38 protein-coding genes and 2 tRNA genes are annotated in these 46,708 nt (G+C 68.0%); 27 read left to right on the forward strand and 13 right to left on the reverse strand.

Going from position 1 to position 46,708, the window contains the following annotated elements:
• Positions 1-141: 141 nt before the first annotated feature.
• On the reverse strand, positions 142-339 hold the full coding sequence (locus OXS27_RS24550) for a hypothetical protein (RefSeq protein WP_243925656.1): 198 nt from the start codon (positions 337-339) through the stop codon (positions 142-144).
• 412 nt (positions 340-751) lie between these two features.
• Here OXS27_RS24550 and OXS27_RS24555 point away from each other — a divergent pair, with 412 nt between their 5' ends.
• The gene (locus OXS27_RS24555; protein ID WP_346733015.1) at positions 752-1,132 is read left to right on the forward strand and encodes a helix-turn-helix transcriptional regulator; all 381 of its coding nucleotides are present in this window, start codon (positions 752-754) and stop codon (positions 1,130-1,132) included.
• A gap of 402 nt (positions 1,133-1,534) precedes the next feature.
• Here the strand turns inward: OXS27_RS24555 and OXS27_RS24560 are convergent, their stop codons facing one another.
• Positions 1,535-1,765 (reverse strand): hypothetical protein, encoded by a 231-nt coding sequence (locus OXS27_RS24560; protein WP_267359390.1) that lies wholly within the window; start codon positions 1,763-1,765, stop codon positions 1,535-1,537.
• 101 nt (positions 1,766-1,866) lie between these two features.
• On the opposite strand from OXS27_RS24560, the gene OXS27_RS24565 reads away from it, so the two are divergent.
• On the forward strand, positions 1,867-2,034 hold the full coding sequence (locus tag OXS27_RS24565; RefSeq protein ID WP_267359392.1) for a hypothetical protein: 168 nt from the start codon (positions 1,867-1,869) through the stop codon (positions 2,032-2,034).
• 509 nt (positions 2,035-2,543) lie between these two features.
• Here the strand turns inward: OXS27_RS24565 and OXS27_RS24570 are convergent.
• The 3 genes from OXS27_RS24570 to aroA all read right to left on the reverse strand — a co-directional run bounded on the left by OXS27_RS24570 (position 2,544) and on the right by aroA (position 4,709).
• Positions 2,544-2,619: transfer RNA gene (locus tag OXS27_RS24570), tRNA-Lys, on the reverse strand.
• 96 nt (positions 2,620-2,715) lie between these two features.
• Positions 2,716-3,354, reverse strand: a complete 639-nt coding sequence (gene cmk / locus OXS27_RS24575; RefSeq protein WP_267359394.1) for a (d)CMP kinase — start codon at positions 3,352-3,354, stop codon at positions 2,716-2,718.
• A gap of 5 nt (positions 3,355-3,359) precedes the next feature.
• Positions 3,360-4,709: a 3-phosphoshikimate 1-carboxyvinyltransferase gene (gene aroA, locus OXS27_RS24580; protein ID WP_267359396.1), complete on the reverse strand. Its 1,350-nt coding sequence runs from the start codon at positions 4,707-4,709 to the stop codon at positions 3,360-3,362.
• Between the two features lie 254 nt (positions 4,710-4,963).
• Between aroA and OXS27_RS24585 the strand changes: the two genes are divergently transcribed.
• Entirely contained in the window at positions 4,964-5,350 is a 387-nt protein-coding gene (locus tag OXS27_RS24585; protein WP_243925650.1) for a TIGR02300 family protein, read from the forward strand.
• 151 nt (positions 5,351-5,501) lie between these two features.
• Positions 5,502-5,577, forward strand: a tRNA-Ala gene (locus tag OXS27_RS24590).
• Positions 5,578-5,673: 96 nt separating this feature from the next.
• Here the strand turns inward: OXS27_RS24590 and OXS27_RS24595 are convergent.
• Positions 5,674-6,162 carry an Lrp/AsnC family transcriptional regulator gene (locus OXS27_RS24595; RefSeq protein WP_267359398.1) on the reverse strand — a complete coding sequence of 163 codons (489 nt, stop codon included), beginning with the start codon at positions 6,160-6,162 and terminating at the stop codon, positions 5,674-5,676.
• Positions 6,163-6,383: 221 nt separating this feature from the next.
• Between OXS27_RS24595 and mdeB the strand changes: the two genes are divergently transcribed.
• The 6 genes from mdeB to OXS27_RS24625 all read left to right on the forward strand — a co-directional run bounded on the left by mdeB (position 6,384) and on the right by OXS27_RS24625 (position 13,975).
• Positions 6,384-9,059, forward strand: a complete 2,676-nt coding sequence (mdeB, locus tag OXS27_RS24600) for an alpha-ketoglutarate dehydrogenase (protein ID WP_267359400.1) — start codon at positions 6,384-6,386, stop codon at positions 9,057-9,059.
• 76 nt (positions 9,060-9,135) lie between these two features.
• Entirely contained in the window at positions 9,136-10,518 is a 1,383-nt protein-coding gene (locus OXS27_RS24605; RefSeq protein WP_267359402.1) for a 2-oxo acid dehydrogenase subunit E2, read from the forward strand.
• A gap of 11 nt (positions 10,519-10,529) precedes the next feature.
• Positions 10,530-12,221: a dihydrolipoyl dehydrogenase gene (gene lpdA, locus OXS27_RS24610; RefSeq protein WP_267359404.1), complete on the forward strand. Its 1,692-nt coding sequence runs from the start codon at positions 10,530-10,532 to the stop codon at positions 12,219-12,221.
• Positions 12,222-12,408: 187 nt separating this feature from the next.
• On the forward strand, positions 12,409-12,972 hold the full coding sequence (locus OXS27_RS24615) for a hypothetical protein (protein ID WP_267359451.1): 564 nt from the start codon (positions 12,409-12,411) through the stop codon (positions 12,970-12,972).
• A gap of 220 nt (positions 12,973-13,192) precedes the next feature.
• Entirely contained in the window at positions 13,193-13,603 is a 411-nt protein-coding gene (locus OXS27_RS24620; RefSeq protein WP_267359406.1) for a DUF2147 domain-containing protein, read from the forward strand.
• A gap of 90 nt (positions 13,604-13,693) precedes the next feature.
• Positions 13,694-13,975, forward strand: coding sequence for a hypothetical protein (locus tag OXS27_RS24625; protein ID WP_243925644.1), 282 nt, complete (start codon positions 13,694-13,696; stop codon positions 13,973-13,975).
• Between the two features lie 67 nt (positions 13,976-14,042).
• On the opposite strand, the gene alaS is transcribed toward OXS27_RS24625, so the two are convergent.
• Positions 14,043-16,721 (reverse strand): alanine--tRNA ligase, encoded by a 2,679-nt coding sequence (alaS, locus tag OXS27_RS24630; RefSeq protein WP_267359409.1) that lies wholly within the window; start codon positions 16,719-16,721, stop codon positions 14,043-14,045.
• Between the two features lie 357 nt (positions 16,722-17,078).
• Here alaS and OXS27_RS24635 point away from each other — a divergent pair, with 357 nt between their 5' ends.
• From OXS27_RS24635 to OXS27_RS24655, 5 genes are all read left to right on the forward strand, one after another.
• Positions 17,079-18,245 (forward strand): transglycosylase SLT domain-containing protein, encoded by a 1,167-nt coding sequence (locus tag OXS27_RS24635; RefSeq protein WP_267359411.1) that lies wholly within the window; start codon positions 17,079-17,081, stop codon positions 18,243-18,245.
• A gap of 116 nt (positions 18,246-18,361) precedes the next feature.
• A complete protein-coding gene (locus tag OXS27_RS24640; RefSeq protein ID WP_267359413.1) occupies positions 18,362-18,958 on the forward strand; it encodes a response regulator in 597 nt (198 codons plus the stop codon).
• A 143-nt stretch (positions 18,959-19,101) separates the two neighbouring features.
• Complete coding sequence (locus OXS27_RS24645; RefSeq protein ID WP_243925640.1) at positions 19,102-20,046, forward strand: transglutaminase family protein; 945 nt, start codon at positions 19,102-19,104, stop codon at positions 20,044-20,046.
• A gap of 65 nt (positions 20,047-20,111) precedes the next feature.
• Complete coding sequence (locus OXS27_RS24650) at positions 20,112-20,930, forward strand: transglutaminase family protein (protein WP_267359416.1); 819 nt, start codon at positions 20,112-20,114, stop codon at positions 20,928-20,930.
• A gap of 125 nt (positions 20,931-21,055) precedes the next feature.
• On the forward strand, positions 21,056-21,703 hold the full coding sequence (locus tag OXS27_RS24655) for a L,D-transpeptidase (protein ID WP_267359418.1): 648 nt from the start codon (positions 21,056-21,058) through the stop codon (positions 21,701-21,703).
• An 82-nt stretch (positions 21,704-21,785) separates the two neighbouring features.
• On the opposite strand, the gene OXS27_RS24660 is transcribed toward OXS27_RS24655, so the two are convergent.
• Together OXS27_RS24660 and OXS27_RS24665 are read right to left on the reverse strand one after the other, a co-directional pair.
• A complete protein-coding gene (locus tag OXS27_RS24660) occupies positions 21,786-22,142 on the reverse strand; it encodes a hypothetical protein (RefSeq protein WP_267359420.1) in 357 nt (118 codons plus the stop codon).
• 130 nt (positions 22,143-22,272) lie between these two features.
• Positions 22,273-22,761 (reverse strand): phasin, encoded by a 489-nt coding sequence (locus tag OXS27_RS24665; protein ID WP_267359422.1) that lies wholly within the window; start codon positions 22,759-22,761, stop codon positions 22,273-22,275.
• Positions 22,762-22,996: 235 nt separating this feature from the next.
• On the opposite strand from OXS27_RS24665, the gene OXS27_RS24670 reads away from it, so the two are divergent.
• The 6 genes from OXS27_RS24670 (at position 22,997) to OXS27_RS24695 (ending at position 32,402) form a co-directional block, all read left to right on the forward strand.
• A complete protein-coding gene (locus tag OXS27_RS24670) occupies positions 22,997-25,492 on the forward strand; it encodes a PAS domain-containing protein (protein ID WP_267359424.1) in 2,496 nt (831 codons plus the stop codon).
• 272 nt (positions 25,493-25,764) lie between these two features.
• Positions 25,765-27,711 (forward strand): acetate--CoA ligase, encoded by a 1,947-nt coding sequence (acs, locus tag OXS27_RS24675; RefSeq protein ID WP_267359426.1) that lies wholly within the window; start codon positions 25,765-25,767, stop codon positions 27,709-27,711.
• Between the two features lie 123 nt (positions 27,712-27,834).
• Complete coding sequence (locus OXS27_RS24680; RefSeq protein WP_267359428.1) at positions 27,835-28,212, forward strand: DUF485 domain-containing protein; 378 nt, start codon at positions 27,835-27,837, stop codon at positions 28,210-28,212.
• The gene (locus OXS27_RS24685) at positions 28,209-29,891 is read left to right on the forward strand and encodes a cation acetate symporter (protein ID WP_267359430.1); all 1,683 of its coding nucleotides are present in this window, start codon (positions 28,209-28,211) and stop codon (positions 29,889-29,891) included. The genes OXS27_RS24680 and OXS27_RS24685 overlap by 4 nt, the downstream gene beginning before the upstream one ends.
• A gap of 299 nt (positions 29,892-30,190) precedes the next feature.
• A complete protein-coding gene (locus OXS27_RS24690; RefSeq protein WP_267359452.1) occupies positions 30,191-31,825 on the forward strand; it encodes an MFS transporter in 1,635 nt (544 codons plus the stop codon).
• A 382-nt stretch (positions 31,826-32,207) separates the two neighbouring features.
• Positions 32,208-32,402, forward strand: a complete 195-nt coding sequence (locus OXS27_RS24695; protein ID WP_267359432.1) for a hypothetical protein — start codon at positions 32,208-32,210, stop codon at positions 32,400-32,402.
• A 15-nt stretch (positions 32,403-32,417) separates the two neighbouring features.
• Here the strand turns inward: OXS27_RS24695 and OXS27_RS24700 are convergent, their stop codons facing one another.
• From OXS27_RS24700 to OXS27_RS24715, 4 genes are all read right to left on the reverse strand, one after another.
• Positions 32,418-32,648, reverse strand: a complete 231-nt coding sequence (locus tag OXS27_RS24700; RefSeq protein ID WP_243925631.1) for a hypothetical protein — start codon at positions 32,646-32,648, stop codon at positions 32,418-32,420.
• Between the two features lie 346 nt (positions 32,649-32,994).
• Entirely contained in the window at positions 32,995-34,593 is a 1,599-nt protein-coding gene (gene purH / locus OXS27_RS24705; RefSeq protein WP_267359434.1) for a bifunctional phosphoribosylaminoimidazolecarboxamide formyltransferase/IMP cyclohydrolase, read from the reverse strand.
• Between the two features lie 70 nt (positions 34,594-34,663).
• A complete protein-coding gene (locus OXS27_RS24710; RefSeq protein ID WP_267359436.1) occupies positions 34,664-36,412 on the reverse strand; it encodes a heparinase II/III family protein in 1,749 nt (582 codons plus the stop codon).
• 149 nt (positions 36,413-36,561) lie between these two features.
• Positions 36,562-37,497, reverse strand: a complete 936-nt coding sequence (locus OXS27_RS24715) for a metal ABC transporter substrate-binding protein (protein WP_267359438.1) — start codon at positions 37,495-37,497, stop codon at positions 36,562-36,564.
• A 168-nt stretch (positions 37,498-37,665) separates the two neighbouring features.
• On the opposite strand from OXS27_RS24715, the gene OXS27_RS24720 reads away from it, so the two are divergent.
• The 6 genes from OXS27_RS24720 (at position 37,666) to oxc (ending at position 46,501) form a co-directional block, all read left to right on the forward strand.
• A complete protein-coding gene (locus tag OXS27_RS24720; protein ID WP_243925627.1) occupies positions 37,666-38,190 on the forward strand; it encodes a Spy/CpxP family protein refolding chaperone in 525 nt (174 codons plus the stop codon).
• 94 nt (positions 38,191-38,284) lie between these two features.
• Positions 38,285-40,045, forward strand: a complete 1,761-nt coding sequence (locus OXS27_RS24725; RefSeq protein WP_267359441.1) for an ABC transporter ATP-binding protein — start codon at positions 38,285-38,287, stop codon at positions 40,043-40,045.
• Between the two features lie 91 nt (positions 40,046-40,136).
• Complete coding sequence (locus tag OXS27_RS24730; protein WP_267359443.1) at positions 40,137-41,225, forward strand: branched-chain amino acid aminotransferase; 1,089 nt, start codon at positions 40,137-40,139, stop codon at positions 41,223-41,225.
• A 258-nt stretch (positions 41,226-41,483) separates the two neighbouring features.
• Positions 41,484-43,280, forward strand: coding sequence for a hypothetical protein (locus OXS27_RS24735; protein ID WP_267359445.1), 1,797 nt, complete (start codon positions 41,484-41,486; stop codon positions 43,278-43,280).
• A gap of 139 nt (positions 43,281-43,419) precedes the next feature.
• The gene (gene oxlT / locus OXS27_RS24740) at positions 43,420-44,706 is read left to right on the forward strand and encodes an oxalate/formate MFS antiporter (protein WP_267359447.1); all 1,287 of its coding nucleotides are present in this window, start codon (positions 43,420-43,422) and stop codon (positions 44,704-44,706) included.
• A 49-nt stretch (positions 44,707-44,755) separates the two neighbouring features.
• Positions 44,756-46,501 (forward strand): oxalyl-CoA decarboxylase, encoded by a 1,746-nt coding sequence (oxc, locus tag OXS27_RS24745; RefSeq protein ID WP_267359449.1) that lies wholly within the window; start codon positions 44,756-44,758, stop codon positions 46,499-46,501.
• Positions 46,502-46,708 lie beyond the last annotated feature (207 nt).

Raw genomic sequence — 46,708 nt, forward strand, 5'->3', positions numbered from 1 at the left:
GGGCCAAAACCTTCACCACTATCGATCGAGTGGTTGAAGGGTCGCCGTAGCGTCAATGAGGCCAGATCCCTGACGACTTCGCCGAAAGCCTGCAGGGCGGCGAGGGACGGCGCGGCGCCAGTGCGTGGGTTGAAGGCTGGCTCAGATCAGCCCGCCGACCGGGCTGGATGTCAGCGTACGGCCAGCGCGGGTGACGAGCTTGGCGAAGGCCAGAGCCGCCGCCGAAGCCTGCGTTTCCGACGGGAAGGCCCGGTCCGACTCCAGGACCGTCAGCTGCGTGGCGTCGAGCAGGACCCAGGTCCACAGGTGGCGCCCGGTCGAACGGATTTCGAAGTGCATGACTGGCTCGCGTGTCTGAACATGCACACATCATGGACTGCGGAAAGTCGCGCCGGATTAATGACTTGGCTGGCGCAACAACCTGTGTCGGCTAACATCGGGGTTTCCCCCAACATCCCCGAAGATCACAGGCAGGCTCGGCCGCGTTCCGGCGCCGCAGGCTACCGCCCCGCTCCCCGGACAACGCCGTAAAACTCAAGCCTGAGTTGAAGATGCAGACTGCGCACGTCCCAAACTTTCACGGGCTGCGAGTGAACCAGCTAGTTGACGCACGCCTGGATTGCATATTTGTGCGCAACTCAATCGCGCATTATTTTGTTTGGTAGGCGGCCGAAACGCGGCCGTCCCTACCGATCTACTCGAAAGCCACGTTCGCATGTCTGCACGTTCGATCACTCACACGGCACCCAAGTTGGCGACAGACGCCGATCGCACCATCGGCAGCCGGATCGCCGTGCTGCGAGCCGCACAGGGCTTGAGCCAGACCGCTCTCGGAAACGCCCTCGGCGTCAGCTTCCAGCAAGTGCAGAAGTACGAGAAGGGGCGCAATCGCATCGGCGCCGGGCGGCTCCAGGCGATCGCCGACCTCCTGAAAGTCCCGGTCGAGACCTTCTTCGCACGTCAGCCGGGATCGAACGAGACTGAGGCCGGTTCGGCGACCTTCTTGGAGGATCCGCAGGCGATGGAGCTTGTGATGGCCTTCGCGAGCATCACGGACAGTACCGCCCGGGCCGGCGTGCTGGCAATCGTGAAGGCGACGGCCAGCCTCCAGCGTCAGCCTGATCGGGGTTAGGGGTCGCTCCGGCGAAGGCCCGGCTCACGCCCAAGCGAACGACTCGCAACAGCGGTCGTACGATGAGGCTGTTTTCGGCGCGCTGGCGCCGAGAAGGCCCGCCGCGAGGGTGGGCCCATCCGGGGGTGCTTTGTTTCTCTGCGCAGACCGGCCGGCCGATGCTCTAAGAACCAGCTGGAAGCAGTTTCTTGCTCCAAGCAGTGCCCGCACCCTGTACGCGGCCAATCAGGTCGGCTTCCGAAATCTGTCGACCATCCGGGTCGAGAACAGTGATGTCGCTGTAACCCTTCGCGGCAGCGTCGCGCAGCTTCTGCAGCGCCCACTCGGCCGTAGGGCATTTATAAGTCACGTTGCCGCCATGTGAACGGCTGCTTCGGACGACGTAGATGCGGGGCTGAGCGCTCAAATCTCAATTCCCGCGGCACCCAGTATCGCTCGCTGCTTGATGATGCCGACACGGTGTGTTCGGATTGCACCTTCAACATCAGCCGCACCGGGATCATCCGCATCGCGCAGAACGGTCGCGGCGACCGCCAGCACTTCGATCACCTGCTCGTCAATTGCGATCGCGAGCGAGATCCTGCGACACAGCGCATCGCTTTCGATCGCGTTGGGTTCTTCCGGCTCCGACATGGCTGCTTAACGGCGCAGCTGAAAATTCGTTCACCGTCGGAGATTGTCGTGGCGTAATCGGCCCTCGTTTGCTGCCCGAATGCGGATGCTACGGGGAGCCGATGTCGATCCACACCACGAAAGGTGCACAGGAGAACGCCAATGCGGCCGCGCTTTTGATCAAGCATCTCGGGACGTTGCTGATCAGCACCGGTGTCGTGACAAGCATAGAGGTTGCGAGATTGGTGCGGGCAGCGGAAGCCGAGGCTGCTTCGCTTGGAACGGCCTGAAGTTCCGCGGTTGCCGAAATCATCCGCGAGATCGGCATGGACTGGAAGAAGGCAGAGTAGGCGCGGCGCGGAGAAGCCCGCCAGGGCAAGCCGGGCGGGCTTCTCGAGATCCGGACCGTGAGGGGATACATGGGCCGGATCCCATCACAAAATGCAGGCCACGGGTTAACGAAAAGACCCCGCGCGGCGGAGCCGGCGGGGGGAGGAATCCTTGGGAGGAGCGTGGCCACTCGCAATCGTCGGGCCAGCTACAGCGGCCCGCTCGGCCCCACCCCGATCTGCTCACGGGACGGGGGAGCGTCCGATCTCACCAGCGGTGGGCCGATACGCAACGCAGCCCAGGGGCATCATGAACTGGGCGGGTTAGGCGGCCGTCACCGACGTTGGGCCCGAGTTGTCCCAGTTTGGTGCTGACGAGAACCGAAGTGCCAGCCTCGTGCAACTCAAGCGCGTCGCTGGGTAGCATCGAATTGGCCAGGTCATACAACTTGCTGTTTTTGCTGGTAAATTGGTGAGCGCGTTGGGGTTCGAACCCAAGACCTACAGATTAAAAGTCCGTTGCTCTACCAGCTGAGCTACGCGCTCGCGTCCCGGGAGCGCCTTGGGGCGGGTCGCCGGGGACGGCGCGTCCGCAATAGGTGAGCTGAACCGGGGGGTCAACACGGGGAAAGGGAAGAACGCTCAGCCGGCCCGGGTCCGTGCGCGCTCCACGATCGCCCGCGCCTCGTCGAAGGCGGCATCGGCGTCGAGTTCGGTCGTGTCGAGCCGGACCGCATCGTCGGCCATGCGCAGCGGCGCCGCAGCCCGCGAGGAGTCACGCGCGTCGCGGGCTTCGATGTCGGCCAGGATGGCCGCGAAGGCTACGGTCTCGCCGCGACCGGCCAGTTCGCGATGGCGGCGGCGCGCGCGCTCCTCCGAGGACGCCGTGATGAACAGCTTCACCCCGGCCTCGGGGCAGACCACCGTGCCGATGTCACGCCCGTCGAGCACCGCGCCCTGCGGATCGGCAGCGAAGCGTCGCTGCCACAGGAGCAAACCGGTGCGAACCTCCGGCACCGCGGAGATCCGCGAGGCCGCCTCACCCATGGCCCGGTCGCGCAGACGCGGATCGTCGAGCTTTTCGGGATCGAGGGCTTCGGCGGCCCGGGCCGCGGCCGCGCGGTCGTCGAGCGAAAGGCCGGCATCGAGCAGGGCCAGCGCGACGGCACGATAGAGCAGGCCGGTATCGAGATGCGGCAGGTCGTAATGGTCGGCCAGGCGCTTGGCCAGCGTGCCCTTGCCCGAGGCGGCCGGACCGTCGATCGCGATGACGAGCGGCATCGGCATCATGCTCCGATCCGGCCGCCAAGGGCCCGTATGGTCGGCAGGAAGGTCGGGAAGCTCGTGGCGATCATCGCCCCGTCATCCACCGTCACCGGGTCCCGTGTGGCCAGACCCATCACTAGGAACGCCATGGCGATGCGATGGTCGAGATGGGTCGCCACCGTGCCGCCCCCGCGGGCCGCCGCCCCGTCGCCCTCGACCACCAAATCGTCACCCTCCACCGCGTAGCGGACGCCGTTGGCGGCAAGCCCGGCCGCCACGGCGGCGAGGCGGTCGGATTCCTTGACCCGCAGCTCATGCAGGCCGTTCATCCGGGTCCGGCCTTCAGCGAAGCTCGCCGCGACCGCCAGCACCGGGTACTCGTCGATCATCGCGGGCGCGCGCTCGGCCGGGACGTCGACGCCCTTCAGGCGGCTCGCGCGCACGCGCAGGTCCGCCACGGTCTCGCCACCCTCGTCCCGCTCGGCGACGCGCTCGATCTCGGCCCCCATCTCGAGCAGGGTCGTGATCAGCCCGGTCCGCAGCGGGTTCATCATCACGCCCTCGATCAGCACGTCGGACCCCGGCACGATCAGCGCGGCCACCAGCGGAAACGCCGCCGAGGATGGATCGGCCGGAACCACCACATCGGTCCCGCGCAGAGTCGGCTGGCCGGTCAGCGCGATACGGCGGCCGTGGCCCCCCAGCCCGTGCGGCGCGACTTCGACCGCGGCGCCGAACAGGCGCAGCATGCGCTCGGTATGGTCGCGGGTCGCCGCCGCCTCGATCACCGTCGTGGTCCCGGGCGCGTTGAGGCCGGCGAGCAGCACCGCCGACTTGATCTGCGCCGAAGCTGCCGGCGTCTCGTAGGTGATCGGGATCGCCTCCTTCGGCCCGCGCAGGGTCAGGGGCACGCGCCCGCCCTCAGCCTCGGCCAGGACCTGCGTGCCCATCCGCGTGAGCGGATCGAGGATGCGGCGCATCGGCCGGGACCGGAGGGAGGCGTCACCATCGAAGGTTGCGGTGACAGGCTGGCCGCCGACCACGCCCATCATCAGCCGGGAGCCCGTGCCGGCATTGCCGAAATCCAGAACGTCCGCCGGGTCGCCGAGGCCGCCGATGCCCACGCCCCGCACCCGCCAGCGCCCGGCGTCGAGGCGCTCCACACCGGCGCCCAGGGCCTTGGCGGCTGCCGCGGTGCGCAGCACGTCGTCGCCTTCGAGAAGGCCTTCGACCCGGGTCTCACCCTCGCTGAGGAGGCCGAGGATCATCGCCCGGTGAGAGATCGACTTATCGCCGGGCGGACGCAGCCGTCCCCGCAGGGGCGTGCCTGGTGTTGCGGTCAGGGGCTCGGGAGGCGAATCGTGCGACACGGAAGGTCCGTTCGGGCTCGAAGGTGGGCCAGGATCCGGGACGTCGCGCAGCATCGCCGCGCCGCTGCAATCGGACCGTGAAATCGCGGTGCGGTTAACACGCGCACCAGCGTACGTCATCCACGCGATCCCTCGCACCGCCGCAGGGGCGCGACGCCCGGGACGCGGTGTGCCGGGTTCGATTGACAGAGGCAGCGCCCGCGACTAACGGGGCCGCTTCCCCGAGACAGTAGTAGACGACGAGGTGTCCCCCCGTGGCCCGACCGGAACTTGGCTTAAAGCGCCAGTGCATGAGCTGCGGCGCGAAGTTCTACGACCTCGCCCGTGATCCCGCCACCTGCCCGAAATGCGGCGCAGTTTACCAGGCGGTCGCCACATCGAGCCGCGCGGCGCCTCCGGCGCTGGCGCGGGCGTCGAACACCAACGACGAAGAGGACGAGACGGACGAGAAGGGGCCGGAGCTGGTCTCTCTGGACGAAGTTGAGGCGGCCGAGGACGAGGCGGATCCCACGCCCGACGACGAGACGACCGAGGACGCGGATGCGGCAGAGGACGATACCTTCCTTGAGGAAGAGGATGCCGGCGACGACGACGTCTCCGACCTGATCGACGGCGATATCGAGAACGACGAAGAGAGTTGAGGCGGTCCCCGCCTCCCTCTCGAAAAATCCCCCGATGAAGGCGAAAAAAAGGGGTTGAGTCTGCGGCGCGAGCCGCCTATAGAACCGGCCTCGCCGGACGTTAGCCGGACGGCGAGACCCCCGCGGAACCCAAACCGCGGTGGATGAGAGTGGGGCCTTAGCTCAGCTGGGAGAGCGCTTCCATGGCATGGAAGAGGTCATCGGTTCGATCCCGTTAGGCTCCACCATCCTCCTCTCGCACGTCGTGGCCGGATCGGCCCTTCGTGCTTCGATCCTCTCAAATTCGACAAGAACCAATATCCTCCCCATTCAGGGCAGTCTGCTCATCGGGTCAAATGCCCAAGCGGCAGCGCCGTCTTGTATTTCACCTGACCCAGCGCGAAGCTTGAGCGGATGTTGGCCACCCCGGGAATCCGGGTCAGATGGTCGAGCACAAGCTTCTGGTACTGGCCCAGATCCTCGACCACCACCCGCAGCATGTAGTCGGCCTCGCCGCTCATCAGGTAGCACTCCATGACCTCCGGACGGTTGCGCACCGCCTCGTCGAAGGCTTGAAGTGCCGCCTGGGTCTGCTTCTCCAGCGAGACATGCACGAAGACGTTGACCGCGAGTCCCAGGCTCAGCGGATCGACCACCGCGACACAGCCGCGGATCACGCCGGCCTCCTTCAGGTCGTTGACACGCCGCCAGCACGGCGAGGTCGAAAGCCCGACCTTCTCGGCGAGATCTGCGATACTGATCTCGCTGTCCTGCTGCAGGCGTTCGAGGATGCGCAGCGAGGCGGGATCAAGGGCGACAGGGCGAGGGGCCATTCATTCGCTTTCGTAATCAATGCCGGTACATCATGCCGCTCAAGGGCGGATACGCGAAGCGTTCTGTCGCTTCCATCGGGGGGATCGATACGGTTGAATTATCCGATCTTGGCGTGTGTTTGGGGCAAATGAACCGGAGACGCGATAGCATAGCTTGATCTTGGGCATGTCCAGCCGTCCCAACGCCACTATGATCCGGCGCATCAAGGGAGGCCGCGCCGATGAACGCCATACCGCCGAAAGCCACGATCGTGCGGTCTGCCGAAATCGATCACGACCCGGCGGAAACGCAGGACTGGTTGGCGGCGCTGGACTCGCTGTTCCGCATGGAGGGCGCGGCGAGGGCGCGGTTCATCCTCGACCGGCTGGAGCGGCGCTCGAAGGAGATCGGGATCCTCGACGAGGCCCTGCCCTACTCGCCCTATCGCAACTCGATTCCGCTGGAGAAGCAGCCGCGCTACCCGGGCGACCTCGATATCGAGGAGCGGCTCACCTCGATCATGCGCTGGAACGCGCTCGCCATGGTGGTGCGCGCCAACATGGCGTACGGCGAGCTCGGCGGGCACGTGGCGAGCTACGCCTCGGCGGCGGAGCTGTTCGAGGTCGGGTTCAACCACTTCTTCAAGGGCGGCGCGGACGGCGATCTCGTCTACTTCCAGCCGCATTCGGCGCCCGGCGTCTACGCGCGGGCGTTCCTTGAAGGGCGGCTCTCCGAAAATCAACTCAAGCACTACCGCCAGGAGATCGCCGGCGACGGCCTGTGCTCTTACCCGCATCCTTGGCTGATGCCGGATTTCTGGCAGGTTCCGACCGGCTCGATGGGGATCGGCCCAATCCACGCGGTCTATCAGGCCCGGTTCATGCGCTATCTCGACCATCGCGGGCTGGTCGATACATCTGACCGGCACGTCTGGGGCGTGTTCGGCGACGGCGAGATGGACGAGCCGGAATCGATCGGCGGCCTCGCGCTCGCCGCCCGCGAAAAACTCGACAACCTGACCTTCGTCATCAACTGCAACCTGCAGCGGCTCGACGGGCCGGTGCGTGGCAACGGCCAGATCATCCAGGAGCTGGAGAGCCTGTTCCGGGGCGCGGGCTGGAACGTCATCAAGGTGCTGTGGGGCTCGGAATGGGACGGGATCTTCTCCCGTGACACCAACCACGCCCTGCTGCGCCGTTTCGCCGAGACGGTTGACGGCAAGTACCAGACGCTGGGCGCCAAGGACGGCGCCTACAACCTCGCCCACTTCTTCGGCGAGGACCCCGAGGTGCGCGAGCTGGTCGCCCACATGTCGGACGCAGATGTCGATCGGCTGAAGCGCGGCGGCCACGATTTCCGCAAGCTGCACGCGGCCTTCGCGGCCGCCAAGGCCACAAAAGGCCGGCCGACCGTGATCCTTGCCAAGACCAAGAAGGGCTACGGCATGGGCGGCGCGGGCGAGTCGCGTATGACCGCCCACCAAGCCAAGAAGCTCGATGTCGACGCGTTGCGCGCCTTCCGCGACCGCTTCGCCCTGCCGCTCACCGACGCGCAGGTGGAAGGCCTGGCATTCTACAAGCCGGCCGAGGATGGCGTTGAGATGCGCTATCTGCGCGAGCGCCGCGAGATGCTTGGCGGCGTGCTGCCGGCCCGGCGCCGCACGGCTCCGACCGTGCTGGTGCCGCCGCTCTCGACCTATGCGGGCTTCGCGCTCGAAGCCGCCGGCAAGGAGATGTCGACCACCACCGCGGTGGTGCGCCTGTTCGGCAATCTCCTGAAGCACAAGGATCTCGGTCCCCGCGTCGTCCCGATCGTCGCCGACGAGGCGCGGACCTTCGGCATGGCCAACCTGTTTCGGCAGGTCGGAATCTACGCTCCTGAAGGGCAGCTCTACGAGCCGGAGGATGCCGGCTCGATGCTGTATTACCGGGAGGCCAAGGACGGGCAGCTCCTGGAGGAAGGCATCACCGAGGCCGGGGCGATCTCGTCCTGGACGGCCGCGGCTACGGCCTACAGCGTGCACGGCCTGTCGATGCTGCCGTTCTACATCTACTACTCGATGTTCGGGTTCCAGCGGGTCGGCGACCTGATCTGGGCGGCGGCTGACCAGCGGGCCCGGGGCTTCCTGATCGGCGCCACGGCGGGCCGCACAACGCTCGGCGGCGAGGGCCTGCAGCATCAGGACGGATCGAGCCACATGCAGGCGGCGGCGATCCCGAATTGCCGCGCCTACGATCCGGCCTTTGCCTACGAGATGGCGGTGATCGTCGACCGGGGCGCCCGGGCGATGATGGAAGAGGGCGAGGACGCCTTCTACTACCTAACCGCCATGAACGAGAACTACGCTCAGCCTTCGATGCCGGAGGGCGCGGAGGTCGGCATACTCAAGGGGATGTACCGCCTGTCGGGACCGGAGAGCGCTGCCGGTACGGTGCGCCTCCTCGGCTCAGGGGCGATCCTGCCGGAGGTGATCGCGGCGGCCGGCCTGCTGGCGCAGGATTGGGGCGTCACTGCCGAGGTGTTCAGCGTCACGAGCTTCAGCGAGTTGGCGCGCGATGCCCGGGAAGCCGAGCGGCAGGCGATGCTGAAGCCCGAGGCTGAGGCGCCGGTCAGTCACGTGGCGGCGCTGCTACCGGGATCGGCGCCGATCGTTGCAGCGAGCGACTACGTCCGGGCCTACCCGCAGTTGATCGCCTCCTATGTCGGCGCGCGCTTCGTCGCGCTCGGCACCGACGGGTTCGGCCGCAGCGACACCCGCAGCGCACTCCGCCGCTTCTTCGAGGTCGATCGGCAGCACGTGGCGATCGCCGCCCTGCACGCTCTGGCCGAGGCCGGTGAGGTGCCGCGCGCCACGGTTGCCGAGGCGATCCGCCGATACGGCATCACCGCGGACGCTCCCGCGCCTTGGACCATCTGAGTCCGGGCGGCCTGCCGAGGGGCCTCCATACATCCAGCAACTCCTCCGAACGCCCGATCTACGGAAATTTACCCGCATGAGCGCCGCGCTGCAGATCGCCCTTCCGGATATCGGCGACTATCGGGACGTGCCGGTCATCGAGCTTCTGGTGAAGCCCGGCGACCGCCTCGCGGTGGACGACCTGATCCTCAGCATCGAATCCGACAAGGCGACCATGGAGGTCCCCTCCCCGGTCGCTGGCGTTGTGCGCGAGCTGCTGGTCGGGGTGGGCTCAAAGGTCTCGGAGGGGACGCCGATTCTGATGGTCGAGCCCGCGGAGGGGGCTGGGCCCGCGACCACAACGGCAACAGAAACATCTGCTGCTCTTGCACAAACGGAGCCCGGACAGGACGCCCGACCCCTTCCCCGTGCGCCAGAAGGACAGGGCGAGGGATCAGGTCTTTCCGGAAACGGCGCAACCCTCACCCCAGCCCTCTCCCGCACCGGAGAGGGGGTCGGTCGCGCCGCGTCGGAGACCGCGCAGCGCGAACCGCTCCCGGCATCGTCCGGCGATGTGCATGCCAGTCCGTCGGTGCGCCAGCTCGCTCGTGAACTCGGCGTGGCCCTGGAGCACGTGCCCGCCACCGGCCCAAAGGGACGGATCCTGCGCGAGGACATCCACACCTTCGTCAAGGCCGCCCTCGCCGCGCCGGCCAGGCAGCCGAGCGCGCCGGCCTCCGGGATCGGCGCCGGTCTGCCGCCCTGGCCAGCGCTGGATTTCGCCAAGTACGGCCCGGTCCGGCGCGAACCCCTGTCGCGGATCCAGACGCTCTCGGGCGCCAATCTCAGCCGCAACTGGCTGACGATCCCGCATGTCACTAACTTCGACCGGGCCGACGTGACGGAGATCGAGTCGTTCCGCATAGGACTCAACAAGGAGCCGCGCACGCCGCCCGCGAAGGTCACCATGGTGACCTTCCTGATCAAGGCTGCGGCCTCCGCGCTCCGAGCCTACCCACGCTTCAACACGTCGCTCGAAGGCGGCGACCTCGTCCTCAAGGACTATGTCCATGTCGGCTTCGCGGTCGACACACCGAAGGGCCTGATGGTGCCGGTGGTGCGCGAATGCGACCGGAAGGGGATCATCGAGATCGCCACTGAAATGTCTGCGCTGGCCGACAAGGCCAGGGCCGGGACACTTGCGGGCGCGGACATGCAGGGCGGCTGCTTCTCGATCTCGTCGCTCGGCGGCATCGGCGGCGACGGCTTCACGCCGATCATCAACGCCCCCGAGGTCGCGATCCTCGGCGCGGCGCGCTCGCGCATGGAGGCGGTCTGGGACGGCAAAGCCTTCCAGCCGCGCCTGATCCTGCCGCTGAGCCTGTCCTGGGACCACCGCGTGGTGGACGGCGTAGCCGCCGCCCGCTTCCTCGGACACGTGGCCGCGGTCCTGTCGGACCTGCGCCGCGCCCTCCTGTGACGGTCTCCGCCATGCCCGCGTTCCACGAGATCCGCGTCCCCGATCTGGGGGACTATGCCGACGTGCCGGTCATCGAGATTCCGGTAATGCCGGGACAGGCGGTCACCCGCGATCAGACGTTGCTGGTGGTCGAATCCGACAAGGCGACCCTGGACATTCCGTCCCCGGCGGCGGGACGGCTGACGGAGATGCTGGTCGGCCTCGGCGACAGGGTCTCGGCCGGGACGCTGATCGCGCGCATTGCCATCGCCGACCAAAATGCCGAGGCACCCTCCCCCGTGCCGGTTCCCACCCAGAACCCGGATGCGGATTGCGACGTGCTGGTGATCGGTGGCGGCCCAGGCGGGTATTCGGGGGCCTTCAGGGCCGCCGATCTCGGGCAGCGGGTCATCCTCGTGGAACGCGACGCGACGCTGGGCGGCGTGTGCCTGAACGTCGGCTGCATCCCGTCGAAGGCGCTGCTGCACGTTGCGTCCGTGACCGAGGAGGCACAGCGCCTCGCCGCCCACGGCATCAGCTTCGGCGCTCCGGCGATCGATCTGGACAAGCTGCGGAGCTTCAAGGCCGGGACCGTGCGCCGTCTCACCGACGGGCTCACCCAGATGGCGCGCCAGCGCAAGGTCAGCGTCATCCGCGGGACCGCGCGATTCACCGGACCCAAGACGGTTACGGTCGCCACACAAGAGGGCGGCGAACGCAGCGTCGCCTTCGCCAGCGCCATCGTGGCGGCCGGCTCCTCACCGGTGGCGTTGCCGATGCTGCCGCAGGATCCGCGCATCGTGAACTCCACCGGTGCCCTGGAGCTGCCGTTCGTGCCCCGCCGGTTGCTGGTGATCGGCGGCGGCATCATCGGTTTGGAGATGGCCACCGTCTACAGCGCGCTCGGCGCCCGGGTCGACGTCGTTGAACGGCTACCGAACCTGCTGGAAGGCGTCGATCGCGACCTCGTGGCGATCTGGACCAAGCGCAACGCGCACCGCTTCGACAGTCTGCTGACCGGAGCCGAGGTGATTTCCGCTACCGCCGGCCCGGAGGGCATCGCCGTCACGCTGGCGGGCGAGGCGCAGGCCACGACCTACGACCTCGTGCTCCAGGCGGCCGGGCGCCGGCCGAACGGCGCGGAGCTCGGTCTGGAGGCTGCCGGCGTCTCCGTGGAAAACGGGTTCGTGCCGGTCGACGCGCAGTTGCGAACGAACGTGCCCAACATCCTCGCCATCGGCGATCTCGTGGGGCAGCCGATGCTGGCCCACAAAGCCGTTCACCAGGGCCACGTGGCTGCCGAAGTCGCCGCCGGACACCGGGCGGGGTTCGACGCCGCCGTGATCCCGTCCGTGGCGTATACCGATCCGGAAATCGCCTGGGTCGGTGTCACCGAAACGGCAGCGCGGGCGGCTGGCCGGGCCGTGGAGGTGTCGCGCTTTCCGTGGGCCGCCTCGGGTCGAGCCATCGCCAACGGCGCAGATTATGGCCTGACCAAACTGCTGTTCGAGTCGGGAACCAAGCGTGTCGTGGGCGGCGCCGTCGTGGGACCAAGCGCGGGCGACCTGATCGGCGAGATCGCGCTGGCCATCGAGATGGGGGCGGACGCCATCGATATCGGCCGGACGATCCATCCGCATCCGACCCTCGGTGAGACGGTCGGCCTCGCCGCAGAGGCTGCCCTTGGCCTCTGCACAGACCTCCCGCCGGCGGCGCGGCGGTAGCGGTTCCCGCGCGGACGCATCGACACTGGCAGTGCCCCCGGGATGGACTCCGGAGCGGCTGCGGCGTTAACGGCACGTCGAAGGCGGTGCGTCGATGAGGAATCTGCGTGTGGAGATGCCGTTGCCGGCCGGGCGATCCCAAAGGCATCCGATCGTCGTCTCGGTTGCCCTGGTGGCCACGCTGGCGATGACCATTCCGGGCCGAGCCCTCGCTGAGGCCCCGATCGTCATCAGCAAGCCTGCCAACTCCGAAGCCCTCGTTGCGGCTTTGCGCGACCGAATCCTCGGCTCAGACAGCGCGACGCTCGCCCTTGAAGGCTGGTGCGCCGAGCATCGGCTCGCCGCCGATCCACATCTCGTGGCTTTACGTCTGCCGGGCCCGGACAAGCCGCTGACCGCTGCGCAGCGCGCCCGGTTGGCGATCGGCCCGGATGAGCCGGTGCGCTATCGGCGGGTGCGCCTCGTCTGCGGCGAGCACGTGATGTCCGAGGCGGACAATTGGTACGTGCCGGCGCGGCTGACGCCTGAGATGAACGCCGTGCTGGACGGGACCCGCACGCCGTTCGGTCGGGTCGTACGTCCGCTCGCCCCGGTCCGCCGGACCGTCGAAGTTCGAGCCCGCCCACCGGGCACAGAACCGGAGGATCCGTTGTTCGAAGTCGATGCGGTGCTCTCGACCGGAGCCGGGCAGCCCTTCTGCGAAGTCGTCGAGACCTATCTCGGATCCGCCCTACCGACCGCGACGCGCTAAGGCTTCGGTAGCCATTCGGGCGCATCAGCCGGCGATGGCTCAGGGCGCTCTGCCCCAGGAAGCGGACTGCGCGACAGAGCCGTCCACGGCGGACCGCCCGCTGTGCCGTTGGGCGGACGCTTCTCGAGCGGGCTAGGCTGCCAGCCCGATGATACAAGCCGTGAGCCACGATCAAGCAGGCTCCGAGTCGAGCCGAACGAGAAAAGCGGGAGGAACGGGCATGCGTTCGAGGCTTGGCCTTGCAGCTTTGGTGGCGGTCGGGATCGGCTCCCTGTCGGGTCCGGCAAGGGCGGCCGATCCGGCGGGACTTTGGCTGACAGAGACCGGCAGTTCGCGCATCCGCGTCGCACCCTGCGGCAACGGCTATTGCGGAACGATCGTCAGCGCCCCCGGCAAGGCGCTGGACGCCAAGAATCCGGACCCTGCGTTGCGCACCCGCAGCGTCGTCGGCGTACAGATCCTCGACGCCCCCCAGAAGGATGGTTCGGGCTTTTCGGGTTCGCTCTACAACCCGAATGACGGAAAGACCTATTCGGGGTCCCTGCGCCTAACCAGCCCCAACACGCTCGAGGTTTCGGGCTGCGTCATGAGCGTTTTCTGCAAGCGCCAAAGCTGGACGCGGATCAACTAACCCGCTGTCCGCCCTCTACCGCGTCGCAACAACGCAGGATCGATTGTGCGCTAACGAAGTTGCCCGGGTCGGACAACGGTAGGATTTCTTATGACCCGGGCACTTCTCATCACCGTGCTGACGCTGGCCGCCATCGCGCCGGCCGCCGCCCAAGTCGTGGAGACACCGAATGGCGCCCGGGTCGGGGTACCGCCTGGCGCTCCCGGTGTGGTCAGCACGCAGTCCAGCACGACCGGCAACGACCCGTCGATCACGTACTCTCCGACCGGCCAGCCGGCCGACACGATCTCAACTGACTCGGCCGCCGCCGGCAACGCGAACCAGCCGTCGCGGGTCGCGCCGCAGGGCGGCGCTGGCGGAGGCGGCAAGTAAGCCCTCGCCGAGAGCGCGACGCTCCAGATAGGACAGGCCGCACCGGAAACGGTGCGGCCTTGTTCGTTCAGGCCGCCGCAGTGAGGGCTTGCTCGACAGCGTCGAGAGCGGCTTCCGCGCCGGCCCCGTTGGGGCCGCCAGCCTGCGCCATGTCACGCCGTCCGCCGCCGCCCTTGCCGCCGAGCGCCCCGGCGCCGGCCCGGACCAGCCCGACCGCGTCATAGCGCTCCGTCAGGTCGTCGGTCACACCGACCACCAAGCCGGCCTTGCCGTCCGGCCCGACGCCGACCACCGCCACGATGCCGGATCCCAGGCGCTTCTTCTCCTCGTCGACGATCGGCTTGAGGTCGCGCATGTCGAGACCCTCGACCACCGACCGGCGGAACGCCACGCCACCGATCTCGGTCTGTTGCGCGCCCGACCCTGGGCCGCCCTCGCCGCCCATGGCGAGCTTGCGCCGGGTCTCGGCCAATTCACGTTCCAGGCGCCGCCGCTCGTCCATCAGAGCCGTCAGCCGATCGGGTGCCTCGGAGGACGGCGCCTTGAGGATGCCCGCGAGCGCCGCCAGCGTGCGTGCCTCCGCGGCGCGATGATGCCGGGCCGCATCGGCGGTCAGCGCCTCGATCCGGCGCACGCCCGCCCCGACCGCGCTCTCCGCCACGATGGTGATCGCACCGATATCGCCGGTGCGCCCCGCATGGGTGCCGCCACAGAGTTCGACGGAAAAGCTCTTCGGCCGCCCCTGGCCGGCTTGCGCATCGACCGGATGGCCCATCGAGACGACCCGGACCTCGTCGCTGTATTTCTCGCCGAACAGCGCCCGCGCGCCCGACGCGATGGCGTCGTCCACCGCCATGAGTTTCGTGACAATCGGCGCGTTCTGCAGAAGCACCGCGTTGGCGATATCCTCGACCCGGACCAGTTCGTCGGCCTCGATCGGCTTCGGATGGCTGATGTCGAAGCGCAGGCGTTCGTGGCTCACCAGCGAGCCCTTCTGGGCGACATGGTCGCCCAGCACCTGTCGAAGCGCCTCGTGCAGGAGGTGGGTCGCGGAGTGGTTGGCCCGGATCGCGCGGCGGCGGGCGTGATCGACCTTGAGCTCCACCGGCTGGTCTAGGCTCAAGCGCCCCTCCTCCACGGTGACGTGGTGGACGAACAGGTCGCCGAGCATCTTCTGGGTGTCGGTGACCCGCGCCCGCACGCCCTGCGCCAGGATCACACCAGTATCGCCCACCTGACCGCCCGATTCTCCGTAGAACGGCGTCTGGTTGACGAGGACGAGGCCGGTCTGGCCCGCTTCGAGGCCCTGTACCTCGCCGCCGTCGCGCAGCAGCGCGGTTACGATGCCCTCTGCGCTCTCGGTCTCGTAGCCCAGGAACTCCGTCGCGCCGAGACGGTCGCGCAGCCCGAACCAGACAGTCTCGGTCGCCGCCTCGCCCGAACCCTTCCAGGCCTCGCGCGCCGCCTGCTTCTGGCGCTGCATCGCCGCCGTGAATGCCTCGGTATCGACGCCGATGCCCCGAGCCTTCAGCGCGTCCTGCGTCAGGTCGAGGGGGAAGCCGTAGGTGTCGTACAGGGTGAAGGCGGTCTCGCCGGAGAGCTTGTCGCCATCCTTGAGCTCGCGGCTCTCGGCGTCGAGAATCGACAGGCCCCGCTCCAGGGTCCGTCGGAACCGGGTCTCTTCCAGCTTCAGCGTCTCGGCGATCAGGCTCTCGGCCCGCATCAGCTCCGGGTAGGCCTGGCCCATCTCGCGCATCAGGGTCGGCACGAGGCGGAACATTGTCGGCTCACGGGCGCCCAGGATCTCGGCGTGGCGCATGGCCCGGCGCATGATCCGGCGCAGCACGTAACCCCGGCCCTCGTTGCCCGGCAGCACGCCGTCGGCCACGAGGAACGAGGCGGCCCGCAGATGGTCGGCGATCACCCGATAGGAGGCCATCGTCGCGGGCTCGGGCGCCCGCGAGACCGCGTGGGCCACCGCATCGATCAGCGCCCGGAACAGGTCGGTGTCGTAGTTCGAGTGCACGCCCTGGAGGATCGCCGCCATGCGCTCGAGGCCCATGCCGGTATCGATCGACGGCCGCGGCAGCGGGTTGCGTGAGCCCGGCTCCACCTGCTCGTACTGCATGAACACGAGGTTCCAGAACTCCAGGAACCGGTCGCCATCCTCGTCCGGAGAACCGGGCGGCCCACCCTGCAGCGCAGGGCCCTGATCGATGAAGATCTCCGAGCACGGTCCGCAGGGGCCGGTATCGCCCATCTGCCAGAAATTGTCGGAGGTGCCGATGCGGATGATCTTGTCGTCGGACAGGCCCGCGATCTTCTTCCACAGGCCGGCGGCCTCGTCGTCGTCGGCATAGACCGTGACCAGAAGATTGTCCGGCTTGAGGCCGAACTCCTTGGTGATCAGCGTCCAGGCGAGCTCGATCGCGCGGTCCTTGAAGTAGTCGCCGAACGAGAAGTTGCCGAGCATCTCGAAGAACGTATGGTGGCGCGCGGTGTAGCCGACATTGTCGAGGTCGTTGTGCTTGCCGCCGGCGCGCACGCATTTCTGCGCCGTCGTGGCTCGGTCGTAGGCGCGCTTCTCCATCCCGGTGAAGACGTTCTTGAACTGCACCATGCCGGCATTGGTGAACATCAGCGTCGGATCGTTCTTCGGCACGAGGCTCGAAGAGGGCACGACCTCGTGCCCCGCCTTGGCGAAGTAGTCGAGGAAGGTCGACCGGATCTCGTTGACGCCGCTCATCAAGGCTAGCTCTGGCAGGAACACGGGACCGGGCACCGCTCACCTTCGAGCGGCATCCGCATGGCGCCCTCTTAGAGCCGTTCCGGACCGTGTTGCAATCGGTGCCCGGCCTAAGTGCTTGCCGTTCCCTGCTCCCTGGCGATTCGCCGCTTCCGGCGTGGCATCGCTCGACAAAAATTGCGCCTTCCCCGCACCGGCGCCCGGAAATGTGGTCTGAACCTGTGGCTTACAGGTATCGGCCGCGAAAACACCGCGATTAGCCCCAGCTCCGCCACAAGCGCGGCCGTGTTGTTGCCACATCTGTCAAGCGATGATGAACCCGTGGCGCCGTCAACGGCGCGGGGAATCGGATCAACGATGCAGGGCCGCACGGTCGGAACGTCGAAGGCCATCACAGGCAAGTCTGGCGCCGGGCATTTCGGCACGCGCCGTGCCGACGTGATCGCCGCGCAGCCGATGCTCGGCCGCGCCCATGGCAGCGCTCCCGCCCTGGTCCGGTCGCTGATGACCGTGACGCTGATCGCCGGCGGTCTCAGCGCCGCCCTGATCGGGTCGGGTGTCGACCTCGGCAAGGTGGGCCTGTCACCGGCCATGTCGGTCGCGGAAGCCGCCACCGAGATCCCGATGCCCCGCCCGCGCATCCACACGGTTGCGCTGGAGGACGAGTTGGAGCGGACGCCGCTGCGGGCCTCTTCGAGCTTCGCCGCCGTGCATGACCTCGACACCGAGATCGGCTCCAACACGGTCGATCGTGTCTCCTACGACTTCCTGCTCTCCGAGAGCGCGGCGGGCGACCCGAACGACATTCTCGAATTCGGCCCGATGAAGATCCGGCGCCACCTCGTGCAGACGATCGTGCGCGCCGCCCAGGCGGTCCAGACCGATCCGGTCCTGCTCATGGCGGTGGCCGACAAGGAATCGAGCTTCGTCACCGCGGTCCAGGCCAAGACCTCCTCGGCGACCGGCCTCTACCAATTCATCGAGCGCACGTGGCTCGGCGTGGTCCGCGACTTCGGCACCAAGTACGGGATGGCGAAGGAGGCCGCGCTGATCACGGCCGACGGCAACGACCGGCCCGTTATCAGCGATCCGGCCGAACGGGCCCGGGTGCTCGAACTCCGCCGCGACCCCTACCTCTCGGCGCTGATGGCCGGCGAGATGCTCAAGCGCGACGCGGCCCGCATCGCGCTCCGCATCGGGCGCGAACTGACCCTCGGTGAAGTCTATCTCGCCCACTTCCTCGGTCCGGACGACGCCGAGGAGTTCCTGGCCAACGTGGTCAACAAGCCCGCCGCCGCAGCGGCCGCGCTCCTCCCCGGTCCGGCCAGGGCCAACCGCTCGATCTTCTTCGCGGCCGGCCGCTTCATCGGCCGGGGCCGGCACCGCAAGCCGTTGAGCCTCTCGGTGGCCCAGGTCCACGAGAAGTTCGAGACGATGATGAGCAGCCGCGGTTCGCGTTACCAGAACGTGCGCGCCGTCTCGGGTGTCATGGCGTACGCGGATGCGGAGACCGCCACCCAGTAACGGGTCGGCGAGCCAGCGCCAGATTCCACATCGGCGCGCAACCACCGGCGGATTGCCGACTTTCCTCCTTGCGCGCCGCGCTTTCGTCCTGCGCGTGAAGACTTCGGGGGGAGTCCTTGAGGAAGCACCAGACGAGCGCACCCCTGCCGCTCACCGATACGCTCACACCGGGTATTCCGCTCGATCAGATAGGCCGGACCCTCGCGTCGTTCTACGACGACCTCGTGTCGGAGGGCTTGCCCGAGCACCTCGCCGCCCTGGTTCGCCGCGTCCGTCAGACCGAGACCGAAGAGCCCGCGCGACCGGAGGCGGGCGCCGTCGCGACGGCTGCCGTGCATGCGCGGCTTGCGCTTGTCGTCGAAGACGATCCCCAGATCCGTGCGCTGGCCGAGACGCTGCTCGAGGAGACCGAGCTCGACGTGATCGGCTGCGACAGTGCTGAGGCCGCACTGTTGGTACTGCTGGCGCGCGGCGGAGAGGTGGCCCTGGTCTTCGCCGATATCCGGCTGGCCGGCCAGATGGACGGTTTGCAACTTGCGCGGGCTGTGGCGACCCTCTGGCCCCGGGCGCGGCTGGTGGTGACCTCCGGCCACGACTTGCCCCGTCCCGACCTCCCGCAGGAGGCCGTGTTCATTTCCAAGCCGTGGCGTCCGCTCGACGTGCTGGTCGAGGCGGAGCGCGCGGCTGCCGAGCCTGCGCCTCCTGTTGTCTGACGCTGCGGCCCGCGGTCGTTGGCCGGCCGCGGTGCGGCTCCCGTCGAACGAGCCCGCCCCGCGAACCTGCGGGGCCCGGCCCTTGCATGACACGTTCGCGCGTTGATGGAGTTCGCAACGGCGCGCGCCGGAAGAGAGCCGCTTTGCCGATCCTATCCGTCCAACACCGAACGACTTATCGGTACAGGCGCCCGGTCTCGTTCGGCGAGCACCGGATCATGTTCCGGCCACGCGACAGCTACGATCAGCGTTTGATCGAGGCGACCCTCGATATCGCACCGGAACCGGCAACGCTGCGCTGGCTGTTCGACGTGTTCGGCAACTGCGTGGCGGTGGCCACCTTCGACATACGCGCGGAAACGCTCACCTTCGCCTGCGGCATCACCCTCGAGCACACGCCTGAGCATGCGCCGGTCTTCCCGCTGGCCCCGCACGCGACCCATTTCCCGTTCGGGTACGGGGCCGAGGACATGCCGGACCTTGCCCGCTCCATCGAACGGCAATGGCCCGACCCGAAGCATGAGGTGGATGCCTGGGCACGCAGCTTCCTGCCGGCAAACGGGCGCATTCCCACGCAGGAGTTGTTGGCCGCCATGACCCGCGGCGTCCGGGCAAACTTCACTTATCTCGCCCGTAGCGAAAAGGGCGTGCAGGACCCGCTCACGACCCTGCGCGGCCGACGTGGCTCGTGCCGGGACTTCGCCGTGCTGATGATGGAAGCGGTGCGCGCGCTCGGGATGGCAGCCCGGTTCGTGTCCGGATACCTCTACAATCCCCGCAATGACCGCGCGCGCCATGTCGGGGGCGGCTCAACCCATGCGTGGCTGCAAGTCTATCTTCCGGGTGCCGGCTGGGTCGAGTTCGACCCGACCAACGGGATCGTCGGAAACCGCGACCTGATTCGCGTAGCAGTGACCCGGGATCCCGCGCAGGCGGTGCCGCTGCACGGCTCCTTCTTCGGCCTGGCCAGTGACGATCTGGGTATGCGTGTCGAGGTCGACGTCGTGGAACTGACCGGGACTGCGGCAACTCCAATCACGACAGACCAGATACTGCATCAAGGGTCCGCCCCCAGCCCGGCGCGTTGATCCCGGATCCGGAACGAACATGCGTGGCGACCCCGCGCGGAGAGCGATACAGCAAGGTGGCCGCGATGAAGATCAAGACGGGTTTCGATATCGCCTTCACGATGACCCAGCCGACCCCGATGATCCTGATGGTAAGCGTCCACCCGTCGCGGATGCCCGACGTGCTTACGCCGCACGTGATCACCTTCGATCCGCCACTCCCGGTGCACGAGTTCAGGGACACCTACGACAACATCTGCCACCGCGTCGTCGCGCCGGCGGGCCAACTGACGGTCTCGGCGGATTTCATGGTCGCCGACAGCGGCGAGCCGGATATTATCGAGCGCGAGGCGCGGCAGATCCCGGTGCAGGATTTGCCGGACGCCGTGCTGATGTTCCTGCTCGGCTCGCGCTACTGCGACACCGACAAGCTATCCCAGACGGCGTGGTCGCTGTTCGGCTCTACGCCTGAGGGCTGGGCCCGCGTCCAGGCGATTGTCGATTACACCCACGAGCGCCTGCGATTCGACTACCAGCGCGCCGATGCCACCCGTACTGCCCATGACGGCTTCATGCAGCGCGAAGGCGTCTGCCGCGACTTCGCCCATCTGGCCATCGCCCTGTGCCGGTGCATGAACATCCCGGCCCGCTACGCCACCGGCTATCTCGGCGACATCGGCGTGCCCATCGACCCCGCGCCGATGGACTTCTCTGCCTGGTTCGAGGCCTATCTCGACGGTCCGGCGGGCCCGCGCTGGTACACGTTCGACGCCCGCCACAACCGCCCCCGCATCGGCCGCATCGTCATGGCCCGTGGGCGAGATGCGACCGACTGCGCGATCTCGACCAACTTCGGCTATGCCCATCTCGCCCGCTTCGACGTGCACACCGACGAGGTCGTCTGAGCGGACCAGCACGGGCGAGCGGGCCTGCGTATTCCGCCGCCCACCGAAATCGTGGCGGTTGTGTGGAACTGTCTGCCTATGCTCACGCTTGTAATGGCAAAGGTTATTGCACAGGTAGGCCACTCATGAAGACCACGGTCACCGCACTCGCCGCGCTGCTGGGCGCGACTGTTCTTGCCGCAACGCCGGCCTTCGCCGCTTCGTCCTACGATCCCTTTGGGACCGAGGACGCCGACTCGTATTACCAGGATCAGGGTCAGTACGGTTACCAGGGGACTTACGCCCCGGGGTATGGCCAGGGCGTGCAGGCCGCGCCACAGGCTCAGGTCCAGCCGATCCCCCGCGAGGTCGTGGCATTCGACGCGCCCTACGCCCCCGGCACGATCGTGGTCTCCACCGCCGAGCGCCGGCTCTACTACGTCATGGGCAACGGTCAGGCGCTCCGCTACGGCGTTGGTGTCGGCCGTCCGGGCTTCAGCTGGAGCGGCACCAACACCATCACGGCCAAGCGCGAGTGGCCCTCGTGGACGCCCCCGGCGGCCATGATCGCCCGCCGCCCCGACCTACCCCGCTACATGGCCGGCGGCATCGAGAACCCGCTCGGCGCCCGCGCCATGTATATCGGCCGCACCGAGTTCCGTATTCACGGCTCGAACGAGCCGGATACGATCGGTCAGGCCGTGTCTTCGGGCTGCATCCGCATGACCAACGATGACGTCACGGACCTGTACGAGCGGGTCAAGGTTGGCGCCAAGGTCGTCGTGCTGAACTGAACTAGACGGTCCAGCTCCGGCCGGGCCTTTTGTCGATAATTTGGCCGCGTTGCTTGAATCAGGCGACGCGGCCAAATCGTTTCTACGGAACGACGCGGCCCACGGCCGTCTGTGCCGGGCTGAACGACGCGATCGGGAGATCGCAGAAGCAACGCACGCCGAGGGGCCGCGGACCCGGAAGCGGGCAGGAGAACGGCTTCGGCCCGGTGATGCCCTGTTGGACGGCATCGCAGTTGAAGCCCACAGGGGCCCGTTCCCGCCGGCGTGGCACCGGGCGGTACTCGCCTTCGTAGCCGGACGGCGGCGCACCGTAGGCCGGCTCGTCGACGTATTGCGCACGGGCCGCGGTCCCGGGCAGCGCGGCGGCGAGGGCCAGCGCGGCGATCGTCAGACGGAGTGTGTCACGCAGGCGCGTGCGGCCGGAGACAGCGGGGCGCATCCTTGAATCCTTCGCTCGATGCGGACCGACCCGTCCGCCGGGCGGATCTCGACGGCAATACCGGCGAAAACGAGACGGCCCGCCGCCGGAAACCGGCAGCGGGCCGCAGCAGCATCACACTCAGGCGATGTTAGTGGTTGGCGCGCTCGGCGGCATCCTGCACGTTCTGAGCCGTCTGCTTGGCAGCATCCTGCCCCTGCTCCATGGCCTTGCGGGCCTCGTCGGCGCCCCGCTGCATTGCCGACTTGGCGCGCTCGGCACCCTGCTGCATCGCGCTCTGCGCCAGGCCGCTGAACTCCTTGGCCTGAGCCTGGATAGCGGCGAACTGGCTGCGCACGAACTCGGCCTGATGCTGCATCGCCTCCTGCATGTCGCGGGAGCGGACGAGCTTCTGAGCGAGGTCAAAAGCCGCGTTGACGTTCTGCTCGGCATATTCGAAGCCGCGCGTAGAGACATCACGGGCGTTGGTGCGCGCGACTTCAGCGGAACCCTGCACCGTATCGGCCGTGCGACGGGCCGCACCAATGAAGCTGTCGAAGGCCTTGCGCGCCTGCTCGACGCTCTTCTCGGCCATGTCGCGCATCTCGGCGGGAACTTCATAGTTCGGGGGATTGGCCATGTGTCGTCTCCTCTCATGTCAGCCTGTGGATGGCTTGTTGTGCGCTGCACAATAACCGATTCGCCGCCATATGCCAGCCACGCCATCGGCGTTAAGGTTGATACAACGTAAACGTATGACGGTCGTTGCGAAGATTAAGCGCCGCGGCGACACAGCGTTTACAAAAGTGCGTCGGTCGTCGTCGTTTCTCACCGGGAGGAGCGTCGGATCGCGTTGGGGTTCGAGGTCGCGGGCTTTGGAGACGACACTGACATCGGCCAATCCGGAGCGTGGGCTCGGTCTCACCACCGCTTTTGCGGCCTGGCGGCGGCTACCAAGTCTGTCGGCGGCCCTGGCCATGCCGAACCCGATCCATCTCGTCGTCGATGCGGGCGACGGGCAGATGCTGCACGCCTCTCCGGCCGCGCACGCCCTGTCCGACGCGCTTTCCGGCCCCGGTCGCGCGGAATTATTTCGGCAGATCCTGTCGACGGCGCCGAACGATGATGCGCCCCGGCTCGCGCGGCTGCGCATCGATCCCCGCCGCATCGCGCCCCCGGTGCTCTGCTGGCTGGCCCGTGGGCACCGCGACGATGGCACGGATGCGATCCTGGTAATTCCCACGGCTCCCGTCGGACCGCGGGCGCGTCAGCGCCAACCCGAGAGCGCGCCGGCGCCGAAGCCGGCCTCTGTCGTCGTCCGGGACGATCGGTTTCTGTGGCGGCTCGACGCTTCGGGCACGGTGATCCAATTCACGGGCCCGGATCTTCTGGCCGGACTCGTCGGGCAACGGTGGCAGGATCTCGCGGCGGCCGGACGCATGTCGGGCGCCGACGGGGTTTTGGCGGCTCTGCGGGAGCGGCGGACCTTCCGCGGCGAGCCGGCGGTGCTGGATGCCGGCGCCGGTCCGTGCCGGGTCGAACTCTCGGGTGCACCGCTCGGCCGGGGTGAAGCCAGCGGCTCGGGCTTTGCCGGCTTCGGGTTGCTCCGGTCCGGACCCACGGCGCCGCCGGTCGACCTGCCGGAGGCATCGCCGGTCGACCTGCCGGAGGCATCGCCGGTCGATTTGCCGGGGGCGCAGCCGGTCGCGGACGCGCCGCTCCCACCGACAGCAACCCCGTCCGTACTGCCCGAACCCGCAGCGGTGACGAGCGAACCCGAACCGCCGCCCGCTGGTGAGCTGGAACCCGTAGCGACCGCGCTTTCGAACGACGAGCATGCCGCGTTCCGCGAGATCGCCCGGGCCCTCGGGGCACGCTACGCTGGCGATGAGGCGACGTCGGAGGAAGCCGCGCCGAGGCCGGAAGGCGGCGCCGTCATGCCCTTTCCCGGGCCGCAAGCGGGCGCCGTGGAATCGCGGGAGGGCGCAGGCCGCGCCGCTGCGTTCCCCGAGCTACTGGCCGGGCTTCCGGTTCCGGTGCTGGTGCATCGGGACGGCGTGATCCTCGGGGCGAATCGCAAGCTTCTGGAGCTGACCGGCGACGCCGACAGCGCGGCTCTGTCGGGGCGCGGGCTCAGCGCAGTGCTTCCGGGCGCACCACGCAAGGCGGACGCGGATCCGGCGGCGCGACGGACCACCGTCACAGGCGCCGACGGGTACGTCAGGCCGGTCGAGATGCTGAGCGGCGCTTGCCTTTGGGCCGGGGCGGCTGCGGCATGCCTGGTCCTGCGTCCGCTCGACGAGGCCGATGCCGCCATGGCCCTGGCTGCCGAGCGCCTCGACCGCACCGCTCAAGCCGAGCGGGCGACCGCCGCCGAGGCCGCGCTGGACGCGCTCGATACGGGCGTGGTGACCCTCGATCAGGCAGGGCGGATCGTGTCGGTGAATCGTGCCGCCGCCCGCCTATTCGACTGCGCGCCACGAGAGATCGTGGGTGGCAGTTTCGTCGCTCAGTTCGATCGGGATTGCGTGCTGACCGTCGCCGATGTCCTACGTGGCGTGGTCAAGGGACCGCGTCGCGTGACCCTCTCCGGCACGCCCGTGAGTCTCGACGTCAAGGCTGCTGAGGGGGATAGCCACCGGTTCGCCATCGTCGAGCCGGCGGGCCGTCTCCGCGGACAGACGCCGACGGGCGCCTCGGATCGGGACGCCTCGAACGGCACCGGTCTCGCTCTGGTGCGCGCTGATCGCGCGTTCCGCGAACCGCTGACCGGCATGATCGCGCTCGCCGACGCGATGCTGAAGGAGCCCTTCGGCCCCCTGGGCGACGCGCGCTACCGGGCCTGCCTCGCCGAGATCAAGGCGTCCGGCGATGCGATGCTCGAACGCGTCGGCAAGCTGCTCGACCTCGCGGCCGTGGAGGCTGGCGCCCTGCACCTCGAGCCGCGCACCCTCGATCTCAACGATGTCGTGGCGGGATGCGTGGCGCAGCTCCAGGCCGAGGCGGCCCGCGGCCGCATCGTCGTGCGCACGAGCTTTTCGTCGGATCTTGCGGAGCTGGAGGCCGACGAGCCGTCCGTAAGTCGCGCCGCGGCCCTGGTGATCGAGAACGCGATCCGGCGGTCGGCAGTCGGCGGCCAGATCATCGTGTCGACCGGTGCGGCCGAGCGGGCCGGCGTCGCGCTCCGGGTTCGCGACACGGGGGCCGCCGCGCGGTCCGCCGCCGACCGGGGCCGGGATGTCGAGGAGGGTCTGGCCCTGCCCCGCGCCCTGGTGGAGGCGAATGGCGGCCGCCTTCAGCTGTCGACTCCGGCGGAGGATGGCACGCTGGTGGAAATCATCATGCCGGCGCGTCAGGCGGCGGCGGGCTGAGGCCGCGGTCACATGCGACCGTGCAAGGCGTCGCGGGTTTGGCGTGGGCCGATCCGCGATCTCGAACTGCTTCGCGCACGGCCCGACATCCCGACAGCGGTGCTTCGCGCACCACCTTACATTGTGCCCAACTTATTTAGTGGATTCGAGGCTTTGCCCCGTGGATCGACGATGATATCGCCAGCGTAGAGTATACGGTACGTTACTTTGGAAGTCCTGGCTGCGCGGCATAGACCGCGATACGATCGGGCGCCAAGCAGGGATGGAAAGCCATGGACGGCAAGGTCATCGAGGTACAGGCAGCGTGGCGGGAGGGTACTCACGTCGACGATGCCAAGTATCAAGACATGTACAAGGCGTCGATCTCCGATCCGGACGCCTTTTGGGGCGAGCACGGCAAGCGCATCGACTGGATGACGCCGTTCTCCAAGGTCAAGAATACCAGTTTCGAGCCGGGCAAGGTCTCGATCAAGTGGTTCGAGGACGGCACCACCAACGTCGCCTATAACTGCATCGACCGGCACCTCGAGTCCCGCGGCGACCAGACGGCGATCATCTGGGAAGGCGACAACCCGGACGAATCCAAGCATATCACCTACCGCGAACTACACGCGCAGGTCTGCCGGATGGCCAACGTGCTGCGCAATCGCGGCGTCGGCAAGGGCGATCGGGTTACCCTCTATCTGCCGATGATCCCGGAAGCCGCCTACGCGATGCTCGCCTGCGCACGGCTCGGCGCAATCCACGCCATCGTGTTCGGCGGCTTCTCACCGGACTCGCTCGCCTCGCGCATCCAGGGCTGCGAGTCGAAGGTGGTGATCACCGCCGACGAGGGCCTGCGCGGCGGCCGCAAGGTGCCGCTGAAGGCCAATGTCGATGAGGCGATCAAGCGGATCGGTACCGATCTGGTCGACCATGTCATCGTGGTGCGCCGCACCGGCAGCCCCATCGCCATGGAGGCCGGCCGCGACGTCTATTACGACGAGGCGGCCGAGCAGGTGACCGACGAATGCCCCGCCGCCCCGGTCGAGGCCGAGCACCCGCTGTTCATCCTCTACACCTCGGGCTCGACCGGCCAGCCGAAGGGCGTGGTTCACACGACGGGCGGCTATCTCGTCTACGCGTCGATGACGCATGAGTACGTCTTCGATTACCGCCCGGGCGACGTATACTGGTGCACGGCCGATGTCGGCTGGGTCACCGGCCACAGCTACATCGTGTACGGGCCGCTCGCGAACGGCGCGACGACCCTGATGTTCGAGGGCATCCCGACCTACCCGTCGAATTCCCGCTTCTGGGAGGTGATCGACAAGCACAAGGTCAACATCTTCTACACCGCACCGACCGCGATCCGCTCGCTGATGGGCGGCGGCGAAGGCCCGGTGAAGAAGACCTCGCGGGCCTCGCTGCGGGTGCTGGGCTCGGTCGGCGAGCCGATCAACCCGGAAGCGTGGGAGTGGTACTACAACGTGGTCGGCGACAAGCGCTGCTCGATCGTCGACACGTGGTGGCAGACCGAGACCGGCGGCATCCTGATCACCCCGCTCCCGGGTGCCACGGCCCTCAAGCCCGGCTCGGCGACGCGGCCGTTCTTCGGTGTGAAGCCCGAGATGGTCGATGCCGAGGGCAAGGTCCTGGAGGCCCCCTGCGAGGGCAATCTCTGCATCGCGGATTCCTGGCCGGGCCAGATGCGCACGGTCTACGGCGACCACGAGCGGTTCGAGCAGACCTACTTCTCGACCTACACCGGCAAGTACTTCACCGGCGATGGCGCGCGACGCGATGCCGACGGCTATTACTGGATCACCGGCCGGGTCGATGACGTCATCAACGTCTCGGGTCACCGGATGGGTACGGCCGAAGTTGAATCGTCCCTGGTTGCCCATCCGAAAGTCGCCGAGGCGGCGGTCGTCGGCTACCCGCACAACGTCAAGGGCCAGGGCATCTACGCCTACGTGACCCTCAACGACGGCGAGGAGGGTGACGACACGTTGCGCAAGGAGCTCGTGACCTGGGTCCGCAAGGATATCGGGCCGATCGCCTCGCCGGATCTCATTCAGTTCGCGCCGGGCCTGCCGAAGACCCGCTCGGGCAAGATCATGCGCCGCATCCTGCGCAAGATCGCCGAGGACGATTTCGGCTCGCTGGGCGACACCTCGACGCTCGCCGAACCGGCCGTCGTCGAAGACCTGATCGAGAACCGGCAGAACCGCCCCTGATCGGGTCAGCCCCTCGCTGAGCACGCGATGAGGCGGATGCCGGTCCGGCGCCCGCCCCCAACAAGAACCACGAATCAACGCGATGAACCCGAGGGCCGGAGAGCCCTCGCGGGAGGAAACATTATGAGCAGCGGAACGACACTCGGCGCTCGGGGACGACCAGCGCCCCCGGGATCCGGCACACTCGGGGCAGATGCCGATCCGCAGGTCGCGCGGATCGTCCGCACCCCGGAATTCCAGCAGCTCGTCCATGAGCGCACCCGGTTCGGCTGGATCCTCACCATCCTGATGCTGGTGGTGTATTTCGGCTTCATCGGCCTGATCGCCTTCGACAAGGCGCTGCTCGCCGTGAAGGTCGGCGGCGGTACCGCCTCGCTCGGCCTGTTCCTGGGCGTGTTCGTGATCCTGTTCGCCTTCGCGCTGACCGGCGTCTACGTGGCCCGGGCCAACACCCGGTTCGACGCGCTGAGCGACGCCCTCAAGCGGAGCGTTGGCCGATGAACCGCATCCTCCTCGGCCTGACGCTCGCCACCATCGCGGCGACTGCGGCCTACGCCGCCGGCCCCGATCTCGGCGCCGTGCAGCAATCGGCTACGAACTGGCCGGCCATCGGCATGTTCCTGTTCTTCGTGCTGGCAACGCTGGGCATCACCTACAAGGCCGCCAAGGGCACCAAGTCGGCCGCCGACTTCTACGCGGCGGGCGGCGGCATCTCGGCCGGCACGAACTCGCTGGCGATCGCGGGCGACTACATGTCGGCGGCTTCGTTCCTCGGCATCTCGGGCCTGGTCTACACCTCGGGCTTCGACGGGCTGATCTACTCGACGGGCTTCCTAGTCGGCTGGCCGATCGTGCTGTTCCTGATCGCGGAGCGCCTGCGCAACCTCGGCAAGTTCACCTTCGCCGATGTGGCGAGCTTCCGGCTCGACCAGACCTCGATCCGCATCATCTCGGCGGTGGGCACCCTCGTGGTGGTGGCGTTCTACCTGATCGCCCAGATGGTCGGCGCAGGGAAGCTGATCCAGCTCCTGTTCGGCCTGCCCTACCTCTACGCGGTGATCATCGTCGGCGTGCTGATGATCGTCTACGTCGCCTTCGGCGGCATGAAGGCGACCACCTGGGTGCAGGTGATCAAGGCCTGCCTGCTGCTCGGCGGCGCGACCTTCATGGCCGGCGCGGTTCTGTACAGGTACGGCTTCAACCCGGAGACGCTGTTCGCCAACGCCGTGCAGGTCCATCCGAAGGGCGAGGCCATCATGGCACCGGGCGGCCTCGTGTCGAACCCGATCGAGGCGATCTCGCTCGGCGTCGGCCTGATGTTCGGTACCGCGGGCCTTCCGCATATCCTGATGCGGTTCTTCACGGTCTCGGACGCGCAGGCAGCCCGCAAGTCGGTGTTCTACGCCACCGGCCTGATCGGCTACTTCTACATCCTGACCTTCATCATCGGCTTCGGCGGCATCGCCCTGCTGATGTCGGATCCGAGCTACTACAAGCTCGGCGCGGCCGGCACCTTCGACAAGCTGAAGGACATGATCGGCGGGACCAACATGGTCGCCGTCAACCTCGCCAACGCGATCGGCGGCCCGTACTTCCTGGGCTTCATCTCGGCGGTGGCCTTCGCGACGATCCTCGCGGTCGTCGCCGGCCTGACGCTGGCGGGCGCCTCGGCGATCAGCCACGATCTCTACGCTCAGGTGATCGCCCGCGGGCGCACCACCGATAAGCGCGAGGTCAACCTGTCGAAGCTCTCGGCGGTGGTGATCGGGATCGTGGCGATCTTCCTCGGCTACGTGTTCGAGAACCAGAACGTCGCCTTCATGGTCGGCCTCGCCTTCGCGGTGGCGGCGAGCTGCAACTTCCCGGTGCTGTCCATGTCGATCCTGTGGCGGGGAACGACCACCTGGGGTGCCCTCGCCGGCGGGCTCGTCGGTCTGCTCGCGGCGGTGATCATGGTGGTGCTGTCGAAGGCCGTGTGGGTGACGACGCTGGGCAACCCGGCGCCGATCTTCCCCTACGACAACCCGGCTCTGTTCTCGATGCCGCTGGCCTTCGCGACGATCTGGGTCGTGTCCCTCATGGACAGATCCCGCCGGGGCCAGCGCGAGCGGGCGGCGTTCGAGGCGCAATACGTGCGCTCCGAGACGGGAATCGGGGCGTCCGGCGCGCACGCGCACTGACCCCACGCGCCATAGGATGAGTATCGGAGGGCGCGGCTATGGCCGCGCCCTTCCTCGTTTCAGGAGAAGCGACACGACGATCCGCGGACGGCCGTGTTGATGGCGGCGATCACAATCGCTTTACCAATTGACCGCAGCTACACTTCCTATAACGCACAGGTGATCTGCAGCTCGCGCAAGGCGAGGACGCGCAGCGCATCCCGTGCCCCCGGTGAAACGCCGGAGGCAGATGGTGTTGGGGAGGTTAGGCCATGGCTGTAGCAACCGCAGTCCAGCGGGCGGGTGAGGCGGCACGGCCGATGAGTTCGGCCGAGAAGCGCGTGATCTTCGCATCCTCACTCGGCACCGTGTTCGAGTGGTACGACTTCTATCTCTACGGATCGCTCGCCGCGATCATCGGCGCCCAGTTCTTCTCGGCCTATCCGCCGGCGACCCGGGACATCTTCGCCCTGCTGGCCTTCGCGGCGGGCTTCATCGTCCGGCCGTTCGGCGCGCTGGTGTTCGGCCGCATCGGCGACCTCGTCGGGCGCAAGTACACCTTCCTGATCACGATCCTGATCATGGGCCTGTCGACCTTCATCGTCGGCGTGCTGCCCAATGCCACCACGATCGGCATCGCGGCGCCGATCATCCTGATCGTGCTCCGGCTGGCGCAGGGACTGGCGCTCGGCGGCGAGTATGGCGGCGCGGCGACCTACGTGGCCGAGCACGCGCCGAACGGCCGGCGCGGCTTCTACACGAGCTGGATCCAGACCACGGCGACGCTCGGCCTGTTCCTGTCGCTTCTGGTGATCCTGGCGACCCGTAGCTTCACGGGCGAGGCGGCCTTTGCCGAATGGGGCTGGCGCATCCCGTTCCTGGTCTCGGTGTTGCTGCTCGGCATCTCGGTGTGGATCCGGCTCCAGCTATCGGAATCGCCGGCCTTCCAGAAGATGAAGGACGAGGGCAAGACCTCGAAGGCGCCTCTGACGGAGGCCTTCGGCGAGTGGCGGAACGCGAAGTTCGCCGTCATCGCCCTGTTCGGGCTCGTCGCTGGCCAGGGCGTGGTCTGGTACACGGGCCAGTTCTACGCCCTGTTCTTCCTGCAATCGATCCTCAAGGTCGATGGCTATACGGCGAACCTCCTGATCGCGTGGTCGCTGCTGCTCGGCACCGGCTTCTTCGTGGTGTTCGGCTGGCTGTCCGACAAGATCGGCCGCAAGGTGATCATCCTGGCGGGCTGCGCGATCGCGGCGGCGAGCTTCTTCCCTGTCTTCAAGGGCATTACCTCGGCAGCCAATCCGAAGCTCGAGGCGGCCATCGAATCCGTGAAGGTGACGGTGACGGCCGATCCGGCGGCCTGCGGGACGCTTTTCAATCCGGTCGGGACCCGGGTGTTCAGCGCGCCCTGCGACCTCGCCCGCGACTTCCTGTCGAAGTCCTCGGTGCGCTACACGACCGCCGCCGGTGCGGCCGGCCAGCCCGCCACGATCCGGGTCAACGACACCGAGATCCCCTACCCGCAGGGCGGCAATGTCGAGGCCAACAAGGCCACGACCGCCGCGCTCCAGGCGGCCGGCTACCCGAAGGCCGGTGACCCTGAGATCGTGAAGATGGCGAGCCCGTTCGACATCTTCCGGCCGCAGGTCGCGCAGGTGATCGGCCTGCTGTTCATCCTCGTGCTGTTCGTGACGATGGTCTACGGCCCGATCGCCGCCATGCTGGTGGAGCTGTTCCCGACCCGGATCCGCTACACCTCGATGTCGCTGCCCTACCATATCGGCAACGGCTGGTTCGGGGGCCTGCTGCCGGCCACCGCCTTCGCCATGGTGGCCCAGACCGGGGATATCTACTTCGGCCTCTGGTATCCGATCGTCATCGCCGTCGCGACGGTGATCATCGGAGTCCTGTTCGTTCCGGAGACCAAGGATCGCGATATCTTCGCGGACGACTGATCACCCGGATCGGGCCTCGCCCGGACACCACCTGCGCCGGCGACGCCCAGGCCGCACACGCGGCCTGGGCGCTTTTGTTTTGAAACGGTGCCCGGCCAAATCGGATCATCACTCGGCGCGCCGAGCGGCCTCGCGAAAACCGCCGTGCCTGCGAGGCGAGCTTCGAAGACCGAATAATTTGCTGACAGGGGTCGAATTGATTTGATCTTTTGATTTTAGTTCTGACTATCTAAAATACACAGGCAGACTATATTTTTTGATTCTGCCATAAATTCGATATTACGGCGCAAAGATCGTGCGTTCTAACCTAAATACGCAACACTGTACCGCAATGCGTTGACTACGTCTCGGCATTTTAATCCATAATTTTTGGGAACCATGTATGGTCTCCAACCGTAATGGCACGCCCGATCAAAACGATTTCAGAGTTCAGATGGTGAACCTCGCCTCGACATCGCACCGCCGTAAAACGGGCACCAAACCACCTGTTCTACTGGTGCTTTTGTGGCCGTCTGCGACGATCGCCTTATGGTTGCTGATCAACACCTATGCCGGACGTCCGGTCTGGTGGTGGTGATCGGCGGATATGCGGTCAGCTGTCGTGCTGGTAGCCACTCATGAACGCGCCGAGCAGGTAGCCGGATTGATGCGCACCGAGGTAACCGAGTGTGATCAGCGTATGAAGCACATCAAAACCGAAGGTCGTGATGAAGATAGCCGATGCCGTGACCATGATGACCGTCGACGTCATGGCAAGGACGACCACCGTATAGGTTCGCCCGACCAGCCACCCCACTCCGAACAACATCACGGCCACCAGCATCGCGCCACCCAGATCGGATCCGTTCGAGGAGATGCTGCGCGCAATCCTCCTGCATCAGTCCGATCGATGATGACGTGCTGAAGTTCTGACATCAACCCCGGTGCGGCCCGGGCAACTTATCTACATTCAGTCTTACGGTGCCGTCTGAGTACATTTTGAAATTGTAATCGGATCGGCGATTTTTCTGGCTTTTATATCCCTAGCAACAGAGAATTGGCCGAGATCAGATGACACGCAGCGGCCGCGCGGCCGTACGACAATCGATTCTCGGCAACCAATCTGGCACCATCGTTAACGCGGCGGGTGCGGTCGGCTTCGCCTAAATCGTGCGCGGCTTCTCGGCCTGTCAGTGCCGGAAGTGGCGGTGTCCGGTGAACACCATGGCAAGGCCGGCCGCATCGGCCGCGGCGATCACGTCCGAATCGCGCATCGAACCGCCGGGCTGGATCACCGCCGTAGCCCCCGCCTCCGCCGCCGCCATCAGGCCATCCGCGAACGGGAAGAACGCGTCCGACGCCACCACGGAGCCCACGGCGAGGCTCTCGGACAGGCCGAGGCGCTTGGCGCCCTCCGCGGCCTTCCAGGCGGCGATCCGCGAGGAATCGACCCGCGACATCTGCCCGGCCCCGATCCCGACCGTCGCACCGCCCTTCACGTACACGATGGCGTTGGACTTCACATGCTTGGCGACCCGGTAGGCGAAGCGCAGATCGGCGAGTTCCGCCTGGCTCGGCGCGCGCTTGGTCACGACCTGGAGCGGCATGTCGTCGACCACGGCCGCGTCGCGGCCCTGGACCAGCAGCCCGCCGGCCAGCGACCGCACGACCTCGCCGGGCGCCCGCGGATCAGGCAGGCTGCCGGCCAGGAGGAGCCGGAGGTTCTTCTTGCCGGCCACGATCGCGGCGGCCTCGGGCGTCGCATCCGGCGCGATGATCACCTCGGTGAAGATCTCCACGATCTTCGCAGCCGCCTCCGCGTCGAGCGTCCGGTTGAGCGCCACGATGCCGCCGAAGGCCGAGGTCGGATCACAGCTCAGGGCGCGCTCGTAGGCCTCGAGCAGGCTCGCCCCCTCGGCGACGCCGCAAGGGTTGGCGTGCTTGATGATCGCCACCGCGGCGGCGCGGGCGGGATCGAACTCCGCGACGCACTCGTAGGCGGCATCCGTGTCGTTGAAGTTGTTATAGGATAGCTCCTTGCCCTGGAGCTGGCGCGCGGTCGCCACACCCGAGCGGGGTTTGCCCGGGGCCCGATAGAAGGCCGCAATCTGGTGCGGGTTCTCGCCGTAGCGCAGGCTCTGCCCGAGGCTGCCCCCGAAGGCGCGGAATGGCGCCGCCGCATCGGCACCGAAGCGGCCGGCCATCCAGTTGGCAATGGACGCGTCGTAGGCCGCCGTGCGGGCGAAGGCTTTTTGCGCGAGTTGCCGGCGCAGCTCCGCGTCCAGCGCGCCGTCATGGGCCTCCAGCGCGGCGAGCACGGACGCGTAGTCGGCCACGTCGGTGACGACCGCCACGTCGGCATGGTTCTTGGCCGCCGCGCGAATCATCGCGGGGCCGCCGACATCGATGTTCTCGATGCAGTCGGCGTCCGGCTTGTCGGCCGCGATCGTCGCCTCGAACGGATAGAGATTCACGACGAGCAGGTCGATCGCCCCGATCCCGTGGGCGGCGAGGGCCGCCTGATGCTCCGGGTTGTCGCGAATCGCCAGCAGACCACCATGCACCGCCGGATGCAGCGTCTTGACCCGCCCATCCATCATCTCGGGGAAGCCGGTCAGGTCGGCGACCTCGGACACCGCGAGGCCGGCCTCCTGCAACGCTCGATGGGTGCCCCCGGTCGAGACCAGGGCGATTCCGCGCGCCTGGAGCGCGCGGGCAAAGTCGACGAGTCCGGTCTTGTCGGAGACCGAGAGGAGCGCGCGGGAGACCCGCACCTGATCGTGCGCCATGGTTTCGTGCCGAAAGCGTGAGATTTTTTCGGGCGGTAGCACGGAAACGGCGATCCGGGCCAGCCGCTCGTCAGCTCGGCGCGACGCCCCGCAGCGGCGCCGAGGCGAGGCGCGTGAAACTCCAGCGCACCTCGACATCCTCCGACACGGTCAGGTGGAGCGCGATCTGGTCGGTCCGGCGCGGGCCGGTCAGGCCGGAGAAGTACACGCTCTCCTCCAGGGCGATCTCGGCATTTTCCGCGCGGAACTGCCAGATCTCGCCGAGCGCCGAGGTGAGTTCGAGCCCTTCCGGCGCCCCGCGCACGGCGATGCCGGGATGCAGGTGGAAGCGGATCGCGACATCCTGGGCGCGGCGGCGTGCCCGGCTCCCGGCCTTGCCCTGGCGCAGGAAGGCGTCCCGACCCTCGACGCGCGCCGCAGTGGCGACAAGCTCCCAGCGCCGCTCGTGGATGATCCCGTAATCCGGGCCGAAGCCGTCGTGCCGGGCGGCCAGCACGACGCGCTCGGCATCCTCGGCCCGCTCGGCCGCGACGGCGGTCGGGCCGCTCAGGACCACGGATCCGCGCCGCCGGATCAACCAGTCGGCGACCTGGCGCTCGCCCCACCAGCCGCTGCGCGTCAGGAACCGGCACGAAGAGGCCTGGGCCACGGAGGCCGTCGAATGCGCGGGCGTCGACCGGGCAAGGAGGCGCAGATCCGGCCCGCTCGCCGGCAGGCCGCAATTGACCACGATCCGCTGCGGTCCGCTCGACATCTCGAAGGCGAGGCAGCCCGCCCCGGCATTGACCGAGTACGGCAACGGCGGGCTCGCGCCGACATCGGCGACGATCACGATCCGGGCGCCCTCCAGCCGCTCGTAGCCGGAATTCGGGGCATGCATCAGCGGCTGGGCTAGGGCGCCGTCATAGATCAGCAGGGTGGCAAGGTGGTCCGCGTCGGTGGCGCCCATGCCGTTGAAATGGCTGAGCGAGGCGTCCGGGTGGCGCAGGAGCCGCAGGAGCGGCAGCATCCGGTCGATCGCCCCCAGGAGCGCCACCGGCGGCTCGACGCTGCGGCTCAGATAGCTCTGGCGCAGCGGCAACAGGTCGAGGAGCAGCTCCATGGCGAAGCGCGGATCGCGCGAGCGATGGCCGCCGTCGGTGAGGATCTGACGGTCGAGCTCCCGCGACAGGACCCGGGTCGCCCGCCGAAGGATCGGCTGGATCCCGTCGCAGCACAGGCCCGCGTAGCAGAGCGCAACGGCGGCGTTCAGGCGCCATTGCTGCGGCACGCCCCGCCGCAGATCGCGCTCCAGCTGTTGCGCGTTGCGGGCGATCGCCTTGAGGAAGCTCTGGTAGAACGCATGGTCTGCGCCCTCCAGCACGAGGGGCGACTGACAGAGGAACGAGATCAGCCGCCGCGCCGCCACCGGTGTCTGGCGGGCCAGAATCGGGTCGCCCCGCCCGGCGATGAAATCGGCCACGAAGGCGCGGGCATTGGCCCGGGCCAGCGCCGTGTCGGCGGCGCGCAGATGGCGCAGCCAGCCGAAGCCGTAGAGCTCGTCGGCCCATTCCGGCGAGGGGGGCGCGTAGTCGAACGGCGAGCCGCCGCTCGCCGCGAGCGACCGCCCGGCGAAGACGAACAGCCCCGCGTAGATGTCGTCCGCGAAGGTTGCGTCGGAGGTGCGCAGATCCTGGGGGGCGATCACGAGCCCGGTCACCCGCATCCGGGCGAGGATGTCGGGGGACGCCGTCAGGCTGGCGGCGGCCGCACGGATCGCGCGCGCGGCCTCGCGCGCGACGAGCCGATAGAAGCGCCAGCGGTCAGGCCCCCAAGCCACGCGATCTCCGAGCTGCGCGATCCGACAAGGCCCCACGGCCCTGAGCCCTCGCGGACGAGGATCGGCTGGCACCCGTTACGTAAGGCTAGAGGGGGCCTCTTAACCGCCAGTTTACGCTATGTCATGCCCGTCGCCCCGCGGGCGAGATCTCAGCCGGCCCCCAGCGCCGCCGCGAAGGCGCGCAGGTTCGCGCGCATCATGTCCAGGTAGGTCGGTGCCGGGCCGTCGGCCCCCGAGAGCGCATCCGAATAGACCTTGCCGCCGATCCGGGCACCGCTCTCCCGGGCGATCTGTTCCATCTGGCGGGGATCGCTGATGTTCTCCAGAAACACGGCGGGGATGCGGTCCTGGCGAATCTGCCGGATGATCGCCGCCACGTCGCGCGGGCTAGCCTCGCTGTCGGTCGAGACGCCCTGGGGCGCCACGAACCGCAAACCGTAAGCCGCCGCGAAGTACCCGAAGGCATCGTGGGTCGTGATGATCCGGCGGCGGTCCGGCGGGATGCCGTCGATCGTGGCGCGCACCGCCCGCTCCAGGGCGTCGAGCTCGGCGATGTAGGCGGCGGCCGCGTCCCGGTAGGCATCGGCATGGGCCGGATCGACCTTGGCGAAGCCGTCGCGGATATTGGCGACGTAGATCCGCACGTTGGCGACGCTCTGCCAGGCATGCGGATCGACCGCATGGTCGCCGTGATCATGCCCGCCCGCACCATGGGCGTGCTCGTCCTGGGCGGGGATCGGCGTCACTCCCGCGGAGGCCACCACCACCGGCGCGTGGGTGCCGGAGGCCCGGATCAACCGGTCGAACCAGCCCTCCAATCCGAGGCCGTTGACGAACACGATGTCGGCCTCGGCGAGCTTGCGGGCATCGGCCGGGGTCGGGCTGAAGCCATGGGCATCGGAGTTGGGCCCGACCAGCGTCGAGACGACCACGCGCGTGCCGCCGACGGCCCGGACCAGATCGCCCAGGATCGAGAAGCTCGCCACCGCCCGGACCGGGCTCGCCTCCGGCGCTGCCCGAGCCGGAACCGCGAGGATGAGGGCCAGGATCGCAAAGCCGGCCCATGCGCGGATCGCAATCCGCATCGTTTCCGCCATCCCACGCACGGTCTCAGCTCCCACTCACGTCCGCGCAGGCCAGTAGTGTAACAATGTTACATACACAAGCGGGATACACGCCCGGCATTCGATAGGCGTCACCGGGCATCCTGGCGGCGGACCTGCCGATGCCCCGCGTGTGAGACGGAGGTTTCCATGTCCCGACGTTTGAGAGCCGCACTCCTCGTCACCGGTGCCCTCGGCCTTGGGCTGACCGGCGCGGCAATCGCCCGCGATCATGGGATGGACGGGGTCCGCGGGCATGGCCGGTGGAGCGCGCTGAGTCCCGAGGACCGGGCGGCGTTCACGGATGCCCGGATCGCCGCGCTCCATGCCGGCTTGAAGCTCAATGCCGATCAGGAGAAGCTGTGGCCGCCAGTGGAATCCGCGATCCGCGATATGGCCACGCTGCGCCAGCAGCGCCGCGAGGCGATGCGCAACCGGCCGAAACTGGCCGACGATGCCCCCGCAGCCTTGCGGGCCATGGCGGACACCGCGACCGCCCGTGGCGAAGCCCTGCGCAAGCTCGCCGACGCGTCGCAGCCGCTCTACGCCAGCTTGGACCAGGACCAGAAGCGGCGCGCCATGATCCTCGCCCGGCCGATGGACGGCCACGGGATGCGGGGCGGCCGGCATCACGGCCACGACGAAGATCACGGTCCGGGCGGCGGCGACCGCTGACCCATAAACCTTGATCCGCGGCGGCGGCGGCGGCAAACCCGCTTCCGCCGCGCCTCCTGCCGGAGGACGGCGCTGATCCGACCCGGTAGGTTTCATGGCGCGCCTCCCCGGCGACACGGCACCCCTTCTCGCCCGACTCTGGCGCACGTGGTTGTACCCGCATCGGGCCACCCTCGCGGTGGTGCTCGTGCTGATCGCGCTGGTCGGCGCCTCGACCGGGCTCTACCCGGCGCTGATCAAGGCGGCCTTCGACGCCTTCGACCGCAAGGATTCCGTGGCGGTCGCCTACGGACCTCTGGTTGTGATCGTTGTCACGGCCACGCGCGGTTTCGCGCTGTTCGGACAGACGGTGCTGACCAACCGGGTCGTCACCCGGGTCGAGGCCGACATGCAGGCGGCTTTGTATGGGCACTTGATCGAGTCCGATCTCGCCCAGCTCGGCCGCGAGAGCCCGGCGGCGCTGACCCAGCGCTTCACCACCGATTTCGCCTTCATCAAGGAGGCGCTGACCCGCATCTCGACGGTTCTGCTGCGCGACATCGCCATGCTGATCGGCCTCGTGGCGGCTCTGCTCTGGATGGATCCGGTGCTGACGCTCGTGGCCGGCCTCACGGTGCCGTTCGTGGCTGGCCCGATCGGGCGGATCGGCAAGAAGCTCCGGCGGGTCTCGACCTCGACGCAGGAGCAGATGGGCGCCACCGCCAGCCTGATCTCGGAGAGCCTGCAGGGCGCCCGCGTCGCCAAGACCTACGCGATGGAGCCCTACCTGAAGGGCCGCGCCGCCGAGGCCCTCGACGAGGTGCGTCGCCTCAAGATGAAGGCCGCCAACGCCCGCGGGCGGCTCGATCCGCTGCTCGAGATCGGCGGCGGCATCGCGGTGGCGGGCGTGCTGGTGCTGGTGGGGCAGCGGGTGCTCGCGGGGGAGAAGACGGTCGGCGACTTCACCGGCTACGTGGCGGCCCTGCTGCTCGCCGCCCAGCCTGCCCGGGCTCTCGGAAACCTCAACGCCATCCTGCAGGAGGCTGCGGCCGCGCTGCGGCGCTACTTCGACGTGATGGATGAGGCGCCCACGATCCGCGAGGCGCCCGATGCCCGGCCGCTGACCGTCACAGCCGGTGCGATCCGCTTCGATGGCGTTCAATTCCGTTATCGCCCGGATGCGCCGGCGCTGGAGGGAATCGATCTTACGGTGCCTGCGGGCTCGGTCACGGCCCTGGTCGGGCGCTCCGGCTCGGGAAAATCCTCGCTGCTCAATCTCGTCCCGCGGCTCTACGACGTCACTGCCGGACGGGTGACCGTCGATGGCCAGGACGTTCGGGCGGTGACCTTGGCTTCGCTGCGTGCGGCGGTGGCGGTGGTCTCGCAGGAGGTCGTGCTGTTCGATGACACGATCGCCGTCAACATCGGTTTCGGCCGGCCCGGTGCCTCCCGGGGCGAGATCGAGGCGGCAGCGCGCGCGGCCGCGGCCCACGGCTTCGTCTCGGCCTTGCCGGAGGGCTACGAGTTCCGCGTCGGGCCGGGTGGCGGCCGGCTCTCGGGCGGTGAACGGCAGCGGGTGGCACTGGCGCGCGCCTTCCTGAAGGACGCGCCGATCCTGCTCCTCGACGAGGCGACCTCGGCCCTCGATTCCGAATCGGAGCGCCTGGTTCAGGAGGCCCTGACCCGGTTGATGCACGGCCGGACCACCTTGGTGATCGCCCATCGCCTCTCGACCGTGCGCGAGGCCGATCAGATCGTCGTGATGGAAGCCGGCCGCGTTATCGAAGCCGGGCGGCACGACACGCTCCTCGCGTTGGGCGGCGCCTACGCGCGCCTGCACCGGCTGCAACTCTCCGAGCCCGCGGCGGCGGAGTGATCCGCATGAACGGCGACACCGTCATGCGCCGGCTCCGTAGATTCGCGCGCGAGAGCACGCCATAAGAGCCTCAGCCGATGAGGACCCCACCGTGAGCGACCTGACGTTCGAGATCCAGAGCCACCCCGCCCGCCGGACCGCCAAGGAGCGGGCCGCGCTGATGGTGAATCCCGGCTTCGGCAAGGTGTTCACCGACCACATGGTGGTGGCACGCTATTCGGCCGGACGCGGCTGGCACGACGCAACGATCAAGGCCCGTGAGCCGATCCCGCTCGATCCGGCCGCCGCGGTGCTGCATTACGCGCAGGAAATCTTCGAGGGGTTGAAGGCCTATCGGACCGCCGATGGGGGCGCCGCCCTGTTCCGGCCGGACGCCAACGCGCGCCGCTTCCGTCACTCGGCCGAACGCCTGGCGATCCCGCCCTTCCCCGAGGATGCCTTCGTCGAGGCGATGCACAAGCTCGTCGAGATCGATCGCGCCTGGATCCCCGACACGGCGGATGGCAGCCTCTATCTCCGTCCGTTCATGATCGCCACCGAGGCGTTCCTGGGGGTCAAGCCGGCCTCCGAGTACCTGTTCATCACCATCGCGTCTGCGGTGGGCTCGTACTTCAAGGACCCAAACAGCACGGTCACGGTCTGGGTCTCGGAGCACTACACGCGCGCCGCCCCGGGCGGCACCGGCGCGGCCAAGTGCGGCGGCAACTACGCGGCGAGCCTCGCCGCACAAGCGGAGGCGACCGCGCAGGGCTGCGAGCAGGTGGTGTTCCTCGATGCGGTCGAGCGCCGCTACATCGAGGAACTCGGCGGCATGAACGTGTTCTTCGTGTTCGAGGACGGGACGCTCGTCACCCCCCCGCTCTCGGACAGCATCCTGCACGGCATCACCCGCGATTCGGTGCTCGCCCTCGCGCAGGAGGCCGGCCTTACCGTGAAGGAGGAGCCCTACGCGATCGACGCGTGGCGCGCCGATGTCCGCGAAGGCCGCCTGACCGAGGCCTTCGCCTGCGGGACTGCCGCGGTGATCACGCCGATCGGCACCGTGAAGGGCCGCGAGGACAGCTTCACCATCGGGAACGGCAAGGCCGGGCCGGTGGCCCAGCGGCTGCGGAACCTGCTGGTCGATATCCAGCGGGGCAACACGAATGATGCCCATGGCTGGTTCCAGAAGGTGTTTTGAGACTTTTGAACCGTCCGCATTGGCGGGGAGCGGTTTGGGCTTTTCGAACGCGCACAGCGGCTCGGCCGAGCGCGCTCCCTCCCCCCTTTGCGGGGGAGGGTGGCCCCGGAAGGGGGTCGGGAGAGGGGAGCGACAGTACAGGATTAAGTTCTGCCCGTTCTGCCAGTCGCGCCCGCTTCTGAAACCGGGTTCCTCTCTCCCGACCCGGCCTTACGGCCGGCCCACCCTCCCCCGCAGAGGGGGGAGGGAGGCGCGCACATGACAGACGCGGTCGCCCAGCACACAGAACCGCCCATCGGACCCTGGAACCCCGGTGTCCGCTCCGACCTGCCGTCCGCCTTCCTGCCGCTGGTCACCGTCTACCGTCCGGAGCACGTCGAGACGCCGCTGCGCGACGCCCTCGATCTCAGCGACCTGTGCGGCCTGCCGGCCCGGCAGCTCACGCGATTCCGGGCGAGCCGCCTCGTCGTCCACGAGGTGCTGATTCGGGTCATGTCGGACCTGTCCGTGCCGGTGGGCGCGGTCTACGCCGATCTCGGCGTGAATTTCCGGGCGATCGTCGCCACGATCCTGCGCGAGGGCGTCGAGCCCCGCCTCGGAGACGTCGAGGACGCCCTGGCGCGGATCCGCGCCGAGGCCGACGCGGTCCTGGCCCGCGAGATCGCCGCGATCCTCGACGACCCGCCGACCCCTCCCCCGCCGGAGCCGCGCTGGCTCGACCGGCTCCTCGGCCGGCGCCCGTCCGCGGTCGAGGCGCCGCGCGTGGACCGTGCGACCCGGGCGCTGCTCCATATCGAATCCTGGCAGCGGCGGGCGTCGGAATCCGGCGACGGCCTCGAGATCGCGGCTTGCGAGGCGCTCCGCACGGTCGTGTCGGGCCTGATCGCCCGACACAACACCTTGATCCGCGACGCAGGTCTGTTGCGCAGCCTGGCCGGGACGCTGGTCTCCAACGGCTACGGCAGCCGCCGGATCGGCGAGAGGATCGAGCCCTGGATCGCCGCCGTGGTGGAGGCCCGAGGCTACCGCCGGCTCGCGGCCCAGGACCATCCGGTGGTGATGAACGTCAAGGGCGCCTCGGCCTCAGGCAAGAGCACGATCCGCCCCTATCAGCTCGGTCTTGCCAGACGCCTCGGCATGGCGTGGTCGGACTTCGCGGTGATCACGCCCGATGTCTGGCGGAAGTACCTGCTCGATTACGACAGCCTTGGGCCCGCGGCCCGCTACGCCGGGACACTGACGGGCTACGAGGTCGAGATCATCGACATGAAGCTCGACCGCTACGTCACCCGCAAGGCGGCGGAGCGGCGGATCTCGAACCTGCTGATCGACCGGTTCCGGTTCGACAGCTTCCAGGCCGAGGCCGGCTCGGACGGCGGCGGCCAGCTGCTCACCCGATTCGGCGACCGGGTCTACATGCAGTTCATGGTCACGCCGCCGGCCGACACCGTGGAGCGGGCTTGGCAGCGCGGTGAGATGTTCGGCCGCTACAAGGCCGTGGAGGATCTCCTCGCCCACAATGTCGAGGCCTATACCGGCATGCCGCGCTTGTTCTTCAACTGGGCATTGTCACGCGACAAGCAGGTGGTCTGCGAGTTCCTCGACAACAGCGTGCCGCTCGGCGATCGCCCGCGCACCATCGCGTTCTGGGCCGATGGGATCCTCAACATCCTCGACGTGAAGGGGCTCATCGACATCGACCGCTTCCGGAAGGTCGACATTTTCGCGCGCGGACCGGAAGCGGTGTTCAAGGGCGCGGACCTTTCGGCATCCGCCAACACGGCGTTCCTGCGGGAATGCCTGCGCCGGATGACGGCGATCCGCTTCGTTCAGGCCGAGACCGGACGGGCGATCCTGCGGCTCGATCGCGGACGGATCACCGGGCTCGACCCCGCCGCTTTGGCGGCTCTCGCCGACGAATCGGACTGGATGGCAGCCCGCGCGCTGATCGGCATGCCGGATGACCTGGCGGCGATCCCGATCCTGGATGAGACTTTGCGGCCGGCGGATCAGCCGACCCTTGGAGCGTGGGGGAGCGATTCCCCATGCCTGTGAACCGGCACAATATCGCCGTCCTGACAGTTCATTCCGTCCGTCTCACGCTGGTATATTGCATACCTGGAACGGATGTGCATGATCTGTGGTGCACGAGACGCCGCCGCGTAAGGCCGCGCCGCCCAAGAGAGGCTTAGGGATGGAACGCCAGGATTCGCCGTCGGCGAAATGGTGGCAGCTCGCTTTCGGCGTGATCTGCATGGCCATGATCGCCAACCTGCAATACGGCTGGACGTTGTTCGTCGATCCGATCGACCAACGGTATCATTGGGGCCGGGCGGCGATCCAGCTCGCCTTCACCTTGTTCGTCGCCACCGAGACCTGGCTGGTGCCGGTCGAGGCGTGGTTCGTGGATCGCTACGGCCCGAAGATCGTCGTGGCGTTCGGCGGCGTGATGATCGCCCTGGCCTGGACCATCGACGCCTACGCCGACAGCCTGTTCCTTCTTTATCTCGGGGCCGTCATTGCCGGCATCGGCGCGGGCTCGGTCTACGGAACCTGCGTGGGCAACGCACTGAAGTGGTTCCCGCATCGGCGCGGCCTCGCGGCCGGTGCCACGGCAGCCGGATTCGGCGCCGGCGCGGCCATCACGGTGGTACCGATCGCCCGGATGATCGCCACCAGCGGTTATCAGGACGCGTTCCTGTATTTCGGCATCGGTCAGGGCACCGTGGTGTTCGTGCTCGCCTTCCTGCTGCGCAAGCCGTCGACGATCGCGCAGGTCCAGCGCAAGAGCTCGCGCCTGCCCCAGACCAAGATCGATCGCAGCCCCCGCGAGGCGGTCCGCACTCCGGTCTTCTGGGTCATGTACGCAATGTTCGTGATGGTCGCCTCCGGGGGCCTGATGGCGGCGGCGCAGATCGCACCGATCGCCCACGACTTCCAGGTCGCCGGCGTCCCGGTGAGCCTGTTCGGCCTGCAGATGGCGGCGCTGACACTCGCGATCTCTCTCGACCGGATCTTCGACGGGTTCGGGCGGCCGTTCTTCGGCTACGTCTCCGACCATATCGGCCGGGAAAACACGATGTTCATCGCCTTCTCGACGGCGGCGGCAGCGGTGATCGTGCTCCTGACCTATGGCCACAACCCGATGGTCTTCGTATTTGCGACCGCGGTGTATTTCGGGGTGTTCGGCGAGATCTACTCGCTGTTCCCGGCGACGTGTGGCGACACGTTCGGGTCCAAGTATGCCGCCAGCAATGCTGGCCTGCTCTACACCGCCAAGGGCACCGCGGCCTTCCTCGTGCCCTTCGCGAGCCTGCTCTCGACGGCCTACGGCTGGTCGGCGGTGTTCACGCTGATCATCGTCCTGAACGTCACGGCGGCAGCCTTAGCCATGTTCCTGCTCCGCCCGATGCGGGCCCGCTACCTCGCCGAGCCGGAGCCCGCCGCGGCGCTTGCCGCCCGACCGATCCGGGCGGCCTGAAGGCCGTCCGCCCCGCCAACTTCGACATCGACCTTCCGGAGACCCTGCGATGACCGCACTGGCCAAGATCGTCCACACCACCCCCGAGATCGAGGCGGAGCCCGATCTGACCGATGGCTTCCACCTCGTCATCGACGCGCTCAAGCTCAACGGCATCGAGACGATCTACGGCGTGCCGGGCATTCCGATCACCGATCTCGGCCGCATGGCGCAGGCCGAGGGGATGCGGGTGATCTCGTTCCGACACGAGCAGCATGCCGGCAACGCCGCGGCGATCGCGGGCTTCCTGACCCAGAAACCCGGCATTTGCCTCACCGTCTCGGCCCCGGGCTTCCTGAACGGCCTGACCGCTCTGGCCAACGCCACCACCAACTGCTTCCCGATGATCCTGATCTCGGGCTCCTCCGAGCGCGAGATCGTCGACCTGCAGCAGGGCGACTACGAGGAGATGGACCAGCTCGCGATTGCCAAGCCCCTGTGCAAGGCGGCGTTCCGGGTGCTGCACGCGGCCGATATCGGCATCGGCGTCGCCCGCGCGATCCGCGCTGCCTGCTCGGGCCGGCCGGGCGGCGTCTATCTCGACCTGCCCGCCAAGCTGTTTGCCCAGGTGATGGACGCCGAGGCTGGCCAGAAGTCGCTGGTCAAGGTGATCGATCCGGCGCCCGCCCAGCTTCCCGCCCCCGAGGCGATCGCCCGGGCGCTGGACGTCCTGAAATCCGCCAAGCGGCCGCTGATCGTGCTCGGCAAGGGCGCCGCCTACGCCCAGGCCGACGACGCCATCCGCGCCCTCGTCGAGACCAGCGGCATCCCCTACGTGCCGATGAGCATGGCAAAGGGCCTCCTGCCCGACACCCACCCGCTCTCGGCCGGTGCCGCGCGCTCCACGGCGCTGAAGGATTCGGACGTGGTGCTGCTGATCGGCGCCCGGCTGAACTGGCTGCTGTCGCACGGCAAGGGCAAGAGCTGGGGCGAGCCAGGCTCGACCAAGTTCATCCAGATCGACATCGAGCCCCGCGAGATGGATTCGAACGTCGAGATCGTGGCCCCGGTGGTCGGCGACATCGCCTCCTGCGTGCAGGCGCTGCTCGACGGCATGGGCAAGGGCTGGCAGCTGCCCCCGTCCGACTGGATCGAGACGCTCAAGAGCAAGCGTGAGGCGAACATCGCCAAGATGGCGCCGAAGCTCATGAGCAACGCCGCGCCGATGAACTTCCACGCCGCGCTCGGGGCGCTGCGGACTATCGTCAAGGAGCGGCCGGACGCGATCCTGGTCAACGAGGGCGCCAACACCCTCGACCTCGCCCGGGGCATCATTGACATGTACCAGCCGCGCAAGCGCCTGGATGTCGGCACCTGGGGCATCATGGGCATCGGCATGGGCTTCGCCGTCGCGGCCGCCGTCGAGACCGGCAAGCCGGTCCTCTGCGTGGAGGGTGACAGCGCCTTCGGCTTCTCCGGCATGGAGGTCGAGACGATCTGCCGGTACGGGCTGCCGATCTGCATCGTGGTGTTCAACAACAACGGCATCTACCGCGGCACCGACACCGACCCGACCGGCCGCGATCCGGCCACGACGGTGTTCGTGCCGGATTCCCGCTACGACCGGATGATGGAGGCCTTCGGCGGCGTCGGCTACCACGTCACCACGCCGGACGAGCTGACCCGGGCGGTCAACGAGGCGATGAATTCGGGCCGGCCGGCCCTGGTCAACGCGGTGATCGACCCGGCCGCCGGCAGCGAGAGCGGCAATATCGGCAGCCTCAACCCGCAGAGCGGCATCAAGAAGAAGAAGTGAGGGCGGCGGGCGCCCTCAACGTGCACTCCTGACGTCGTCACCCCGGCCGGATCGCTCAGCGGTCCGGCCGTTTTCAATATGGACCACCGTATCCGCGCGCCGTCCCTCCCCGCTCTGCGGGGGAGGGTGGGCCGTCAGGCCGGGTCGGGAGAGGGGAGCCCGGCTTCCGGACAGGGTGGAAGCCTTCATGAAGGCCGGTGCGCTGTT

This window comes from Methylobacterium sp. GC_Met_3, assembly GCF_026540775.1.
Taxonomy (GTDB): domain Bacteria; phylum Pseudomonadota; class Alphaproteobacteria; order Rhizobiales; family Beijerinckiaceae; genus Methylobacterium.

Coding starts and splice junctions, on each gene's coding strand:
- OXS27_RS24550 (WP_243925656.1), bottom strand. CDS start 339: ATGCACTTCGAAATCCGTTCGACCGGGCGCCACCTGTGGACCTGGGTC.
- OXS27_RS24560 (WP_267359390.1), bottom strand. CDS start 1,765: ATGTCGGAGCCGGAAGAACCCAACGCGATCGAAAGCGATGCGCTGTGT.
- OXS27_RS24565 (WP_267359392.1), top strand. CDS start 1,867: ATGTCGATCCACACCACGAAAGGTGCACAGGAGAACGCCAATGCGGCC.
- cmk (WP_267359394.1), bottom strand. CDS start 3,354: ATGCCGCTCGTCATCGCGATCGACGGTCCGGCCGCCTCGGGCAAGGGC.
- OXS27_RS24595 (WP_267359398.1), bottom strand. CDS start 6,162: ATGGCCCCTCGCCCTGTCGCCCTTGATCCCGCCTCGCTGCGCATCCTC.
- mdeB (WP_267359400.1), top strand. CDS start 6,384: ATGAACGCCATACCGCCGAAAGCCACGATCGTGCGGTCTGCCGAAATC.
- OXS27_RS24605 (WP_267359402.1), top strand. CDS start 9,136: ATGAGCGCCGCGCTGCAGATCGCCCTTCCGGATATCGGCGACTATCGG.
- lpdA (WP_267359404.1), top strand. CDS start 10,530: ATGCCCGCGTTCCACGAGATCCGCGTCCCCGATCTGGGGGACTATGCC.
- OXS27_RS24615 (WP_267359451.1), top strand. CDS start 12,409: ATGACCATTCCGGGCCGAGCCCTCGCTGAGGCCCCGATCGTCATCAGC.
- OXS27_RS24620 (WP_267359406.1), top strand. CDS start 13,193: ATGCGTTCGAGGCTTGGCCTTGCAGCTTTGGTGGCGGTCGGGATCGGC.
- OXS27_RS24625 (WP_243925644.1), top strand. CDS start 13,694: ATGACCCGGGCACTTCTCATCACCGTGCTGACGCTGGCCGCCATCGCG.
- alaS (WP_267359409.1), bottom strand. CDS start 16,721: ATGAGCGGCGTCAACGAGATCCGGTCGACCTTCCTCGACTACTTCGCC.
- OXS27_RS24635 (WP_267359411.1), top strand. CDS start 17,079: ATGCAGGGCCGCACGGTCGGAACGTCGAAGGCCATCACAGGCAAGTCT.
- OXS27_RS24650 (WP_267359416.1), top strand. CDS start 20,112: ATGAAGATCAAGACGGGTTTCGATATCGCCTTCACGATGACCCAGCCG.
- OXS27_RS24655 (WP_267359418.1), top strand. CDS start 21,056: ATGAAGACCACGGTCACCGCACTCGCCGCGCTGCTGGGCGCGACTGTT.
- OXS27_RS24660 (WP_267359420.1), bottom strand. CDS start 22,142: ATGCGCCCCGCTGTCTCCGGCCGCACGCGCCTGCGTGACACACTCCGT.
- OXS27_RS24665 (WP_267359422.1), bottom strand. CDS start 22,761: ATGGCCAATCCCCCGAACTATGAAGTTCCCGCCGAGATGCGCGACATG.
- acs (WP_267359426.1), top strand. CDS start 25,765: ATGGACGGCAAGGTCATCGAGGTACAGGCAGCGTGGCGGGAGGGTACT.
- OXS27_RS24680 (WP_267359428.1), top strand. CDS start 27,835: ATGAGCAGCGGAACGACACTCGGCGCTCGGGGACGACCAGCGCCCCCG.
- OXS27_RS24685 (WP_267359430.1), top strand. CDS start 28,209: ATGAACCGCATCCTCCTCGGCCTGACGCTCGCCACCATCGCGGCGACT.
- OXS27_RS24690 (WP_267359452.1), top strand. CDS start 30,191: ATGAGTTCGGCCGAGAAGCGCGTGATCTTCGCATCCTCACTCGGCACC.
- OXS27_RS24695 (WP_267359432.1), top strand. CDS start 32,208: ATGGTCTCCAACCGTAATGGCACGCCCGATCAAAACGATTTCAGAGTT.
- OXS27_RS24700 (WP_243925631.1), bottom strand. CDS start 32,648: ATGCTGGTGGCCGTGATGTTGTTCGGAGTGGGGTGGCTGGTCGGGCGA.
- purH (WP_267359434.1), bottom strand. CDS start 34,593: ATGGCGCACGATCAGGTGCGGGTCTCCCGCGCGCTCCTCTCGGTCTCC.
- OXS27_RS24715 (WP_267359438.1), bottom strand. CDS start 37,497: ATGCGGATTGCGATCCGCGCATGGGCCGGCTTTGCGATCCTGGCCCTC.
- OXS27_RS24720 (WP_243925627.1), top strand. CDS start 37,666: ATGTCCCGACGTTTGAGAGCCGCACTCCTCGTCACCGGTGCCCTCGGC.
- OXS27_RS24725 (WP_267359441.1), top strand. CDS start 38,285: ATGGCGCGCCTCCCCGGCGACACGGCACCCCTTCTCGCCCGACTCTGG.
- OXS27_RS24735 (WP_267359445.1), top strand. CDS start 41,484: ATGACAGACGCGGTCGCCCAGCACACAGAACCGCCCATCGGACCCTGG.
- oxlT (WP_267359447.1), top strand. CDS start 43,420: ATGGAACGCCAGGATTCGCCGTCGGCGAAATGGTGGCAGCTCGCTTTC.
- oxc (WP_267359449.1), top strand. CDS start 44,756: ATGACCGCACTGGCCAAGATCGTCCACACCACCCCCGAGATCGAGGCG.